We start from the raw sequence: 56,098 nt of genomic DNA, 5'->3' as shown, positions 1-56,098 counted from the left end.
CGGCTGTTCGACACCCTGGTGCCGCCCAGGAAGCGCTGACCGCGCCCGGAACGCGGTGAGCCCGGCCCGACGTGGGCCGGGGTTCACCAGGTTCTACGAAGCCACGGGGCGGCGGCATGGTGACCGTTCAGGGCGTGAGGACCATGCGGACGTGGTGCTTGTCGACGACCACGCCGGCAGGCAGATCCTCGTCGGTCGTTCCGGCCGGGAAGGCGGTGATGACGGGCTGGGCGGCGCGGTCGCGGTCGAACCGGCGGATCTGTTCGACCAGCCGCTCGGCGAGCTGGGCGGCGGCGGGGCCGTGGCCGGTGGCGGCAAGTTCGAAGCGGCGCTCGCCGTCCGGGCCCGCCACGGGGCGGGGCTTGGTCAGGTAGGCCAGGGAGTCGCCCTCGACGATCGCGGGCGTGCGGTAGGAGAACGCGGGGCGGCAGATCCCGGCCTCGATGGCCTCGTCGTCGGCGTCGAGGCGGCAGGTGCCGGGTTCGGTGGCGGTCAACCACAGCCAGATGTGGTCGAATGGCTCGTTGGCGACCACGGAGGCGCCGGACCACATGGTGGTCTCGGGTCCGCTGAACACCTCGCGCAGGGCGTCCGGGTCGATGTTCTGGTCGGCGTCCCAGTGCAGCGCGACGTGCTCGATGATGGTGCCGGTCCGCTCGCCCGTGGGCACGATGCCGATCATGGGGATGAACCCGCAGAGCTGACTGTTCTCCGCCCGCAGATGGGTGTCGTGGCGGACGAAGGCGACGCTGCGGGCCTGACCGCGCCAGTGCAGCGGGACCACGAGCGTGCCGCCGGGGGCGAGCTGGTCGAACCAGGCCGGGGGCAGGTCCCACGGGCCGACCGTGACGATGATCTTGTCGTAGGGGGCGTGGTCCGGCTCGCCGAGGGCGCCGTCGCCGGTGATCACCCGCACCCGGTCGTAGCCGGTCTCACCCAGGGCGGCGCGGGCGTGGTCGGTGACGTCGGGGTGGATGTCGACGGTGGTGACGCTGCCGGTCGGTCCGACGAGTTCGGCCAGCAGGGCGGCGTTGTATCCGGTTCCGGCGCCGATCTCCAACACGCGGTCGCCGGGTCGCGGGTCGAGCTGGCCGAGCATCATCGCCACCACGGTCGGCACGGAGATGCAGCTCGCCGGCCGATCCTCGCCGGGCTTGATGGTGATCGCCTTGTTGGCGTACGCCTCCTCGACCGAGGCGGCGGGCACGAACCGGTGCCGGGGCACGGCCCGCAACGCCTGCTCGATGCGCTCGGAGCGCAGGTGACCGGCGGTGCGGATGTGGCTGATCATCTGCTCGCGCAGGTTCTCGGGGCGGGTGCTGGGGGCAGTGCTGGTGAAGTCGGTCATCCGGTTCCTTTCGTGTGTTGTCACCGCTTCGGGCGAGCTGATCGGTGCACCCGAGGGCGGGGCGGTGAGCAGACAGGCGCCCATGTGACGCCTGCGGGTGAACATGCTGAGGTACTCCAGCTGACTACCAGATCGTTTGAGCGCGGGCGGATCAGTACGGAGATCAGCGCGTGCAGAACGAGGGTGGGGTTTGCTGGTATTCCGACTACCGGTCGGACCTCGTTCCGGTTGCTAGCTTGACCCAGTCGCGGACCGCGGTCAGGGGATGACTCCGCCGCGTGTGGCAAGGGCGCGCAGTTCCGTCGTCGTGGGGCCGGAGACCAGCAGGGTGGAGATGAGCGCCTTCATCGCCGCACGGGTGTGGATCTCCTGCGGAGCGCAGCGCTCGGCCTGCAGCAGAGCGCGGATGCAGTCGCTGCGGCGACCGAGCCGGTCGTAGGTGACGGCGATGTCGCTCAGGGCGCGGGAGCGGCGTTCGACGCTGGGCAGCTCCTTGAGCGAGATGGAACGGGCGGCGGCGAGCGCTGCCAGGGGGTCACCGGCGTAGTTCTCGGCGGAGATGCGGTGGAGCTGCACGGTGAGCGGGCTGAAACCCCCGCCATGGTCGCGGAACAGCGTTCCGCCTCCGAGTTCCTTGGCGATGCCCGCGGCCTGGTCGGTCAGCTCCCGCATCCCGTCCCTGTCCCCCGCCGCGCCACGGTGTAGGCGGCGGACTGGATGAGCAGTCCACGCGCCGCGGCGCCGGCTCGCCCGGTGTCGCGCAGGTCGGAGTGGTCAGCGGCGGACAGCGCGATCGACAGGGCCTCGTCGTGCCATCCCGCTTTTCGTGCGAGGACGGCGAGTTGGCGGGCGGACTTGGCGACCGTGAGGATGTCGCCGCCGGCCTCGGCCGACTGGCGGGCGCGGTCGGCGGCCATCCAGCCGAGCTGCTGCTCGTCCATCTTGATGAGCATGCGGGTGGCCAGCAGGTAGCTCTTGGCCAGGAGCTGGTAGTTCTGGGTTTCGCCGTGGCTGCCAGTCAGCGCGTGTCCGGAGCGGATGAGCCGGGGCAGCCAGATGGCGAGGGAGGCGTAACGGCAGGCGCCGAAGTCGGCGAGCGCACGGGCGAAGTCCGCATCGAACGTCACAGCTGATGACGGGTCGGGGGCGTTGCCGAGGCCGAGCATCGCATCCCAGATGCGGGCGACGAGCAGCTCGCCGAGAAGAGCCTCGTCCGCCGTGGCGGTCCCATTCGCCAGGAGTGATGAGCCAGCGGCCGCGGCGGCCGCGACCGCTAGGCCCCTGAGCAACTTCCTACGCCGCACCGGATCTTCACCGTCCTCCCGTCCAAATCTGCCCACCCTAGTGGCGGGCATCCGGGGGAAGTCCGTGATTGGACCGATCGACTGGCCGTGCCGCACTTCGGGGTGGTGGGCGGGTGGGGTCAGGCCGAACGCCTGGTGAGGCAGCTCCAGCGCGTCGGCGAAGCGCCGCAGCACATCGACGTCCTTCAGAGAGGCGAGGCCGCGCTCATAGCGGGAGATCTGGGCACCGGAGTACCCGGTCAGCTTGCCCAGCGCCTCAAGGGTGAGACCCTTCGCCTGCCGGGTCGACAACGGGGTGAATGCGATGCCTCTTGAGGACGAGTACGAGCCGAGCCCGGCCCAGTGGGTACGCGAACAGGTCGAGCTGTACGAGAGTTCGGGTGGCACAGAGGGCACAACGCTGTGGGACACAGGCCTGCCGGTCGTCATTGTCACGATGCGCGGCGCGAAGAGCGGCAGGATCCGCAAGGTTCCGCTGATGCGCGTGGAGCACGAGGGCCGGTACGCGGCACCTTGCCTCCCTCCCTGACGTCCCTCCTGGAGGAAGCCCTGAAACGAAAGTTCGAGGCAAATCAGACGTATGGAGAGTGGTTTGACTTCGGGGATTGCGACCCCGTCACCGTAGTAGCTGCCGCCGTCAGCCAACTGAACCCAACGCTTGCAGATGCACGACGACGGCGGCAGGCGGAAGCCGCCCAAGCAGAACAGGCACCGCGGAAACACCCCTGGTACAGCATGCCGTGAACAACGTCCGCCGCGCCAGGCCCGTCCCAGGGGTTGCGGGGACCGGCCCCCGGACGGCCACGTCCCAGCCCCGCCACCCCTCTCCCCATCTCGCTCCTCATCTCCCAGGACCGTCCACTGTGGAAGGTTCCCCGTGACCACCACCGAAGAACTCCCCATGCCCACGGGCCTCACCGGTGGCACCCACGCCGGACGACTCCACGCCTACCACACCCGACCCGACCCCTCACCATCACCACCCTCTGCCGCCTCACCCTCGCCCCCACCGACGGCAAACCCCTGCCCCATTGGCTACCTGCCAGCCCTGCGGCGTCCTCGTCACCCACATCACCCGCTGGCGCGTCACCAAAGCCAGCCACACCACCCCGCAATCCACCCTGCACGCCTACGGCGACCGCCCACCCTGCCGACTCGGCTACGACCCCCAACCCTGGCCCGACCAGCACCGAAAGCCCTCGTCATGCTCACCACCAGCGAGTTCGGCCTCGCCCTGGCCGAAAGCATCGCCCTGACCGCGGCCCTGCGTCTCCAGCACTGCAACCAGTACACCCGCGTCGTGTGCCTGGCCTGCGCCCGCGAGAACACCATCCCCGCACCCCCACTCGGGCGGCGGGACCTGGGACGAGTGGGTCGTGGTCGAGGAGGTCCACCGCGCCGTCACTCTGCCGCATCGGCTGCTGGACCAGACGGGATCTCAGACCCACCTGTTCCCCAATGGCGATCTCTCGGGTGGGTATCGGATCCGCACCTTTCGGGACTGGGGCAGCGGCCCCGACGGACAGCGACTCAACGTACTTGAGCTGCGGAACCAGGCTGGCTTCAGGCAGGTTGAAGATTCATGAGCTGGCCGGCGTTCAGAGACAGACCAACCCGCCGATGAGGACTCAAGACGGCGACAGCAAGGCCTTCTGGCTGAGTCAATCAGCGGCCAGAGGCCACCGATCTCGCTGGTCGCCGCCCGACACACCACCAGCGGCGCCTCTACCGGACTCCATCCCCAGCCCGGCCGGGAGATCCCCCGTCGCGGGACGCACTGTCCGGCCTCGCTCCGCTCCGGCACGGGACCGGGCTCGCGGGGCCGGACAGGAGGTTCCAGGCCGAAGGCGCGGAGCAGGGAGACGATGGTTCGAACCTGGGGGCCTCCTCGCACACTCATCACTTCCTCATCCGCTTCCAGCGCAGTTTCGGCAGGCCGAGTCCGATCGGAACACACGCGGCGACGAACGCGCTGTCCTGCGCCAACTCCAGGCGGAGCAGGCGGAACCAGCCGGTCGCGGCGTTCTCCAGTCGAGCGGCGTGGTCCCCCCACCTCCCCCCGTAGGCCTCTCGCACCGCCCGTTGGTCGGCGGCGGACACGGTGAAGCCTCGGCGTGTCTTGGTGTCCCTGATGAGCGCGTGGCGCTTCCGCTCGACCCGCACGCCCCGCCATGCCAGGTGGGGAGGCAGGATCTCGTAGTGCACCGCCAGCGCTCGTCGCTCTCCTACGGTGCGTGGGATCAGCAGAGATCGCAGCGATCCGAACAGGACACCTGACTCTAGGACGAGCACGGCGTAGGTGACGGAGGTGAACCCGTCGTGGGTGTAGGAGCGAACGGCTGGCGGTGGAGCCGTGGTCGGTCCGGCTGCCGCCGAGCACGGGCGCTCCCCCGTCGCGTGGGGGTTGAATCGGCTGCGGACGGCCACGGCCAGACCGGGCGAGTCCAACCATTCGACGCTGGTGCATCCCACACCGCATAGCTGGTCCTCCACCCTGTCCAGAGCGCGGTAGAGGGCGTGCGCGCGGCCGTCCGTCCCGCTGCCGGCGGAGGTGGCGCTGAATGGTGTGATCTGTGGGCAGATCCCACCGAGGGCGCTGCCGGGGTGGTGTGGGAGAAGCCGCGCCGAGGTGAGCAGGGCGCTCACCCTGCGGCCGGCCGCGCCCACCACGCCTCGCGGCCAGCGTCGCGCTCCCGACACCACCAGGGGCTGCACCGGGACGACGAGTCCGGCGTGCACCCAGGGCTCCCGGCGGGCCAGAAGCTGCTCGGCGGCCACCAGGCTCGGCCGGGACGGGCGCACGACCAGGACAGCGCACGGGGCGGGGGTTCCGCGCCGCATCCACACCCCGGGTCAACTGGCCGGGTGAGCCGCAGCCGCCACCCGTCATAACCGGTGTCCACCACTGTCACACACGGTCGGCAGCAACTACGCCGACCAGATCAGCCTGTTCGACACCGCCTGAATCCAGCCACCTCAGGGGATGCTGCTACGACCCGAGGCCCTATCCGGCCTGTCGCCAGTCTGGTCGGTGCGGCGATGCGGACTGCGGGGATGGCCCGGAGGGAAGATCTGCCGCCGTTGTCCACAGCGCAGGTAGTGGAGTTGCGGGATGCGACCCTTGCCCTGGCGGGCGCCGCAGATGACCTCCGATTGATCTTGTGAGTGTGTCCGTGGTGTGCCTGGATGCCCCGGCACTTCCTAGCAACAGTCCGGCACGGAGGCCACTGCCTGACCGGAGGAAACAGCACTGGGCCGGACCAACCATCACTATCCGACACGGGACGTATCTGACTCGGGTGCCGATCGTGGCATCGGGCACGGCCACCACACATGGCAGTGGTGGGGCCGGACGACTCACCCCTGCGGGTGCGGGGAGGACGCCTTCGCGACCTGGGCTAAGAAACCCTAACGAAATGATCTTCGAGGTGGTTGGATCACCCTGAGACTGGCGAGCTGGGGGTGCGGGTGGCTCGGCCGAAGCCGTGGGAAGTCGACGACGAACTGTGGGCGGTGATCGAGCCGCTGCTGCCGAAGGTCGAGCGTCGGATCCGGCATCCGGGTCGCAAGCGGCATCCGGACCGGCTGGTGTTCCAGGGCATCCTGTTCGTCCTGCACACCGGGATCTCCTGGGAACACCTGCCGCAGGAACTGGGCTACGGCTCGGGCATGACCTGCTGGCGCCGCCTGGCCGAGTGGACCGAGGCCGGCGTATGGCCCCGGTTGCACGAGGTCCTACTCGCCGAACTCCGCAGCGCGAACGCCCTGGACTTCTCCCGGGCGGCGGTCGACGGCTCCCACATCCTCGCGTTAAAAGGGGAGCCAATACCGGACGAAGCCCCGTCGACCGGGGCAGGACGGGCAGCAAGCATCACCTGATCACCGACGCCACGGGCATTCCGCTCGCCACGACCCTGACCGGCGGCAACCGCAACGACGTCACCCAGCTGATCCCGCTCCTCCAGGCCGTACCGCCCGTGCGGGGCAAACGCGGCCGGCCCCGGCGCCGCCCTGATGTGGTGCTGGCCGACCGCGGCTACGACCATGACAAGTACCGCCGCTTGGTCTGGGACCTCGGCGTGAAGCCGCAGATCGCCCGCCGCGGGACCGAGCACGGTTCCGGCCTGGGCACCCAACGCTGGGTCGTTGAGCGAGCGTTCGCCCACCTGCACTGGTTCCGCCGCCTGCGCATCCGCTGGGAGATCCGCGATGACATCCACGAAGCCTTCCTCAGCCTCGCTTGCAGCATCATCTGCTGGCGACGGCTGAAGAAGCTCCGGCCACGTTAACGTTCGGTGTCTTGGGCGGCCCTGAAGCCGCGATCTTGGACCACCGGGAAGACTTGCTGTGTGGTGGTGATCCAAGCGTCGATGTCGGCATGGGACGACCTGATGGCGCTGATCAGCGCCTCGATAACGGCCATCTTCGGCTTACCGACGTTCAGGCTGAGCTCGTCCATCGACACCTCTTGGTACGACATGACCAGCTGCCACCAGAACCGCATGAGGAAGCGGCATTCCTGCGGGTCACGGTCGTCTGCGAGGCGATCGTGAACGACCCTCTGGACGCGCCGCCGCTGCTCATCGTCACGAAAGCCGTTGTTGAGGTCGGTCAGGGTCACGTCCGGACAGTAGCAACCGCGTTCGATGACGGCCCCTGAGTTAGCTCTCAAGTCCTCGCAGAGCATTCCGTTAGGAGTTCTAAGGGGACGTTGTGATCGTTTCTTGAGCTGGGGGCTCCGGTTCGTCATGTCGTCGTCTGCTGGGGTTGGGCGTTGACCCGCAGTAGATCACAGCCCCCGGTGGGTGGGCGTGAAGATCACTTGTTCGGGGTCGGTGGGGCGGCGAGGTCGCTACCCTTCGCGATGTGGGTGTCGTCGAGTGCGCGTTATGGGGTCTGTTCGGCGGGTTCGCGGTGGAGGGTCTGGACTTCGCCGGCGCGATCCGTCGCACGGGCGGTTGGCCCTGGAAGCAGCCTGAGGAGCCCGGGCCGGTCCCCTTCCTCGTCTCGGTGGTCATCCGGCTGGCGGTCGGCGGCGGGCTGGCGGTGGCGGCGGGGAGCGCGGGCCAGATCAGCGGCCCGTTCGGCGCGCTGGCGATCGGGATCGCCGCGCCGCTGGTGGTCGCGCAGCTCGCCGGGCAGGTTCCCCTCACGCCAGGATCGGCCGACGAACCACAGGATGAGCAGTCGCAGCCGGGGTCGCCCGCCGCGCTTCCCCACGCCGGCGACGACTCTTCCACCGTCTCCACCACGACAGGGGGCAGCGATGCGGAGTGATTCGTTCTGGGGACAGCTCGTGAAGGCGCTAGCGAGAAACACGCCCGCGTTCCGGGACGAGCCACCGCCACGCGCACACGCCAGCAACAAGGACCAGTTGCTGACGGCGCTCTCCCGGCGATCCCCTGCCCTCGCCGGCTCTCCCTCTGGCCCCGCCAAGCCGGGAGAGGGCGAAGATGCTCGTACCGAGCGACCCTGGGAGGGCCTTGAGGGCACGGCACGCCACACCGCCTGCCTCCAGGCCGTTCACCATGGGAGGCGCGAGGCCTTGCAGGTGCTGGTGACGGAGTTGACCCCGCTGGTCTGGCACGCGGTGCGAGGTGAGGGCATCGGCCGTGACCAGGCGGAGGACGTCGTCGCGAAGGTGTGGCTGAGTGTCTGGCGGCGTGCGAACCGCATCCGGACACCGCAGCAGCTCGTCGAGTCGCTGATCACCCTCGCAGTGACCGAGTCGGAGCGCGTGCTGCGCACCCCTTCCTCACGGCCTCCGTCGTTCAGCGTCAGCGACCGTGTCACGGGTGTCGCCCGTGGCGGGAACGCGGCCGGGGACAAGGGCAGGCTCCGCCAGCTCGCGCGGCGGTGGGACACGCTGCGGCGGGAGATCGGCAGGCGGAACCAGGTCGACCCCGTTCCCGAACGTCTCGTCGCGCAGCTCCACGCCTCCGTCGTCCACTGAACCCAGAGGGGCAGTGTCCTCAAAGGACAGTCCCCCAGCGACGTCCTCAGTACATGGTTCCCCCGGAACACAGAGTCCTCAGAGGACAGAGGGATGGCGGTGGCGGTTGCGCCACTGTGCGGTGGCCACACCGGCCAACACCGTCTCCACGACCTTCTCGGCCAGGTCGGCGGTGACGGGGAGGTGTCCGAAGAGGACGCGGTAGTAGGTGGTCGAGGCCAGCATGTCGAGCAGCAGGTCGATGTCGGCGTCGGGCACGAGGTCGCCGCGTTCGATTCCGCGCCGCAACGCCTCGGCCGTCGTGGCGCGACGCGGGTGGAAGTACCTGTCGAGGAAGACCTCGGCGAGGTCGGGGTCGTCGGCGAGGTCGGCGACCAGGGCGGGGAGCACCCGCCGTCCGATCTTGGTGGTGAACGCCTCGGTGAGGGTCTGGATGCCCGCGACCAGGTCGCAGTGGGTGCACCCGGTGTCGGGGGTGGGGGTCGTGCCGACGGTGGCGGCGAGCGCGTCGACGACGAGGTGCTGACGGCTGCGCCAGCGCCGCCGCAACGCGGGCTTGCTCGTGCCCGCCCGCGCGGCGACGGCTTCGAGGGTGAGAGCCGCGTAGCCGACCTCGTTGAGGATGTTCACGGTGGCCGCGCGGACGGCGCTGTCGATGCGCTCGTCGCGGGGCCGGCCAGAACGGGTGTTCGCCACGTCGCCCAGCATACCACTTTCGTTCCGTTCCGGTTCGGAACATAATGCCCCGGTGACAACGACACCCCAGACACTCCCGACCTCCCCGGACGGGGTCCTCTCCCCCGCCTACCGCGCCAGGACCCTCGGCATCGTGCTCACGGTGAGCCTGGTCGCCTTCGAGTCGCTCGGCGTGGCGACGATCCTCCCCGACATCGCCCGCGACCTCGACGGACTCGGCTCCTACGGATGGGGCCTGGCCGCGATGATGCTCGCCAACATCGTCGGCACCGTGGTCGCCGGGCACTCCGCCGACCGCCGTGGCCCACGCGGACCCCTGGCCGTCGGACTGGTGGTGTTCGCCCTCGGCTGCGTCCTGGCCGGCAGCGCGCCGACGTGGCCGCTGTTCCTGGTCGGCCGGTTCGCGCAGGGCCTCGGCGTCGGCGCGGTGATGGCCATGGCGTACACGCTGATCGGCCTGGTCTACCCCGAACGCCTGCGCGCCCGGATGTTCGCGCTGCTGTCCTCGGCGTGGACGGTACCGTCCCTGATCGGCCCGGTCGTGGCGGCGGCCGTGACCGCCGCCGTCGGCTGGCGCTGGACGTTCCTGCTCATGCTCCCGCTCACCGCCGTGGCCGCCCTGCTCACCCTGCCCGGCCTGACCGCGCCGGCCGGCGGCGGGTCGGAGCCGCCCGCGCTGCCGTGGTGGCGCCGTCCCCTGGCGAGCAGCCTCGCGCTCACCGTGGGCACCGGGGTGCTGCTCGCCGCGCTCCAGCTCGACGGCCCGGCGCTGGTGGTCCCGCTCGCGGTGGTCGGGTTCGCGCTCGGCGTCGTCGCGCTGCGCGCCGTCACGCCGGCCGGCACCCTCACCGTCCGCCGAGGGGTCGCCGCCGGTGTGGTCGTCCGGTTCCTGCTGTGCGCGGTGTACTTCGGCACCGAGGCGTTCCTGCCGCTGGGCCTGACCGAGCTCCAGCACGTCAACGCGTTGGAGGCGGGGCTCGGCCTGTCGGCGGGCGCGCTCACCTGGGTCGCCGGCTCGGCCATCCAGGCCAGGTGGGACCGCGACCGGGTGTCGGCGGTGGCGCTCGGGTTCGGCGTCCTGCTGGTCGGCGTGGCCGTGTTGGCCTACGGGGTGCTCGCCGGCCCCGGCCTGCTCGCCGTCCTCGGCTGGGCCGTGGGCGGTGTCGGCATGGGCATCGCCTTCAACGCCGCGACCACCGAGACGCTCGGCCAGGCGCCCGCCCAGCAGCAGGGCGCGGTCAGCGCCGCCCTGCAACTGGCCCAGACCCTGGCCACCGCGATGATCAGCGGGCTCGGCGGGGCGCTGGTCGGCCACCAGGGTTCCCAGCCGTCGGCGTTCCTGACGATCTTCGTGGTCACCGGGGCGCTGAGCGTCGCCGGTCTCCTCACCGCGCGCCGGGTCGGGGCGCCGTCCTGACCCGACCCGGGAGGCCGGGTCGCGGAATCGCGCGGCGACATCAACCACGCGGTCGTTCCCGAGGGCTGAGCGGCCTTCCAGCGCGCGCTCCCGCGCCCGCCGGCCGGAGCTAGCATCACTGGTGTCGGGTGTCGATCCGTTCCGAACCACCACCAGGATGGAGCCGTGGGACTGTTCACTGTGTCCGAAGCGCGTCAGGAGCTGGCGCGGTTGCGGCCCGTGCTGGAGGAGATCGTCGCGCTCCGCGCGGACGCCGCCGAGCTGGCCGCGGCGGTCGGTGGGTTCGGACAGCCCACCCCGCTCGGTGGCCTTCCCGAGCTGAAGGCGGCCCAGGCCAGGCTCGACGAGCTGATGAGCGCGGTGCAGGCGACCGGGGCCGAACTCAAGGGCTTCGCGCCGCTCCTGGTCGACTTCCCGTCCGAACTGGACGGTGTCCCGGTGCTGCTGTGCTGGCTGGAGGGCGACGACGACCTCGCGTGGTACCACCGGGCGGACCTGGGTTTCGCCGGCCGGCGCAGGCTGCCGCCCTCGGCGGAGTGAGGGGTGGCGTGGCGGTCCGCCACGCCACCCCCGGATCACCCACCGACTTCCGACGGATTTCCGACGGACTTCCGACCGCCTTGCCGCTACTGCACGTTCACGTCGATGCAGGCGTAGAAGGCGTTGGCGGTGTCACCGATGTTCCAGATGGCGAGCACCTTCTGCCGCCCGGGCGGCAGGTTCACCGAGTGCGACACCGTGGCACCAGGAACCTGGTTGTGGCCGTCGAAGTACGCCACGCGCGTGTTGCCCACGTAGTACTCGTAGCTCGACGTGCGGTGCCGGGCGGTGAAGGTCCAACTGAAGGTCGTGGTGCGCCCCACGTTGGTGACCTTCCAGCCCTTGTTGTCGTCGTTCAGCTCGGCGAACTGGGCCAGCCCGCCGTTGCAGCTCCGCAGGCCCTTCGGGCCCTCGACGCTCTGCGGCTCGTACTTGATCGCGCCGCAGCGCACCACGTTCTTCGCGCACTGCGCCTGCCGGCTCGGCGGGTTCGAGACGTAGCCGTGGGCGAACGCCTGGCCGCTGGGCAGCGCCACCGCGATGACCGGGGCGGCCAGGGCACCGGCGACCAGTGCCGCGATCCTTCGGGACTTCATGTCGGCTCCCCTCGACGAACGCAAAACGGGGGGTGAACGCCGAGCCCTCCGCCGTGGTGCGCAGGGGGTGGCGTCGGGGACGGCACGTCCACCCTTCGCGGCGGCGGGTCTAGACCATAGCTCGGAACCGCCCCGTCGCAAAAGGCGTCGTGTCGGCGTTCGTCGTCCTTTCCCCACCGGATCCCGGCAAATCGCTCTCCTGGCCGCGCTCTCCTTGCCGTGACAAGGGATTGAGCGCATGGCGCGGCCCCAGGTGAGCCGTCCCGCCGTCATTCCGATCTTTGTCAGGGATGTTTCACGAGCCGCTTCCCCGGCAAGGACTGGGGATCAGAGACGGGACGCGTAGTGCTCGGTCAGCTCCGCGACACGGTCCCGCGGCCAGGGGCACCGCACATCCCCGTGGACGGCGGCGAAGAAGAGTTCGAGGTGCACGTGCCACACGGCCAGGAAGGCCGCGCGGGTCTCGGCGAGTTCGGCTGGGACGGTCTGGGTCAGCTCGACCCGCACGCCGAGGGTCGGGTCCGACTCGATCACCCAGCGGACGCGACCGGCGGGCGCGCCGTCGTGCAGCCACTCGTACTCCAGCAGGTGCGGCGCCCGCACCTCGGTGAGACGACCGGCCGGCACGTGGCCGTTGGTGGCGCGGGGCGGAGGCTCGGCGCCCAGCGGCGAGTCCGCCACGAGCGCCGCCCACACCTCGTCCACCGGCTTCCACACCAGATCACGCGCGAACCGCAGCTCGAAGCCGTGTTCGGTCGGGTGAACGCTGCCCTCCCCGAGCCCGAACTCGTCGATGTAGCGCTCCATCCTGGGCAACCAGTCGCCGGGCGGCGGCGGGGTGTCGCCGGCGAGCGAGGCGGCCAGCGCGTCCAGGCAGGTGTCCCAGCCGGCGGCCGTGCGCCCCGCGCCGAGCCGGCCGACCCAGCCGCCGCCGAGTGTCTGGGTGAGGACCAGGAGGCAGCCGTCGCCGTCGGGGGTCAGCTCGAACCGCAGGACGTCCTGGTTCCACCGGAACATGAAGACCCTCGGCGGGTCGACCTCAAGGACCTCGCCGGTCCACCCGCCGTCGCCGTCCTCCCCGGCCGCCTGCCCGGGGAAGGTGAACCGCATCGGGGCTCCTGGTCGGAGTTCGGCCTCGACCAGGGCCGGGAACCAGTGGGCCAGCTCCGCCGGTTCGGTGACCGCCCGCCAGACCCTGGCCGGCGAGTGCCGGAGCCGGCGTTCGAGGCGGAGCACGGGTTGGCCGTCGATCGTCCGCAGGGTCGCGCGCTCGCTCACCGCTCCTCCATGGCGTCCAGGTGTCGTTCCAGGGCGTCCAGGCTGGCCGACCACATCCGCCGGTAGGGCTCCAGCCAGGTGTCGATCTCCGTCAGCGGCTCCGGCCGCAGGCGGTACCAGCGTCGCTGCGCGTCCTGCCGGACCTCGACCAGTCCGGCGGCGCGCAGCACCCTCAGGTGCTTGGAGACCGCCGGCTGGGTCATGTGGAGCCGCCGGACCAGGTCGCCGACGGGGCGTTCGCCGTCCCGCAGCAGGTCGAGGATCTCCCGGCGGCGTGGCTCGGCCAGCACCTCGAAGACTGATGCCACGCAGGGAATATAACCGACGAGGCATGTACTGCCGATCCCCGTGCCAACCCCGTCCCGGTGACGGGAGCGCGAACACCGGTCGCCGTCCCCGGCGTCGCGTTACGTTCGTCGCCGGGGGCCTCCGGGTACACGGCGGGCATGCGATCGCCCCGACACGGTGTTCCTGGTGCCCGACACGACGAGCGAGGGAGGCCGAGTGTCCGCGCCTGACCTGCTGGCCCGTGGTGTGGTCGAGAACCTGTGGCCGGCGCGGACGCAGATGGCGCTGTCGCTGGGCTGGCACATCGTCTTCGCCTGCTTCGGCATCGCGTTCCCGCTGATCGTGGTGTTCACCGAGTGGTGGGGCCACCGGCGGCGCGACGCCGCGCTCACCGAACTCGCCCACACCTGGGCCAAGGCCATGGGGGTGCTCTTCGCGGCGGGCGCGGTCTCGGGGACGCTGCTGTCGTTCGAGATGGGCATCCTGTGGCCGGTCCTGATGGACCGCTTCGGCGAGGTGTTCGGCTTCCCGTTCGTGCTGGAGGGCTTCGCCTTCTTCGTCGAGGCGATCTTCGTCGGCGTCTACCTGTTCGGCTGGAACCGCCTGTCGCCGAGGGCGCACATGCTCAGCGCCGTGCCCATGGTGCTCGCCGGCATCGCCGGAGCGTTCTTCGTGGTCTCGGCGAACGCGTGGATGAACAACCCGACGGGCTTCCGGCTCGACGCGAACGGCCACGTGGTCGATCCCCGGCCCGTGGCCGGTATGTTCGGTCCCTCGACATGGCCGCAGTTCACGCACATGTGGCTCGCGGCGTTCATGGTCACCGGGTTCCTGGTCGCCTCGGTGTACGCGGTGGGCATGCTGCGGGGCCGCAGGGACCGCTACCACCGGATGGGGCTGCTGATCCCGTTGACGGTCGCGGCCATCACCGCGCCAGTGCAGATCGGCGTCGGCGACTGGATCGCCAAGACGGTGGCGACGAACCAGCCGGCGAAGCTGGCGGCGATGGAGGCGCAGTACGAGACCACCGCGGGCGCGGGCCTGTCGTTGGGCGGGATCTACCGCGACGACGAGCTGCGCTACGCGCTGGAGATCCCCTACGGGCTGTCGCTGCTGATCCACCACGACCCGGACGCGGTGGTGCCCGGGTTGGAGGAGGTGCCGCCCGACCAGCGCCCTCCGGTCAACGTCGTGCACCTGGCCTACAACGTGATGGTGGGCATCGGGGTGGCGCTGCTGCTGCTCGGCGCCTGGTTCGGCCTCGTGTGGTGGCGTCGGCGAAGACTGCCCACGACCGTGTGGTTCCTGCGCGCGGTGGCCGTCTCCGGGGTGGCGGCGGTCGTGGCGATGGAGGCGGGGTGGACCACCACCGAGGTCGGCCGCCAGCCGTGGATCGTCTACGGCGTCCTGCGCACCTCGGACGCGGTCAGCCCCGCTCCCGGCCTGGGCTACGGGCTGCTCGCCGTGATCGCGGTGTACACCGTGCTGACGGTCTTCACGGCGGTCGTCCTGCGCCGCCTGGCCAGGGGCCACGACACCCGGGCCCCGCAGGAAGTGGAACGGCGGGCGGACCGATGACGCTCGCGGAGGTCGTGCTCGGTGTCGCGTTCGTCGGTCTGGTGGCCTACGCCCTGTTCGGCGGGGCCGACTTCGGTGGCGGGGTCTGGGACCTCCTGGCCGGCGGCACGCGGCGCGGCGCGCGGTTGCGGGCGCGGATCGAGCACTCGATCGGGCCGGTGTGGGAGGCCAACCACGTGTGGTTGATCTTCGTGCTGGTCGTGTTGTGGACCGGGTTCTCCGGCGCATTCGCCGCCGCCGTCACCACGCTCTACATCCCGCTGACGCTGGCCGCCTTCGGGATGATCGCGCGCGGGGCCGCGTTCGCCTACCGCAAGAGCGTCACCACGCTCGGGATGCGGCGGTTCTTCGGCGCGGCGTTCGCGTTGTCGTCGTTGCTGACCCCGTTCTTCTTCGGGGCGGTCGTGGGTGGTGTCGCCTCGGGGCGGGTGCCGCCGGGGATCGCCGCCGGCGACGTCGTGTCGAGCTGGGTGAACCCGACGTCGGCGCTCGGGGGGACGCTGGCCGTGCTGGTCTGCGCGTACCTGGCGGCGGTCTTCCTGTGCGCCGACGCGAGGCGGGAGGGCGAGACCGACCTCGCGGAGGCGTTCCGGGCCCGGGCGCTGGTCACGGCGGCGATCACCGGGGCGGTCGGCCTGGCCGGCATCGCGGTGCTGCGCGCCGACGCGCCGCTGCTCTACGCCGGCCTGACCGGCCGCGGGCTGCCGGTCGTGGCGCTGTCCGTGGCGGCGGGGCTGGTCGCGATCGGGTTGTTGATCACCCGCCGGTACGTCCTGGCGCGGTTGTTCTCCGGGCTGGCCGTCGCCGCGATCCTGGTGGGCTGGGCGGTCGCCCAGTACCCGTACATGTTGTTGCCGGGCCTGACCGTCGAGGACGCGGCGCGCAGCCACGCGACGCTCGTCGCGCTCGCGGTCGCCCTCGCCGTCGGCGGGCTGGTCCTGCTCCCGGCGCTCGTCTTCCTGTACCGGCTCTTCCAGCGCGCCCCGCACGAGCCCGAGGACGCCCGGGACGTCGGGTACTGACCGTCAGGGGCGGCGGACCACGATGTCGCCGAAGGAGGTCCTGGCCCTGACCTCGATCTTCTCGTCGGACGGCGCCGGCTGGTCGGTCGCGGTCAGCAGGTTCCGCACGCGGCCGGCCTGGGTCCGCACGTCGAGCCGGGCCGAGACGCCCTCGGGGACGCCGAACTCGACGTTGCCGCACGCCGTCTCCATGTCGGCCGAGCCCCTGGCGATCTCACCGATCCGGATGTGCCCGTTGGCGGCCTTGACCACGACCGCGGCGCGCGTCCTGTCGACCGAGATCCGGCCGTTGGCCGCGTTGAGCCGCAGGTCCCCCGCGACCTCACCGACCCAGCTCTCACCGTTGGAGTTCTTGATCACGGCCGTGCCGTCGACCGCGCCGACCCTGACGTCGCCGCCGCCGGTCGTGATCTCGGCGTCGCCCGCGACGTGCTCCACGCTGACCTCGCCCCCCGAGGTGTGCACGTGCAGCGGTCCGGTGCGGTCGAGGTGGACGTGCCCGAGCGAGGTCCTGAGGCGGCACTCGCCGAGCCGGCCGGTGCAGTACAGGTCCCCCATGGCCAGGGTGGCGCCCACCTGGGAGCCGGCGGGCAGCCCGATCACGACCTGGACCGAGCCGGCCTTGCCGAACCAGCCGGTCCGCTTGGGCATCTTCACGAGCAGGGTGCCGTTGGCGTACTCCACCGTGGTCCTGGCGACGGCCTTGGCGTCGGCCTCGCTGGAGGCGTCGGTCGGCGTCACCTCGACGGTGGTGTCGGCGCGGTCGCCGGCGGTGATCCGCACGTCGCCGACGGCGAGGGAGAGGGTCACGGTGATCGGTTCGGGAGTGTCGAAGGTGGCCACGGCTGTCCCCCATGTCGGCTCTGCTGGACGTTCCCGACGCGCAGGGGCGGTCGGGGTGTGCGGCGTCGGCGGGGTCGGGCGCGGCTCAGCGCACCCAGCCCGTGAAGCGCTGGGTCGACCCGGCCAGGCCGCGCGGCTCGGAGCGACGGCCATGCCCGTCGGCGTCCAGGGTCGCGGCGACCGCCCGGACCAGCCAGGTGTTGACCGACAGGCCCTCGCGGCCGGCGGCCTCCTCGACCCTGGCCTTGAGGTGCTCGGGCAGGCGGAAGTTGATCCGCGCGGTCGCGCCCTCGTCGGTGGTGGGCACGGGAGGCAGGGAGGGCGGCGGCGCGTCGTCCTCGGCCACGCCCCGGTCGGCGGACTGGTCGACCGGCGGGGGTGTCACGACGAAGGTCGGGTCGACCCCGCGCAGCCGCACGTCCACCGAGCCGGGGGCGAGATCGCGGGTGATCTCGTCGGCGGCGGCGGACAGGACGTTGAGCAGGACGAGCCGGGCGGCGGACTCCAGCGGGGCCGTGAGCCGCTCGGCGAGGGCGCGGGCGTCCTCGCCGCCGGCGTCGGCAGCGACCGCGAGTTCCCGCCGGAGGTTGTCGACGTACGGAGCGAGGTCCATGGCATCACTATGGCACGAAGTGACACCATGACATGCCCGGGGTGGGCGCGGAGTGGCGCGCCACCGCACGATCACCCGGCGTCACGCGCACGTCGTCGAGCCCGTCGTCTCAGTAGGCGGAGCAGGGGTCGCTCCTGGGGAGCCGCGATCGATCCTCGCGACAGGATCGCGCCCGGGGGTCGCGGGGTGCCTTCAACTCCGCCTCGTTCGCTCGCTCAGGCGCTGGAGCATTCGCGTCTCCACGCTTTCCCGGCCGCGCATCCTCGCATCCGGGCATCCGCCCATCCGCGCTTTCGCTCACTCGGCGAGCGCCGGGTGGCGCTGCCACGTCCGCGTCGCGGCCTCGATCGCGTGCCCCAGGGCCAACACGCCGAGGTCGTCACCAGGAGCGCCGACGACCTGCACGCCGACGGGGAGCCCGTCGCGGGTGAAGGCGAACGGCACCGACAGGCACGGCACACCCGCCGTCGTCAGCCACGAGCAGGACCGCATCCACTCGCGGTAGTAGGTCATCGGGGTGCCGTTGATCTCCGTCGGGTACGGCAGGTCGACGTCGAACGGCACGACCTGGCTGACCAACGTCACCAGGTACTGGTGGGAGCCGAAGAAGTCGAGCACCCGGTTGTACAGGGCGGTCCGCAGCGTCGCGGCGCGCTCCAGGTCGGTCGCGGTGAGGGTGCGGCCCTTCGCCACCTCCCACCGGACGTTGTCGCTCAGCAGGTCGCCGTGCTCGTCGACCAGCGGCCCGTAGGCGAACGCCTGCGCCAAGGCGCGCAGAACGGTGAACGCCTCGTCGGCGCCGGTGAAGTCCGGGCAGGCGTCGACCACCTCGCACCCGAGATCCACCAGCAGGTCCCGCGCCGGGGCCATGGCCTCGACGACGGCCGGCTCCACGGGCAGCCCACCCAGGTCCACCGACCAGGCAACCCGCACACCCCGGACGTCCCGCTCGACCGGCCGGGTGAAGTCGACCGGCGGCGCCGACACCGGGCACCGGCGAGTGGGCCGGGCGAGCACGCTCATCTGGAGGGCGAGGTCGCCGACGGTGCGGGCCATGGCGCCGAGCGCCGGCAACGTGAAGTGGTCGTTGGTGGTCGGCCAGAACGGCACCCTGCCGATCGACGGGCGCAGTCCGACGACGTTGCAGAAGCTGGCGGGGTTGCGGAGCGAGCCAGCCATGTCGGAGCCGTCGGCGATCGGCACCATGCCGGTGGCCAGGGCGACGGCGGCTCCGCCGCTGGAGCCGCCGCAGGTCCTGGTGATGTCGTAGGGGTTGCGCGTCGCCCCGAAGACCTTGTTGAAGGTCTGCGAGCCGTTGCCGAACTCCGGGGTGTTGGTCTTGCCGACGGTCACCGCACCCGCGTCGAGCAGGCGCTGGACGTGCAGGTCGTTGTGCTGGGGGACGTTGTCCTTGAAGACGAGCGAGCCGAAGGTGGTGCGGATGCCGGCGGTGCTGGCCAGGTCCTTGTGCGCGACGGGCAGGCCGTGCAGCGGGCCGAGCAGCCGGCCGTGGGCGATCGCGTCGTCGGCGCGGGAGGCCAGTTCGTAGGCGCGCTCCGGTGTCAGCGTGACGATCGCGTTGACCTCGGGGTTGACCTTCTCGATCTGGGCGAGGTGGGCGTCGAGGACCTCACGGGCGGAGACCTGGCGGGTGGCCATCAGGGTCACGAGTTCCCGCGCGGTGCGGAAGACGAGCCTCGTCTCGGCGGACATCGCGTTCCTCTCGGTCGTTGCCGACGGCGTCCCGCGCGGGGTCGCCGTGATCAGTCTGGCCAGGCCGGCCAGGTTCGGGAAGCGGGACGACGGAAGGTGGGTGGGGGCGGGTTCCGGGGCTTCCGACGTGTGGACCGCCCGCCCGTCCCCCGTGTCCAGGCTCGCTCCAGCACTGGCCGGCTGCCGGGCCGGGGCCGCTGACGGTGACAGGGCGGGCGGCCCAGGGCCGGGGCCGGGGCCGGGGCCGGGGCCGGGGATCCAGAGGATCACGATGCGCGCCGGGCGGCCCGTGGCGGATCACGGCCTCGGGTTCGCGGTCATCTCCACGCCAGCCGGTAGCTGAGCACCAGACCGCGGTGGATCTCCTTCTCCAGTCGCTGGAACGTCGCGCCGTCCGCCGCGAGGTCGACCACGACGGACAGCGCCTCGTCGTGCCGGTCCCAGACCTCCGAGGGCGCCTGGTGGGCGGCGAGCCGCTTCCTGGCCGCGTGCAGGAACGCGAGCAACGCCGAGCCGTCCCCGCGCAGCACCGCCCTGGCCAGGCGGTGGAAGGTGGCGACGTCGGCGGGCTTTCCGAGCTGGGCGACGAACCGTTGCACGGTCACGAGGTAGTGACCGAGCACGAGCCCACGAGCAACCATGGGAGGACCGTAGCCAGCCGAGGCCATCGGGTGCTCATGTTCAACCCAACTGGGGCATCCACTCGACCCCGTTCCGGGGAACAGGCACGGAAAGTGCTCGCGCTGGGGCATTCGTGTCCCGCAAGCTGGTCATTCGCCAGTCCGACGTGCCTCGCGGACCATATGGCCCTCACGCAGCGGAACTCCCCCGACCCGGTGGCCGGGCCACGGGGACCGGAAGTTCACCAGGAAGGTTGATCAATGCCGCACGTACCCGCCGGCGGCGCGGCCTCTCGGGCCCCCATGCCCTACGGAGACCACTGTGGACAGTCGAGGCGCGTGGGCGGGACGGCGCGGACCCCGCCTACCGTCCCCGTCCCGACGACGCCCGCGCCTGGTCCCGCGAGGCGACCGCGTGACCGGCGCCCGGTCCCTCGGCGCGCGCGACGATCCGACCGGAGTGGACGCGGACGGCGACCTCGGTGGCGTCGCTGACGGCGGGCACGCCGGCCGCCGACGCGAGGGAGCCCGACTCGTCGCACACCACCCTGAGCCGGGGCAACGCGGACGCCGGGACGGCCTGGCGCAGGCAGCCGGCGACGTCGGCGACGGTCAGCCGCACCAGTGGCGCCAGCTCGGCGGGCTCGCCGGTGACCAGCGCGACGGTCACGTCCGTCCCCTCGGGGGCGGCGCGGACCGCTTCCTCGGCGGCGGCGAGCCGGTGGAGACCGAGGACGACCACCACCCCGTCGTCGGCGGGCCGCGCGCGTCCGCCACGCACCATGTCAGCCACCTCTGGTGGTGACCACGGCTCGTCGATGGACAGGACCGGGGGCACGAGGTGCGGCGGCGCCCACCAGTCGTTGAGGTCCATCCCCGCCAACCGTTCGCAGGCGCTGACGATGTCGAAGGGCTCGACGAAGCCCGGTGCGGCGACGGCCATCTGGCTGGCCCCGTGCAGCGTCGTCAGCACCGTCTCCGCCGTGCGGACCATGCGGGGCCGCACTCGCGCGCCGAGCGGCGGCGCGCTGGGGGCCTCGCCCGGCCGGAGGCGCTCCAGGGACAGCGCGAGCAGAAGCGCGTCGAGCTTGAGGAGCTGCGCGAAGGGCAACCGGACGCGCTCGTCGGCCACGATCTCGGGCACCAGGTCCCTGCGCAGGCGCGCGGCGTCGGGCTGCTCGTCCTGCTCGTCCTGCTCGTCGGCCAGGGCGAGCCGGGCCACCCACGCGCGGGCGAACGCGCCCAGCGCCTCCCGCACGGTGCCGCCGAGGCGCGGCTGCGGGGGCTCGGGCGCGCGCTCGGCGAGATCGGCGAGGACAGCCAGGTAGAGGGCGCGTTTGCCGGGGAAGTTCGAGTAGACCGCACCCCTGGTCAGCTCGGCGCGCTCGGCGATCGCGTCGACCTTCGCGGCGCGGAAGCCGCGTTCGGCGAACTCGTCCCTGGCGGCGGCCAGCACCCTGGCGCGGTTGCGTTCCTGCGTCTGCGCCCTGCTGAGCCGACCGCTCATGGCCTCCCCCGTTGCCGTCCGATGCCCGGTCAAGATACCGTCGCCATTCAGATGATGAGAACATCTGAGATGAACATCTGAGTGGGAGGACTCCCGTGACCACGACGAACCCCGAGGTCAACGCCGTTCCAGAGATCGACCTGACCGACCGGGGAGTCCTGGACGACCCCTTCACCGCGTACCGCGAAGCCAGGGAGCGGTCCCCGCTCGCCCGCCTGCTGATCCCCGGGATGGCCCCCCTGTGGGCGTTGACCCGCCACGCCGAGGCCAAGGCGATGTTGGGCGACGCGCGGTTCAGGCTTAGCGCGGCGAGCTGGGCGTTCCGGCCCGACGTCCCCGAGCACTGCCGCGCCTACATGCGAACCATGCAGGAGATGGAGGGAGCCGAGCACACGCGGCTGCGGCGACTGGTGTCGCCCGCGTTCTCCGCCCGTCGGGCCAACCAGTTCCGCCCTCGGATCACGACGGTCGTCGAGCGCCTGCTCGACGCCCTGCCCGACCACGTCGAGGCCGGGTCGGTGGACCTGCTCCGGCACTTCGCCCGGCCCCTGCCGATGGACGTGATCTGCGAGCTGGTCGGCATCCCCGGAGCCGACCGGCCGCGGTGGCGCGAGTACGGCGCCCACGTGGCGGCCGGCGTCGGCAGGGAACTCGCCGAGTCCATCCCCGGCGTCATCGACGGCGCGAAGGCGGCGGTCGCCGCGCACCGGGAGCGGCCCGGCGACGACCTGGTCTCGGCCCTGTTGCGCGTGCACGACGAGGACGGCGACCGGCTCAGCGACGCCGAGATGGTCACCCTGATCTGGAACGTCGTCCTCGCCGGGCAGACGCCGACGAACCTGATCGCCAACGGGGTGGCCGCCCTGCTCGCCCACCCCGACCAGCTCGCCGCGCTCCGCGCCGACCCCGGGCTCGCGCCCCGCGCCGTCGAGGAGCTGACGCGTTGGTGCGGGCCGCAACTGCTGACCATCCCCCGGCACGCCGCGGAGGACGTCGAGATCGGCGGTGTGGTGATCCGCGAGGGCGAGATGATCACCGCCGCGATCGTCTCCGCCAACCGCGACCCCCGGGTGTTCGCCGACCCCGACCGGCTCGACATCACCCGGCCGGCGGGAACGGCGGGGCACCTCGGGTTCGCGCACGGGCCGCACTTCTGCCTGGGCGCCTCGCTGGCGAGGGTGCAGGCCGAGGTCGCGCTCACCGCGTTGCTGCGTCGCTTCCCGAACCTGTCACTCGCCGTTCCCGCGGAGGAGGTGCCGCGCGCGGCGGACGGCGGCACCTGGCGGCTCGCGGCCCTTCCCGTGTCGCTGTGATGATCGATCGCGTTCCCCGAGGCTCGTGCCGACAGCGCGGATGTTCTTTCAGGAACTCGGTTTCACGCACAGCGCGATGGAGGTGATCGCCCGTCACGAGATGCCGCGGCGGCAACAGCGGCAGCGGGTTGCGGTGATCTTCCGGCTTGCGGCCACTCTGCTTGAGACCCTCGTGTTCCGGGCAGCGACACGCTGAGACCACACGATGGGCGGAACAAACCACCCGCTCGTGCACGAAGTTGTCCACAGCCCTCGCGGTTGTCCACATGTGGATCTTCGTGTCTCGCCCCGGCTCCCCTCCAACCGATAGGCTGGTCACGGGGTGCCCCCCAGGGCGGGTGGGGGCTGTCCAGTAGTGAGCTACTGCGGGCCCGGGTGGAGAGGCCCTGCGGGGCCTGGTACGGGATGGTGCCGGCCCCAGAGGATGTCGCCGGGGCGGCGATCGACCACGACGTGGCCTTCGTCAAGGCCGGTCCCGCCCTGGTTCCTCGGTGTCCCACCGAGCACGCCCCATGCCAGCGTCGGGCCCGAGGCGCCCCGGAAGTCCTCAGTGGACTAACACCCGACCGCGACCGTCCTCTGAGGACGGAGACCGACAGTCGAGGAATCGTCCTCCGGGGACAACGAGAATGTGTCTTCCCCGATGGGAATACCCTTCTTCGGCCTCAGAGGCCTCCCTCGATGTCGATCAGCATGGCGAACCAAGGATGACGAGGTGCTACATGCGTTCCGGCGCGGCGATACCGAGAAGGCCGAGCCCGTGCTTGAGGGTGCGGGCCGTGAGTTGGCACAACGCGAGCCGGTTGCCGCGGATGGGTTCGTCGGCGTTGAGCACGTGGCAGGCTTCGTAGAACGTGGTGAAGTCGCGGGCGAGGCCGTACAGGTACCCGCACAGGCGGTGCGGTTCGAGTGCGTCGCTGACCTCGACGAGCGTGGTGCTGTAGGCATCCAGTTCCAGGGCGAGGGCTCGTTCGGCTGGCTCCAGCGGGATGGTCGGGTCGATGGTGACCTCGGGGTCGCCCGCCTTGCGGAGGATGGAGCGGATGCGGGTGTGGGCGTACTGGAGGTAGACGCCGGTGTTGCCGGTGAAGGACACCATGCGGTTGACGTCGAAGGCGTAGTCCTTGACACGCGAGGTGGACAGGTCGGCGTACTTGACCGCGCCGATTCCGGCTTGTTCGGCGATCTGGTCGAGTGCCGCGGGGTCGAGGTCGGGATTCTTCTCGGCGACGACGGCGCGGGCGCGGGCTACGGCGTCGTCGAGGAGGTCCATCAGGCGCACGGTGCCGCCAGCACGGGTCTTGAACGGGCGGCCGTCCGGACCGAGCACCGTGCCGTACGCGACGTGTTCGGCGTCGATGGCGTCCGTCAGCCATCCGGCGCGGCGGGCGGCCTCGAAGATCAGGCGGAAGTGCAGGGCCTGCCGGGAGTCGGTGACGTAGAGCAGGCGGTTGGCCTTGAGGTCATGGATGCGGTAACGGATGGTGGCCAGATCGGTGGTGTCGTATCCGTAGCCGCCGTCGCGCTTGCGCACCATGAGCGGCACGGGATCGCCGTCGGGGCCGGTGACTTCTTCCGAGAAGATCACCAGTGCGTCTTCGCTGTCCACGGCGATCCCAGCGTTGACGAGTTCGGTGATGGTGTCGCCGAGCATGGGGTTGTAGAACGACTCGCCGACGGAATCCTCGGGGGTGAGCAGCACACCGAGTCGGTCGTAGATGTCGCGGAACGCCTTTTCGGATTCGGCGACGATCTCCTTCCACCTGGCGAGCGTGGCGGGGTCACCGGACTGGAGGGCGACCACACGTGACCGGGAACGGTCGGCGAAGGCAGGGTCGGCGTCGAACTCCTTGCGTGCGGCCTTGTACAGCTCGTCCAGCGCGGACACGGCGGAGGTGTCGTCAGAGAGTTCGTCGCGCCGCCAGGTGGCCTCGGGATGCTCGTTGAGGTACTGGATCAACATGCCGAACTGGGTGCCCCAGTCCCCGAGGTGGTTCTGGCGGATGACTTCCGCGCCGAGGAAGCCGAGCACGCGGGCGAGGCTGTCGCCGATGATGGTGGTGCGCAGGTGCCCGACGTGCATCTCCTTGGCGATGTTGGGCGCGGAGTAGTCGATGACGGTGCGCCGCCCCTCCTCTGGGGTGCCGACACCAAGGCGGGGTCCGGCCATCCGGGCAGACACCTGCCCCCACACTGCCTTGTCGGGCACGGTGATGTTGAGGAAGCCGGGTCCGGACAGCTCGACCGAGCCGATCGGCCCGTCGTCGAAGGTGGCGGCCAGCTCGGCGGCGAGATCACGCGGTTTGACGCCGGCGCGCTTGGCCAGGGCGAGTGCGGCGTTCGACTGGAAGTCGGAGTGCTCGGATCGGCGCACCACGGGGTCTGAGCCCGCCAGTTCGGGACGTGCGCGGTTGATCGCCCCGGACACGGCGTTGGCGACCTGGCCGAGCAGCGGCAGCACCTCGTGGTGATTCACGAACACCCTTCTTCCCTGAACACCTTATCCCAGCACGACACTTGAGCGTTAAAGGCATTGTCCCAGGCGCGCTTCCCTGGTCGAGTTCGGCCACAGGGAGCGCGCGAAGGTGCACGAGAGCGGCCCGAACCGCGGCTGGGTCGTAACCGAAGTGGGTGCCGTCGAAGTCCCGAACAACGCGGTCGACTGCCATGTTCCGGAGCGCGGCGCAGGGTGCCGTACAGGTGCGGGCCGGGCGCGTACCCGAGGAAGTCCTCACCCCGCGCGCCGTGAGGATGCTCTGTGGCGATGGTGATGGCATCGGCCAGCGTGATCGCGGTGTCGTGCGGTCGTTGCGCGCTGCGGTGGATGCCGAAGGTCGGGCGATCGACGGGTTCAGTGTGGCGCTGGAGGGCAGCGGGGAGGCGTGGGAGCGGGTCCACCGCGCGTGGGAGGCTGGCGTGCGGGACGCGATCGGTTGGCTGAACGGGCTTGCCGCGCAGGTGGACGAGGCTGTCCCGCTGATGCGGGTGCTGGTCGAGCAGCGTCGTCGTCTGACATCGTGATTGGTGGGCTGCAACACTGATTGGCGTGGCAGCCGACGCACCGACCATCTTGGCGACCTCGATGGGGTTTAACCGTGCCCGCAACCCGTGGCGGCCCGGCCCGGTGTTCCGGTACGCGTTCGACCTGGCCGGTAGTCCGGCGCGGCCGCGGTTGTGCTTCGTGTCAACGGGTACGGGTGATCGGCAGGCCAGCATTGACGCCTTTTACGCCGCATTCGCCGACACCGGTGTGCGGACCTCGCATCTGGCGTTGTTCGAGGACCCGAATGTGCCGGACGTGGCCGCCCATCTGCGGGAGCAGGATGTGATCTGGGTGGACCGGGGCAGTGTGATCAACTTGCTGGCGGTGTGGCGGGCGCATGGGCTACCGGAGATTCTCGCGGAGTGCTGGCGGGCGGGGGTGGTGTTGGCTGGGGAGTCGGCCGGGTCGCTGTGCTGGCACACCGGCGTGATCACCGACTCCTACGGCGGTCTCCGCGGTACCGCCGACGGCCTGGGGCTGGTGCCGTACGCCAACGCGGTGCACTACGGCGAGGGCGCGCGGCGGGCGGCGTTTCACCAGTTCCTCGCCGAGTCCCCGGACCACCTTGTGGGGTACGCGACCGATACTGGAGCGGGCCTGCAATACGAGCATGACCGGCTGGCGGCGGTGATCGCGGACCGGCCATGCGCGGGCGCGTACCGGGTCGTGCGCGGCGCGGATGGCGAGATCGTCGAGGAGCCGTTGGACGTGACCCGGCTGAAACGGGACAAGGGCTCCTGACCGGGCGTCAGCCGGTGGCGACGCTGTCGAGCCGGTGGGTGAGGTCGGCGATCTCGGCGGCGACGTCGCGGCGGTGCCGCCAGTGGCGCAGCACCCCCAGGGTGCGGCGAATCTCGGCTGTCGCCGAGTGCGAGCCGACCTGACCGGCCGCGTCAAGGGCGTGGGCCGCGAGCCGGCAGGCGTCGGCGGGTTGGCCGGCGTTGGCGTAGGCGCGGGCCAGTTTCGCCTTGCTGATGGTGGCGGTGCGGGGTGAGGAGGCGGCCAGCGCGTCCAGCCTCGGTGGGAGCGTGGTGATCACGGCTTCGCCGCGGCCGAGGTAGATGTCGCAGGTGGTCCGGTACACCGCGTACAGATCGTCGCCGGCCACGCTGCGCTGCCCGAGGTGGGCCTCGTCGTCGCGGGCTGGGATGTCGAGCAGTCGCATCGCGTCGTCCAGCGCGCGGGCGGTGGCGTCGGCGTCGCCGGCCAGGGCGTGGCCCATCGCCATCTGTTTGCACGCCAGGCCGCGCACCCAGGACAGGTCCGGCATGTCCAGCACGGGGGCGGCGGCGTCAACGGCGCGCAGCCCGTCGCCGGTGAAGTTGACAACCAACATGGAGCGGCGCACGAACGTGTAGCCGACCATCGGTTCCCAGCGGGCTGCGGCAGCCCACTGCGCGGCCCGATCGACCCAGTACAGGGCACCGGTCGCGTCGGAGGCTTCCTCACACAGCCAGGACAGGGACTCGGCGAAGCGGGCCTGCATGGCCGCGTACGCGCCGCGCTGGGCGGCCGGGGCGCGGCGGCGCAACCCGTCCAGCAGCGCGACCTGGCCGGTCATGCCGTCGATCAACCGGGCGGGCGGCTGGGAGCGGGCCGCGGTGGCGAACCCGGCGAAGGCCCGCTCGAACGCCGTCAGCGGGTCACCGCCGAAGTCGATCCGGGACAGCGCCTGCTCGACGCGCTGGGCCAGCGCGCCACCGAGCGCCCCGATGCTCAGCCCGGCCAGCAGCTCACGGCGCGAGACCGGCATCGTGACCCTCCCCTCCGGCGTTCGGACCATCAGCATGTCCTGGGCGGTGTCTGTGGCGGCACCCCCGCGGTGGATTATCGGTTTCCCGCCGGGTGCGCACAGCATGCGCGCCGCCGCCGCGGGCCTCGGTGCCGCTGTTGGTTGAGGCGGCGAGCAGGGCGCTGATCGCCCCGCCGGTGCCGTAGAGGCCGTCCATCCGGTCGGCCAGCCAGGGTTGGAGCCGCCGGCGGCCGGTTTCCACGGAGGAGATCAGTGATTCGGCGCAGCCGGCTTGGTGCGCGACGGCGGCCAGCGTCAGGTTCGCCGCCTCACGCATCTGCCGCAGCATCGCCCCGAGCCGCTGGTCACCGGGCATGGCTCGCGCTCCTTGACAATTCTTCACAACGAACCGCGTTCGCTTGCTCGCATTCAGTCAAGCACAGCAGCCTGCTTGCAGAGCATCCATCAAGGGGCTGGTCGGTAGCGATCGGGAGGCCGTCATGTCGTGGGCGCAGATCGTGGTCGGCGTATCAGGGTGTTCGTCGGCACGGCGGTCGTCGTGGCCGGCACCGGCTACGGCCTGCACGCCTGGCGGTCACACCGCCGGCTGGTGCGCTGCCAGCGGGACGAGCTGCGCCGCGAGGTGGCGGCCATCCGCGTCCGTTAGCACCGAGAGCTCGACGACGAGCCGGAGCCCGGCCTCACCAGCGGCGGTGTCCCTGCCGTGGCCCCTGACCGGCGAGGACACCGCATCCCATCGGCGAACGGGGAATCGACATGGGCGGCCACAGGCCAGGCCAACAGCCAGCCCGCCCCGACGAACGGGTCGTCACCAACGAAGCCGAGTTGCGGGCCGCGCTGGCCGAGACCTTCCTGGACAACGCCGATTCCGGCCGCCACGACGACAACGACGAGCTGATCCGCCAGCTCGGCCAGTGGCAACGCACTCGGCGGCGATCGGGCTGACTGGGTACCGGCGGTGGCCGAAGCACTCGATGGATGACGCGCCCACCCAGCCGATTCGGATGCTTCCGGTCCGCCGGCCGCGACCAGCAGCTCCGCCTCCGATGGGACAACAGCCGTCTGCCCGCTACCAATTTGGACCTGCTGTGTCGCGTCCGCGACGGCCTGCGCAACCTGCGAACCGAACCGAGGTGATACAGCGGTGCGCGCCTTCGACCTCGCTGAGGACCGCGGGATGCTGAACTTTGCCCGCGAGCACAAGTCCGAGGCCGGCTACCTGGACGTGGCGGCCAACGCGCACGGCGCGGAGAAGGGCTTGCTGGTGCACCGCGCGCTCGGCCGGGTCGAGGCGGCCCGGCCGCACGTGGTGGAGATCGGTCCCGGCGGCGGGGCGGCCGTGGACCACCTTGCCGCCCAACTCGCCGCCGAGCCTCACCAGGACCGCGGGGTGCGGCTGACGTTGATCGAGGCACCGGGCGTGGTGTCCCGGTCGCTGGCCGAGGCTGTTGAGCGGTTCAACCGGGTCGGGGAGTGCGTGTTGCGTCACGGGTTCGCCCAGGACCTCGCCGACTTGCTGGTCGAGCCGGTGGAGGTCATCTCGGCCTCGGCGTTGCTGCACGAGGTCTATTCCTACGGCGGCGGCTATCCCGGCCTGCACGCGATGATGCGCACCCTGCCGGCCGTGCTGACGCCGGGTGGGTTTTTCTGCTACCGCGATGTGTTCGGGGTGGAGGCGCCGTCACTGCACGAGCGGGTTATCCAGTCCTACAACTCGCGGTCCTGGTTGGCGTTCCTGCGGATGTTCACCCCGCAGTACTTGTCCGAGGGCCGTCACCCCTACCACCATGCCGAGGATGAGCTGGTGGCCCGGCAGAACTCCCGCATCGTGCCGGTCTCCGAGCTGGACCCGGCGACCTGTGCGGTGATCACCGCGCCGGTCGGGCTGTTCCGCGAGATTCAGCGGCACTACCTCACCTTCCGCGACCAGGTATGGCGGTCGGGGGCGCTGGGGTTCACCCCGGTGCTGGACGGCGAGCTGGCAGCCGACTGGATCGACTTCCGCGCCGGCCACAAGCGGGTGCACTACCGGCTCACCGACAAGGTCAGCCGGCTCCCCGAGCAGCGCCAGATCATGCTGGCGGCGATGAGCGAGCCCTACGGCGACCATCACACCATCGACAGCGACATCTTCGACTTGCTCACCGACGTCGCGCTGATCGCGTTTCTCGGCGCCGCTGAGGCGGGCGACGCCGAGTGCGCGCGGGTGTGGGAGTCATGGCTACTGCGCGAGGGCCGCGAAACCTACGCCTACCTGACCCTGGACCACCTGCTCACCGCGTTCGCGGTGCACTCGGCCGAGGCCGGCACCGACACCCTGCTCCTGCCCGCCCAGGACGGTGATATCGCGCGGGTGGACCGGCACTACTACAACCGGTTCCTGGGCAAGCGGTTGGCCAATCCGCTGCCCGATGCCAAGCATCTGGTCCTGTTCCGCAACATTCCCCGTGAGGACACCGCGTCGCTGCGGCGGGCGTTCGACGTGGTGCGGGATCATTGCGGCAAGCCCAGCCTGGCCCGCATCTACGCCGCGATCAATCGAGGAGACAACGGGACACCATGAGCGTGATCGAGGTCGAACGCAAACGCGAACTCGCGGACCCGGCCGGGGTGACGGCCAGGCTGGTCGCCGCCGGTTACCACGAGAGCGGCACCAGCGTTGAGGTTGACACCTACTACAGTCGCCCCGACCGCGACTTCCTGGCCACGGTCGAGTGCCTGCGGGTGCGGCGGCGCGACGGGTTCGCCGAGATCACCTACAAGCCTGCGTCCACAAAGGACACCCACTCCGCCGCCGACATCATCGCCAAGCGCGAGACCAATGTCGTCCTCGCCGAACAGGCCACCGCCGCGAACACCCTGCTCGACACCCTGGGCATGGTCCGGCTGTGTCAGGTGGACAAGACCCGCACCACCTACCGGCACCCGGACAACGAGACCATCACCGTGGTCATCGACCTCATCGTCGGGGTCGGCGCGTTCGTCGAGGTCGAGGTGATGGCCGACGACCTGGCCGAGGCCACCAGCCGTCTCGCCGAGGTGGAGCGGCAGCTCGACCTGGCGGACCGCCCGGTGGTGCGCCTGCCCTACCGCGATCTCGTGCTCCAGCACGACCAGCGCAGCGCGCTACACCACGGGTGATGCCGGCCGGGCCGCGGACGCGGCCGGAAGTGAGCCGGGAGCGTGCCCGATGGAATCGGGACCCCCGACTTCGCGCTGTCTGGGACCTCTTTCCGTGTACGCCCGAACGTAGCGTCGCCGGTACCGTGTCGCATCCCCCCATCGCGATGGACCTGTTCACCCGCTGCATCCTCGGGCTGCGACTCTCGCCGGTGTCCACCGAGAGCGACACGGGTGTCCTCAGTGGACTGATACTCGACCGTGACCGTCCTTTGAGGACGGAGACGAACAGGCGAGATCGTCCTCTGAGGACAATGAGAGCGTGGCTTCCTCCGTCCGGCAGGACTCCCTACCGTGGCGACCGGTCAGGGCGGGCGGCACAGACATCCCGCAGGACGTCCAGGAACGCGTGGGATGCCGGGGACAGCGGCTCCTTGCGGTGGCTCACGCCGAAGGGGCACCGCACGCGGGGTTCGAGGGGGCGCACGACGCCGCCCAGTTCCGCGATGCGTTCGGCGTACCACCGGTCTACCAGGGCCGCGCCGGCGCCGGCGAGCACCAGCGGGATGACGGACCCGAGTTGCGGCGTGACCACCCCGGCCCACGCGCGGGGCGTGCCGGCCGTGTCCGCGCCCGTCAGGTGGCGTTCGGCCTCCGCGAGGGCCTGCCGGACGGCGCGGCGCGCCGACCCTCCGTGCATCACAGCTACCAGGGGCAGGGCGTTGACGTCGGCCAGCGGAAACGGGCCGGGGTCGAGGCGCGTGCCAGGGGCCGCCGCCAGCCAGATGTCGTGGCAGCCCAGCTCCTCGCTGACCAACGACGAGGTCTGCGGGAGCGGGAGGTAGGTCACCGCCAGTTCGTGCCGACCGTCGGTGAGGGCGTACACGAGTTCCTCGTCGTCCTGGGCGTTCTCCACCAGCACGTCCATGCCGGGGTGGGCGCGCAGGAACACACCGATCGCGAGGGCGAGCGGGTCGGCGGTCACCGACGCGTGGGCGACCAGTTCGAGGCGTCCGGTGCGCAGCGCCGCCACGTCGGCCACCGCCTCCCGCGCCGACGCGCGGGCGCGGAGCAGACGTCGGGCCGGTTCGACCAACGCCGCGCCCGCCTCCGTGGGCACCGCGCCCCGGGGCATGCGGGTGAACAGGGGTACGCCGGCCCGGCGTTCGATGACCCTGATCGCCTGCGAGAGGGACGGCTGGGCGACGCGCAGCGACTCCGCGGCCGGCGTGATGCCGCCGTTGTCCACCACCGCCAGGAAGTACTCGGCCTGCCTGAGGTCGGTGAAGGGCAGCTCCGAGTGGCGTCTCGGGGCCGTCATGCCCACTCCTCCCCCGTCTCGGTTCCCGCGTCGTCGCGCCCTGCCGGCCGGCGGGCCAGGTTGGCCAGCGCCGCACCCACGGGCGTCAGTTGGCCGGGGAGGTGGGCGAGGCCGTAGGGCTGGCGCAGCGGCGGATCCAGCCTGCGGGTCCGCGCGCCCTGCCCGGCCGCCCACTCCGCCATCTTCCCGGGGAGGAACGACATTCCCGCGCCGGCGAGCACCAGCGGCACCACCATCTCCCGGTGGGCGACCTCGGCGACGACCCGGAGCCGCACGCCGTGGGCGGCGAGATGTTCGACCACGAGCTGGCGCTGCCGGCCGCCGCCGGTGACGCTCACGGTCTCGCGGTCGGCCAGCTCCCGTACCGGCAGCGGGTCGGGCAGGTCAGGCCCGCCGGGAGGGAGAACGGCAAGCAATTCGTGCACGCCCAGCTCCTCGACAGCCAGGCCCGGCTCGTTCAGCGGCAGGTAGGTCAGGGCGACCTCGGCGCGCGCCCCGGTGAGCATGCCCGGCACCTCCGCGTCCTCGTCGGCCATGTGGACGCGCACCCGCACGTCGGGATGCAGCGTGCGGAAGCGGCCGAGCAGGCCGGCGCCCGGGTCGACGGCCAACAGCGGCGTGGTGACGAGGTCGAGGACACCCGCGAGGACGCCGCCGCACTGGTCGACGACGTCGCGGGCGCGCCGCAGTTCCCGCAGCAGTCGCCGCGCGTGCGGGACGAACACGCGTCCGGCCGGGGTCAGCACCGCGCCCCGGTTGAGCCGGTGCAGCAGGGGCGTGCCCATCTCTCGCTCCAGCGCGCCGAGAGCCTGGGACAGCGACGGCTGGGCCACGTTCATGGCCGTCGCCGCGTGCCCGAGGCTGCCGTGCTCGGCGACGGCGAGGAAGTACGCCAACTGCTGGGCGTTCATCTTCCGCACCGTACCCGCCGGGAGGCGCTGGTTCGGATCGGTCGCATGTCGGTCCCACGGTCGTTCCGGTGCTCAGGCCACAGGGTCAACGCCCTCGCCAGCGCGGCGGGCGCTTCTCCGCGAAGGCCCGCGCGCCCTCGGCGGCGTCCTCGGAGCGGAGGACTTCGGCGACCACCTCGTCCTGGAGACGGAACGCCTCGGCCTCCGGCAGGTCGGCCCCTTGGTCGAGCACCCGCTTGACGGCGGCGACGGCCAGCGGCGCGTTGGCCGCGATCGTCTTGGCGAGCGCGAGTGCCGCGGTGAGGGCTTCCCCGGGTTCGGTCACCTGGTTGACCAGGCCCAACGCGGCGGCGCGTTCCGCGCTGAGTGGACGGCCGGTCAGCAGTGCCTCGGCGGCGACCGCGCGCGGGACACGGCGGGGAAGGCGGACCAGTCCGCCCTCGGGGGCGACGATGCCCCTGGTGACTTCAGGCAGGCCGAAGGAGGCGTCGCGGGCGGCGACGACGAGGTCGCAGGCGAGGACCATCTCGGTGCCGCCACCGAGCGCCCAGCCCTCGACGGCGGCGATCAGCGGGGTGGTGCGGGTGGCCCTGGTCAGCCCGCCGAAGCCGCGCCCGGCGAGCACGGGGCTCTCCCCTCGGGCGAACGCCTTCAGGTCCATGCCCGCGCTGAAGACGCCGCCGCTGCCGGTGAGGACGCCGACGCGCAGCGCCGGGTCGGCGTCCAGCGTGTCGAGCGCGGCGGCGAGGGCCTCGGCGGTGCGGCGGTCCACCGCGTTGCGAACCTCGGGACGGTCGAGCGTGATGATCAGGACGTGGTCGCGGCGTTCGGTGCGGACCACCGACGTCTCGGGCGGGTGTTCGGTGCTGGACACGACGGATTCCTCCAGGAGGGCGGACGCGGGTGCGCGTCCGATGTGGCCTTGTAGGGAGCTGTGGTCTTCGAGGGAGAGGGCTCGGCACGAGCCAGCGGACGAGAGCGGCGGCACCCCCAAGCTCCGGGGCTCGGCACCCGCACGGCTTGGTTCGCCGCCGGCCGGCATGGTCGCCGCCGAACCCTGCGGGACGGCAACGGTCGTTGCTCGGCAGTGCGCGGGTCACCGCGAAGACGGGTGTGGCGTGACCTGCCGGAACGGCACAGGCCAGCCCTGGAAGAGGTGTCGACAACCGGTTCTGGCGCTGGTCATGCGCGGGAACCCTGACCACTCTGGTGACAGGTGTGCGGGCGCTGTGCCGAGGGTGATCAACCGACGTGACCGGGAGGTCCCGGTCGGCTCCAGCACCGTGCGCGCCCACCAGCACGCCGCCGGCGCGCCGCACCTCCGCGTCCCCCCACAGGGGGCGAGGACGAAACGTGCGGCGGGCACCGTGAGCCACGTGATCACGCCATCTGGCCATCCTGCTCATCTGGCTTTGGAGACAGGCCCCGGGCGTCAGCTCGCGGGCGTCAGCTCGCGGGCGGCGTTGACGCGTCGAGCACGGCCGCGATCCGCTCCGGGCTGTAGCCGATCTCGGACAGCACGGACTCGGTGTCCTCGCCCAGTTCGGGGCAGTGGCGGCGCACTCCCCCGGTCTCGCCGGAGAAGCGCACCGGGTTGCCGATGACGCGGTATCCGCCCTCACGCGGGTGCTGCTGGACGTCGAGCATGCCGCCCTTGGCCCAGTACGCGTGCTCGCCGGCGTGGTCGAGGTCCATGACGGGCGCGAACGGGATGCTGTGCTCGGAGCAGAACGCCTCCCACTCCGCCGTGGTGTGCTGCTCGGTGTAGAGCGCGAGGACCTCGTAGAGTTCGCCGACCTTGGACTGGAAGTTCTCCCGTGTGAAGCGGTCCATCTCCTCGGGGTGGCCGACGAACGCGAAGAACGCGTCGGCGTCGCGGTAGCTGTACGGGAGGATGCAGGCGTGGCCGTCCCTGGTGGGGAACGCCGCGTGGCCGGGCTCCAGGGAGCGGGGGAAGCCGACCGGTCCCGCCGGCGGTTCGTAGGCCAGTCCGCCGATGTGCTCGACGAGGGTGAAGGCGAACATGGTGTCGGCCATCGGCACCTCGACGTGTTGTCCCTTCCCGGTGCGCTGCCGGCCCAGCAGGGCGGCCAGGACCGAGTACGCGATGGTCAGGCCGCACACCTTGTCGGCCAGCGCCGTGGGGACGTAGTAGGGCTTGCCGGTGGTGCGCCGCATCAGGTCAACCATGCCGGTGCAGGCCTGGATGACCTCGTCGTAGGCGGCGTAGTCGGCGGCGGGCGAGTCGGAGCGGAAGCCCTGGGCGTTGCAGTAGACCAGCCCCGGGTTGGTCTCGGCGAGGTCCTCGTAGGTCAGGCCGAGCTTGCGCAGGGCGCGGGGCCGCATGTTGGTGATCAGCGCGTCGGCGGTGGCGACGAGGTCCAGCGCCGCCTGCCGGCCCTCGGGCGTCTTCAGGTCGAGGCGGACGCTGCGCTTGTTGCGGTTGAGGTTGAGGGCGAGCGCCCCGGTGCTGTCGGCGTCCCTGCGGTGCAGCCGGCGCATGACGTCGCCGGTCGGCGGCTCGATCTTGATGACGTCGGCGCCGAGGTCGCCGAGGATCTGGCAGGCGTAGGGGCCCATGATGACGCCGGCCATGTCGATGACGCGCAGGCCGTCGAGGGGGCGGGCGGGCGCGCCGGCCCCGGTGGGGGCAGACGCACTGGACACAGTGGACATGAGTGTTCGTTCCCTTGGGACGTGGAGACGGTAGGACGTGGGTCGCCCGGCGATGCGCGGTCTCGCGGGGTGGCGCGGGGACCAGCGGAGCGGGAGACCGCCGAAACGGGAGGCCAGCGGCGCGGGAGATCAGACGAAGGCGCTGAAACCGGTGGCGGCACGACCGACGATGAGCGAGTTCATGTCGCGGGTGCCCTCGTAGGAGTAGAGCGCCTCGGCGTCGGCGAAGAAGCGGGCCGCCTTGTGCTCCAGCAGGATGCCGTTGCCGCCGAAGATCTCCCGGCCCCAGGCGACGGTCTCCCGCATGCGGGTGGTGCAGAACATCTTGGCCATGGCGGCCTGGGCCTCGCTGAGCCGGTCCTCGGCCTGGAGCGCCGCCATGCGCACGGCCATGGCCTGGCAGGCGGTGATGTTGCCGAGCATGCGCGACAGCAGGTCCTGCACGAGCTGGAAGCTGGCGATGGGCCGGCCGAACTGCTCGCGCTCGACGGCGTAGGCGCGGGCGGCCTCGTAGGCGCCGATCGAGCAGCCGATGGCGAACCAGGCGACGCCGCCCCTGGTGACCTTCAGGACGCGGGCGGTGTCCCGGAAGGAGTTGGCGCGCTGGAGCCGGTTGTCCTCGGGCACGCGGACGTCGTCCAGGACGATGTGGGCGTTCTGCACGCCGCGCAGCGCGATCTTGCCCTCCAGCTTGCGCGCGGTGAACCCGGGTGTGCCCTTCTCGACGACGAAGCCCTTGACCTGGCCGTCGGCCTCGTCGTGGGCCCAGACGACCACGAGGTCGGCGAAGGTGGCGTTGCCGATCCACTTCTTCTCGCCGTTGAGCACCCACGTGTCGCCCTCGCGGCGGGCGGTGGTGAGCAGGCCGCCGGCGGTCGCCGAGCCGACCAGCGGCTCGGTGAGGGCGAAGGCGCCGATCCTGGTCCAGCGCGCCATCTCCGGCAGCCAGCGCTCCCGCTGCTCGTCGGAGCCGCACTCGCGGATCGACCCCATGCCGAGTCCACTGTGGACGCCGTAGAAGGTGGCGAACGACGGGTCGGTCCGCGCCATCTCCATGCTGATCAGTCCGTTGAGGAGCGGGCCGCGCTCGTCGACGCCGGGGGCGTCGCCGGGCAGCCCGGTGATGTTCAGCTCGCGGATGGCGTCCACCAGGTGGAGCGGGGACTCGGCGCGGGCCCACAGCTCGGTGGCGGTCGGCTCCACCTTCTCGGCCAGGAAGGCGCGGACGCGGTCGAGGGTCCGCCGTTCCTGGTCGGACAGGAGGTCCTTGACCCGGAAGAAGTCGCCTTCCACGGCGGCCGGGTCGATCTTCTTCTGCTGCCTGGACATGGGTCGTCCTTCCTCGGCGGGACCGGGCGCCGGCCGGCGGGCGGCCGGCCGGGTGCGGGAGCGGATACCCAGGAAGATCACGAGTCCCACCTGTCGGGGACGTGACGCTGGCTGGTCGGCGCGGGGGCCGTCGCTCCGTCGAGTTCCAGTGGACGCCCGGCGAGCCGATAGATCAAAGACCAATCTTCAGGGCTACCCCCAGGCGTTTCCTATGGCTCGCCCGGTAGCCGAGATGGTCTTGACGGCTCACGGAAGCCGGACGTATGGTTGCGTTATCAAACCAGTTGGCTACTGCAACACCAGTGGTCAGCGCGATGTCAGCAGGTGGAGGGCTCGCATGTCGAGGCCCGAAGAGGAGATCTCCGGCCTGATCCGCCAGTTGGTCACCCTCACCCGACGCGTCCGGATCAACGCCGGACGCCTGCGCCCCGAGCTGAGCTTCGTCGGCTACGCGCTGCTCAGCCAGATGGCCGAGCACGACGGGGTGCGCGCCGGGGACCTGGTGGAGCTGACCGGGCTCAACAAGTCCACGATCAGTCGCCAGGTCGCCGACCTCCAGCGGGCCGGCCTCATCGTCCGCGAGCTGGACCCCGCCGACAGCCGCGTGCTGCTCCTGCGGCCCAGCGCCCTCGGCCGCGAGTTGCTGGCCGAGGCCGACATCGAGATGCGCCGCGAGGTCCGACGCCGCACCCGGGACTGGACGCCCGAGGAGGTCGCGACCCTCCGCGCGCTGCTGACCCGCTACAACGCGGGACCCGCCGACGAGGCGCCCGCGCACACCACGGCCGCCAGGGAGGCGACCGAACCCCCGGACTGAGTGAGGCCAGGCACCCATGCGCGCAGACGAGGTCCTCCGGACCCTCTCCACGCCCCTCAACGCGCCCGCCTACCCGCAGGGCCCGTACCGGTTCACCGACCGCGAATACCTCAACATCACCTACCGCACCGACCCCGACGCGCTGCGCGCCGTGGTCCCCGAACCCCTCCGGGTGCCGGAACCCCTGGTGCGGTTCGAGGTCATGCGGATGCCGGACGTGACGGGACTGGGCGACTACACCGAGTCCGGCCAGGTCGTCGCCGTGGAGCACGACGGCGAGCCCGGCGAGTTCAACCTCGCCATGTACGTCGACAGCCTCCCCGCCATCGCCTCGGGCCGCGAACTCAGCGCCTACCCCAAGAAGCTGGGCGCGCCCCGGCTGTACGTCGACTCCGACACCCTGGTCGGCACCCTCGACTACGGCAGCCTGCGCGTCGCCACGGCCACCATGGGCTACAAGCACCGACCTATGGACCCCGACGCCGCGCGCGCCGAGCTGTGCGTCCCCACCTACATGCTCAAGGTCGTGCCCGGCTACGACGGCCGGCCGAGGATCTGCGAGCTGGTCCGCTCCCGGATCTCCGACATCACCGTGAAGGGCGCGTGGACCGGGCCGGCGCGGCTCCAGCTCCACGCCCACGCCCTGGCCCCGCTCGCCGACCTGCCGGTGCTGGAGATCGTCTCGGCGAGCCACGTCCTCACCGACCTCACGCTGGGCCGCGCCGAGGTCGTGCACGACTACCTCGCGGCCTGACCGCCCGCCCCCACGCGGGCCGCAACATCTCTCCTGAGAAGTAAGGAAGCACCACCATGGAACGGACAGAGGTCCACGACGCCCTGAGCGACTTCCGTCGGGCGACCGTGGTCGGGGCCGGCGTCATCGGCATCTCCTGGACCGGGCTCTTCCTGGCCAGGGGCCTGACCGTGACCGTCACCGACCCCCGGCCCGACGTCGAGGACGCGGTCCGCGCCGGGCTCGACGAGCTGCGCCCCGCCCTCGACGCCCTGGGCCTGCCCACCGAGGGCCTGACCGACCACCTCCGGTTCGAGGCCGACCTCGCCACCGCCGTGGCCGACGCGGACGTGGTCCAGGAGAACGGGCCGGAACGCGTGGAGGTCAAGCGGGAACTGTGGGCGACCATCGAGCGGGCCGCGCCCGACCACGCCCTGTTCGCCACCTCCACCTCCGGCATCCCGGCCTCGGAGATCGCCACCGCGCTGCGGCGGCCGGAACGGCTCGTCGTCGGCCACCCCTTCAACCCGCCGCACCTGGTTCCGCTGGTGGAGATCGTCCCCGGCGAGCGCACCGCCGAGGAGACGGTGGAGCGAGCCCGCGCCTTCTACACCGCGCTGGGCAAGAAGCCGCAGGTGCTGCGCAAGGAGATCCCGGGGTTCGTGGCCAACCGCCTCCAGTCCGCGCTGTTCCGCGAGTGCGTGCACCTGGTGGCGGAGGGCGTGGTCACCGAGGCCGAACTCGACGAGATCGTCACCTCCTCCATCGGGCTGCGCTGGGCGGTGGCCGGCCCGTTCCGGACGTTCCACCTCGGCGGCGGCCCCGGCGGCCTCCCCCACTTCCTCAGCCACCTCGGCAGTCGCATGGAGCACGGCTGGCGCGGTCTCGGCACCCCGTCGTTCGACGAGCCCACCCTGGCCCGGCTCACCGAGCAGGCGCGGGAGGCGTTCGGCGCGCGCGGCGTGGCCGAGCTGGCCGCCGAGCGCGACCGCGCGCAGATCGCCCTGATGCGGGCGCTGGCCGAGGCCCGCGCGAACGAGGCCCGGGCCGACGCCTGATCCCCACGGCCGGCCTGCCACGTCCCGGCCCGCCGCCACCGCCACCGCCGTCGCCGCCTCACGCCGGGCGGCGACGGCACCCCTCCCAGTAAGGCACCCGCACCATGTCCGACCTGACCCAGAAGATCATTGACGCGGTCGAGCACCCGCTCACCACCGACGAGGGCTTCGACGTCCACGCCGCACTGGACGAGGTGCTCGGCGGGGTCGGCCTGTCCGCCTCCGACGCGGGCGGCGCCGTCACCTTCCGAGGCGCCGACCCCGTCGTCCCGTCCACGCTGCGGCTGGGCGCCGTCCCCGCGATCGGGCTGACGGCCAAGTCCGTCGCGCTGGCCGCCCTGTGGCGGCAGCGCGGCGGAGCCGGCCAGGACATCACGATGGACCTGCGCAAGGCGCCGCACCGGTTGTGCCCGTTCTACGACCGCAGGTGGGAGAAGCTCAACGGCTTCAGCCCCGGAACCCCCCACGACCCCAACAGCCCGTTCTCGCTGGCCTTCTACCGGACCCGCGACGACCGCTGGGTGATGCCGCTCAACATCTACCCCGGCCTGAAGCGTGCCACCATGCGGCTGCTGCGGTGCTGGGACGACGCGGACGCCGTGGCCAGGGCGATCGCCCGGTGGGATGCGGCCGAGCTGGAGCGGGCCGGCGAGGAGGCGGGCGTGGTGATGCCGATGCTGCGCACCACGCGCGAGTTCCTGGCCGAGCCCCAGTACCGCGACGTCCTCGCGCACCTGCCGCTGATCGAGATCGAGAAGATCGGCGACAGCGACCCCGAGCCGCTGCCCGCCGGCGCGACCCAGCCGCTGGACGGCGTCCGCGCCCTCGGCATGGGCCACGTCATCGCGGGCGCGGGCATCGGCAGGGACCTCGCCCAACACGGCGCCGACGTCCTCAACCTGTGGCGGCCCACCGAGTGGGAGAACGACGTCACCTACTACTCGGCCAACGTGGGCGTCCGCTCGGCCACCGTGGACCCCTACTCGACGGAGGGCGCGGCGCTCGTCCGGTCCCTGCTGCGCGACGCGGACGTCTTCTTCGCCAACCGGCGCGGCGGGTTCCTGGAGCGGATCGGGCTGAGCGCCCACGAGGCGGCGGAGATCCGCCCCGGCCTCATCCACGCCAACGTCTCGCTGCACGGCGAGACCGGCCCGTGGGCGCGGCGGGTGGGCTTCGACCAGTCCGCGGGCTGCGTGACCGGCACGATGTTCCTGGAAGGCGACGGCACCACTCCCCAGTTGCCGCCGATCAAGGTGGTCAACGACTACGTGCTGTCCTGGCTGGCCACCACCGGCATCGTCCGGGCGCTGATGCTGCGCGCGACCGAGGGCGGCAGCTACCGCGTCCACGTCTCGCTGACCAGGGTCGCGGCCTGGATTCTCAGTCTCGGCGTCTTCGACAGGGACTACGCCCACGCGGTCGCGGGTCGGGGCGAGGAGCATGCCTACCTGGACCCGGACGTCTTCACCGCCCAGACCGCGTGCGGCGTCTACCAGGGCGTCACCGACCAGGTCGTGATGAGCGGGACCCCGGGTCGGTTCCGAACCGTGCTCGTCCCGCGCGGCTCGGGCAGCCCGGTCTGGCTCCCGCGCTGAACGGGAGGAGCGGACGGAGGAGCGCGACACACGCGGTGGCCTTGTGACCCCTGTGCGGCCGGCGGTCGACCTGGGATCGTGGCGGCCATGCGGATGAGCCATGACCCGGAGGCCGACGCGAGCTACGTGAGGTTGGTCGACCAGATCCATCCCGGTGAGGCCGTCACCCAGATCGTGGTGGAGGACGACCGACTGCCCGGCGGGGTCGTGCTCGACCTCGACGCCGACGGGCGTCTGCTGGGCATCGAGGTGCTCGGCGCGTCACGCCTGCTCCGCCCGGAGGTGCTGCGCCGGGCGAGGCGCGGAGGCTGACGGGGCCTGGTGGGACCGGCCTGGCAGGACCAGTCGGGCGAGGTCGGCCCTGGTGCCTCCCGTAGGATGGTGATCATGTGCTGCGGCGTTTCCTGAGCGGGCGGACAGCCTGACCGACCAGACCCCGACGTCCTCCGCGTCGGGTTCTTCTCCCCTGTCCGCTCTGTTCTGAGGAATGCGCACATGTACCGACTGACCTCCGCCCATGCCCTCGACCGCCGCGTCGAGTCGTTGCGGGTCCTCGCCGAGGCCGATCCCAGGCTGGAGGGCGTGCTGCTCTACGGCTCGTGGACTCTCGGCGAGGCCGACGCCCACTCCGACATCGAGGCGTACCTCTACGTCCGGGACGAGCACGTCGACGACTTCGACGGTCGCGAGTTCGTCGGGCGGCTGGCTCCGCTGAAGCTGGCCTACACCAACATGTACGGCATCCTCGCCGTGGTCTTCGACGACCTGATGCGCGGCGAGTTCCACGTGGAGGCGGCCGGAGCGGGCATCGACGCGGTCGCCTCCTGGGTCGGCATGGTGCACCTGCCCGACCCGGACGCGGCCGTCCTGCTCGACCGGAGCGGTCGGCTGACCAGGGCCGCCCACCAGCTCGCCGAGTTCCGCCCGCCGGAGCCGGTCACCACCGCCCAGAAGCTGGCCGACGAACTCGCCAACTGGACCCTCATGCTCGCGCACGTGCTGGCCAGGGGTGAGATCGCCAGGGGGCACGCCCTGCTCCACACGATCATCGCGCCGCTCCAGCTCCAGCTCTGCCGGCTCCTGCGCGGCTCGACCGCGCACTGGCTCACGCCCAGCCGGGCGTGGGAGCGGGACATCGCGCCGGCGGACCAGGAGCGTTACGTGGAGACGACCGCGTCCGCACGCGAGGACGAGGTGCGTGCGGCGGCCCAGCGGAGTTGGCGGTGGAGCCGGGACCTGATGGCCGAGGCGAGCGGGCGGTGGGGCATCCAGCTCCCGCTCGACCTGCACGAGGAGATCGCGGATCTCCTGCGCGCGGGCTGAGCGCCCGGCGGGCTCGCCCTGGGATTCGTCACCGGGACGAAACCACCCGGTGTGGAAGCCTGTGCCCGTACGCCATCGGTGAGGCGGTGGCGTACGGGCACCCACCCCGCAAGACAATCCACAGTGGACAGAGGTGGGGCGGTCGCCAGGTCAGACGGCACGTCAGACGCTGGCCAGCACGCCCTGTGCCGGCCGTTCGACCGGCGACGGAGCCGGAGGCCGGTACTACGATGGCCGCATGGTCCGTGTCCCCCTGACCGCGCTGGAACGACTCCGCGGCGAACGCCTGGGCGCCCTGTTGCGACAGGCCCGCGGCGAGCGGAGCATGGTGGAGGTCGCCGCCGCGGCGGGGATCTCGCCCGAGACCCTCCGCAAGATCGAGACCGGGCGGGCGCCCACGCCGTCCTTCTTCACCATCGCGACGATCGCCTCGACCCTGGGCATCTCGCTGGACGAGCTGTTCGCGACCTGCCACGACGAGGCGAACCTGTCAGCCTCGGCCTGATCACGGCGCGGTGGGCGCCGCACCCGAGCGTCAGGGGGCGGTGAGGACGATCCGCTCCTCCTCCGCGATCGTCATCGTGCGCTCCACGTGCGCGGCCCAGGAGCCGTCGACCGTACGCAGCGTCCAGCCATCCTCGTCGCGGCAGCACTCGCCCTTCCCACCCCGGACGAACCTGGGTGCCAGCGCCAGCGCCAGCCCGGGGCGCAGCCGCAGTCCCCGGCCGGGTCGGCCCTCGTTCGGTGCGAAGAGGGCCTCGTGCATCGCGCCGCCGACCCCGTGCCCACCGTGACCCTCGGTCAACCCGGAGCCAGGGCGGGTCCGACGCCGCCGATCGCGTGGCTGGTGTCGCCCAGCGTCACATCTGGTCGCGCAGCCGGTACCCGTCCGGCAGACCACGCACCACCGCGTCGTTCACGGACGCGCAGATGACCTCGGGATTGGGCGTGGGCGCCCAGCCGGGGTGGTAGTCCAGGGACGACGGCTCGCAACGTCGTCCCTGGTCACCGCCGCAGCGACGTCGTCCAGCTCCCGCAGCCTCACACCCCCACGGCGGCGTGCAACGTGCACGACGGCGAGGGTGTTCGCCACGACCCGCTCCGCCTCCCGCATCGCGCCCTGTTCCTGGGCGGCCTTCAGCGCGATCTTCCCCGCGCGCTCTGACCCACCGGCCTCCGGTCGCCCTCCGGCGTGGCCGAAGTCACTCGCGGGCGAGGTCGAGGTGGTGGTCGATGTCGCGGTGGACGACCCGCAGGCCCGCCCGCTCGGCCGCCGAAGCCAGGACCGGGTCGTCCTCCTCGCGGATCGCCAGTGTGGACACCGGCGTCTCCCGTGCGCGCAGGGTAGAGATCAAACTGACGATCCCAGCGGCCAGGACGTCGGGGTGCGGACGGTGGTGCGCGACGTAGCCGACGGAGGCGTAGCCGTCCGCGACGATCGCGGGGAACTGGATGAGCGGACGGCCGGACTCGTCGAGCACGTCGAGCACCACGGACTCGGCGTCGAGTTCGGGCGGCAGGTCAAGGTCGAGGTCGAGTTGCCGCCGAACGTCCTCCTCCGTCCACTGTGGACGGCCGTGGACGGAGCCCGCCCGGTACAGCGCGGCGTAGTCCGCGTACGGCGCGGGGTCCGGCATGTGCCGCGCCCGCACCACGGGCAGGTCGTGGGGCGGTGTCCAGTCGTCGAGCGGAGTTGCGCCCCAGTACCTGCTGTGCTCGACACCGGGCACGGCCCCGTGTGTCTCAGCGAGCCGGTCAGCGTGGACCTCGGAGGCGTCCCAGGCCACCCCGTCGCACCCGCTCTCCCGCGCGTGGGCCACGAGCCGGTCGACCAGTGCCCGGACGAGGGCGAACTCCTCAGTGCCCTCCGCGGAGTCCTCTGTGGAGTCCCTCTCGACGTCCTCTCCGGCCAGGCATCCTCTGATTTCGTTGATCTCCCGGGCGGCCAGGCGCCACGTCAGCGTGGGCCGGGGTTGCCGTCCGCGAGGGGCGTGCAGTTCGGCCCACCCCAGCAGCACGCCGTCCCGGCGGGCGACCGCCGTGGCGAGGACCCGCGGCCGGGAGGCGAGGTCACAGGCGGCGCCCACGGCGCCCGCGATGCCCGCGATGCCCGCGGTGCCCTCCACGAGGTCGTCCTCGTGGAGGGCGTCCTCAGTCCCCTCAGGGAACGCCGCCGCCCAGAGTTCCTCCTCCAGCGCGTCCGCGAGGTGCGGTTCCGTCGATACCTCGATCTTCACTCTGTCCTCTGTCGACGGTGGCTCCGGCTCGGCCCGTCGAGGGCCGAGCCTCGGTCGACGTCGAGGGTACGGAACCCGAACCCGTGGTCGCGGTCACGCACGGGACCCGGCGGACGGGCCGCTCAGGAGTCGGCCGACGCGAGTCGACGGGCGTAGGCGGTGAAGTCGACCGGCTCCCGGCCGAGCACCCGCTGGACCCCGTCGGACAGCGCCTCGGAGTGCCCCTCGCGGATGTGCGCGAACATCAGCCCGGTGACCGCCGCCGCCTCGGCGGGCCAGCCGCGGCCGGTGATCTCCTCGTGGTACTGCTCGTCGCTCACGGCCGTGAAGCGGAGGTCCCTCCCGGTCGCCCCGGCGATCTCGGCGACGGCCTCGCCCCAGGTCATCGCGCGTGGGCCGGACAACTCGTAGGTCATGCCCGCGTGCCCGTCGCCGGTGAGGGCGGCCACGGCCACCTCGGCGATGTCCTCGGCGTCGATGAACGGCTCCCTGCCCTCGCCGGTGGGCAGGCGCAGCTCTCCCTGGTTCAGGGCGTCGACCAGCAGCGCCTCCTCGCCGAAGTTCTGCGCGAACCAGGTCGGCCGCAGCACTGTCCATTCCACAGTGGACTCGCGGACCGCGTTCTCGGTGGCGAGCCAGGCCTCGTCGCCCAGCTCGCCCCAGACCCGCGCGGACAGCAGGACCAGGCGGCGCACGCCGCTGGCCTGTGCCCGCGCGACGAACGCCCTCATCTCCTCGGCGGCGGTGGCGGTCTGCGAGTCGACCAGGTAGACGGCGCCGACGCCGGACAGGGCCGGCCCCCAGGTGGCCTCGTCGGCCCAGTCGAAGCGCACGTCGCCGGAGGAGCGGGACGCCACCCGCGTCGCCACCCCGAGGTGACGGAGTCGGGCTGCCACGCGGCGGCCGGTCTTGCCCGTGCCGCCGGTGACCAGGATCGGTGCGGTAGTCATGTCATTCAGTCAAGCGACCGACCGCCCCGAACGGGATCGTTGATCGTCCGAAATGGATACGCGTCCGTCCCGCCCGCCCGACCGACCGCGCTCGGGCGAGGAAGCCACGCCCGGACGAGGCGAGCGAGGGACTGACGTCACCGCACGCGGTGTGGTGGGCGGCGCGGCGGTCGTGGCGGCCCCGAGATCTCGGTCCGGGCGAGCCACTCCCCTGCGCCACCCACTTCACTCATCGGGAGCTGGCGAGCGCGGGGCGGTCGTCAAGACGCGCGCACTCCCGGCACGCGCGCGCCGAGGCGCCCACGATCACGTGCGACACCGCGGTGATCGCCGCCCCCAGGACCGCCAGCGGCCAGTTGGTCGCGAGGGCGGCGGTGACGGCGAGCGTGAGCGCGACGGCCGCCATGGCCACCGAGCACGCGGTCCCCGCCCACGCGATCACCCGTGGCAGCCGGCCGGGGACCGGGAGCCGGCGGGCGAGCGGGCCGGTCACGGCCAGGGTCGACGCGGCGAGCAGCGCGGCGGCGGCCATCACGCCGGCGAGGTGCCCGACCAGTGTCCGCAGTGGCCAGTCGGTGTTCTGGTCGGCGACCCGCATCAGCAGCCAGCAGGTGACCAGGGCGGCGACCGAGACCGCGACGGTCCTGGCGGTGTGGCGGGTCTGGGCGAGCGTCAGCTCCCGCTGGAGCTCCGGGACCAGGTCGTCGGCGGTCCCGAACTCGCGCACCGCCTGGCTGGCCGCGTGGTGGTCGGGCGCCCCGTGGGGGCTGTGGGCGGCCGCGGCGTCGGTGAGGCCGTCGTGGATCTCCTGGATCATCCGGGCCTTGACCTGCGCCGGCCCGCGCAGGGCGGTGGACAGGACGCGGACGTAGTCCTCGATCGGGTCGCCCGCCTGGTCGGCGGAGTCGACCCGGGTTCCGACGGCGGTCATGAGACGGGCCGGGGCTGGGTGGCGGGGGCCAGCACGGAGCCGATGGCGTGGGTGAACGCCTGCCACGCCGAGCGCTCGGTGTCGAGGTTGCGCCGCCCGACCTCGGTCAGCTCGTAGCAGCGTCGACGTCGTTCGCCCACGGACTGCCAGCTACTGCGCAGCAGCCCGAGCCGCTCCAGCCGGTTCAGCGCCGGATAGATCGTTCCCGTGCGCAGCTCCAGCGCGCCGCCACTGCGGTCCTGGACCGCCGTGATGATCGCGTAGCCGTGCAGCGGGCCGGCTTCGAGCACGGACAGCAGCATCCCGTCCAGGTGGCCTCGTACGGCGTCAGCCCTCATAGGTAGGCAGTCTATACACCCGTATGTAGGCGTGCTATGTATTGGCAGCCAACGTATGGGTTGACGTTTTTCCACGAAGGGGTCCACGGTGACCAAGCTGATGCTGTCGGTGCACGTCCTCGCGGCGATCCTCGCGATCGGGCCGGTCGCCGTGGCGGCCTCGATGTTCCCCCGCCTCGCCAGGGAACGGGCCGCCGGCGGGGCGGGCGGACGGGGTGCCGGGCTCCCGCGGTTCCTGCACCGGATCTGCCGCGTGTACACGATCGTCGGGATCGCCGTCCCCGCCTTCGGGGCCGCCACCGCCGCCCAGCTCGGCGTGCTCGGCGACGCCTGGCTGATCGTCTCGATGATCCTGACCGCGGTCGCCGCCGCCATCCTCACGCTGGTGATCCTGCCCGGCCAGCGGCGACTGCTCACCGTGGTGAGCGCCACCGTCACCGGCGCCGAGAGCGCCGCCGCCGAGGTCCGCTCGGCCGCGGCCCGGCTCGCCGCGCTCACCGGGGTCTTCAACCTGATCTGGGCGGTCGTGGTCGTCCTGATGATCGTCCGGCCCGGCTCCACCACCGGTGTGTGACCTCCGGAAACGACGACCGACAGAGGAGAGCGACCTCGTGAACGACACGACCGGTACGACCGGCACGACCGAAACGGTCAACACGACCGGCACGACCGACACGAACTACGCCGACGCCGACGCGGCGCGCGACTACCACAGGCTGCCGATCCCCCGCACCGAGACGGCCCTCAGGACGATGCGCCACGTGCGGGACGTCGAGGCCCCCGCGATCTTCAACCACAGCATGCGCACCTACCTGTACGGCCGTTTCCTCGGCGAGCACCAGGGTCTGCGCCCCGACCACGACTACGACGACGAACTCCTGTTCCTGGGCTCGGTGCTGCACGACGTCGGCCTGACCCCCGCCGGCGACCGGGACCAGACCTTCGACATCGACGGGGCCGACCTCGCGGCCGAGATCCTCACCGCCCAGGGCCTCGCCCCTGACCGGGTCGAGGTGGTGTGGGACGCCGTCGCCCTGCACCTGCACACCGACATCGCGCAGCACAAGCGCCCCGAGATCGCGCTCGTGTCGGCGGGCGCGGGATACGACCTCACCCCGCTGGGCCCCACCCTCCCCGCCGAGTACCTCGACCGCATCCACCGCGCGTTCCCCCGTCGGCACGGCGCGGCCGCGCTCCATGACGCCATCGTCGAGCAGGCGCTCGCCAAGCCCCACAAGGCCCCGCCGTTCAGCATGCCCGGCGAGCTGGTGCGCCAGCACACCGGTCAGGCGTGGCCGACCTGGAAGGACCTGATGAACCAGGAGCCGAGCTGGCACGACTACGACGGCTACGGCTCCCTCCTCCCCACCGGCGACCCGAGCGCCAGGGGCTGACGCGGTGCCCCCTGGCCCCTCCCACCACCAGGCGGGAGGGGCCAGGGCCGGCGACGCGCCCGTCGGCTCCGGACTCAGACGTTGACCGTGTACCAGTGCTGCCAGGCGCCGTTCACGTGGTCGCGCATGTTGATCCCCGCGCCGTCCCAGGGGTCACCGTGGTTCTGGATGCTGAGCACCTGGCCGTTCACGTCGGTGTGCAGCTCCCGGTTGACGAAGTACCAGCGCTGGTTGGCGTTGCCGTGGCAGTCCCCGACCGCCTGCGCGGGGGCGTTGATCTCCCCGTGGCGCACGTCGAGGCAGTGCCGGGCCGCGAGGTTGCGCAGCTTCCGGCCGTCCCAGGTCCAGAGCTGGCGGCCGGTGCCGTCGCAGGTCCGCATCTCGACGTTGTCGCCGTTGGTGGTCAGGCACTTGTGGTGCAGGTCGCTGCGGATCTCGAAGAAGGTGGCCGCCGACGCGGGCGTCGCCCACAGCAGGGACGAGGACGCGACGGCGAGCACGGTCGCCGCGAGGACACTTCGCATGGATGGAACCCCTCTCGCGTGCCGAACGGAGGACCTCGGACGCTCCTCCCGTCGGCTCGGCACACGGCGAGCATGTCCCGGGCGATCAACCGGGGGACATCCCGAGGTTTGGGGGGTTGCCAGCGCGGGCGGCGGCCGTCCGGGCGGGTGGCGTTCCGCTGTTCGGCGACGAGGACAGCGCGCGACGAGCCGCCGCAGGGGCGTGCCTGCGGCCAAACGGGCGTCTTCCGTTGCCCGTCCGGTCACCCTCACGCCAGACTCCAGCCCGTGCGCCGTTCGGGGGAACGACTGCTGCGGGAGTTGCCGGAGGCCGCCCGCCAGCGACTCGACCTGGCCGAGGTGGGCGAGGTGGTCTCCCACGCGATCGCGGCCGAGGTGCCGCACGACGGCGTGCGGCTCCTGGCCACCTGCCCGTCGGCGGGCCTCCCGATGGGGTCGTTCAGCTTCTGGCACGGGTACGAGCCCGAGTTCGGGCGGGAGTTGCTGCGCGGCTACTACCTGGGCGACGATCCCGTGCCGCCGGAGGCGCTGGCGCGGCGGTCGACCCCGCTCGACGTGCTCGGACCGGACCACCGGCTCCTCACCGAGCACGAGATCGGCAGCGAGCTTCGGCTGTTGCTGCGCGACGACAGTGGGGTGTGGGGAGTCCTCGGCCTGACCCGGGCCGAGGGCCGAGACCCGTTCGACCGCGGCGACGCGTGCCGGGCGGCGGATCTGGCGCGGCCCCTGATGGCGGCCCTGCGCGAGTACGTCAGGGCGGGGCCGTTGGCGCCCGTGGTGCCGCCGCTGCCCGCGGGCGTCATCGTCCTCGGGCCGGACCACCGGGTCAGGGCCGTCACCCCGCAGGCGTTCCAGTGGTTGGAGCGCCTCCGGGGCGGGCGGCCGTCACCGGAGTGGATCGCCGAGTCGTTCCTCGTCGGGCTGTCCTCGGCGGCGCGGCGGGGAGCGCGCGGCCCCCTCGCCGGCGCGACCGCCTGGGGTCCGCCCATCACGCACGGCCGGTGGGTCACCTACCAGGGACAGCCGTTGGACGCGGACGGCGTTGGCGACGTCGCCGTCGTGATCCAGGCGGCGACGGGTCCTCAGCTCCTGCCCGTGTTGTGCGACTGGTACGGCATCAGCCACCGCGAGCGGCAGATCGTCGAGGACCTGTACGACGGGGCCGCGCCGAAGCAGGTCGCGCGGCGGCGCGGCCTGTCCGTGCACACGGTGAACGACCACCTCAAGTCGGTGTTCCGCAAGACCGGCGCCGGCGGCCGTGACGAGCTGATCGCCGCCGTCACGGGTTGATCCGCGCAACCCCGCCCCGGGCCGGGAACACGAGACCACCGTGCCTGCCCCACGAGTCCGTGTCTCCCAGGGCGGCCAGATCGTTTCTGGTTCCGCCGTTCCGGGAGGGCGGCCCGGTGCCCCGCCGACGACGCTGAGTGCGACGAGCGCGGCGGGAGTTGCCCTTGTTCGCGATCACCGGCTCCGGGGCGGGTGGTGAGCCGGCCCGGCCCCGGCCGCCGGAACCGACATGGTGCGCTCGTGGACAGTGCCGCCCGTCAACACCACCGACAGTGGCCGGCCATGCCCATCGCAGGCGAGAGGGATCATCGTGGTGGGTCCGCCGCCGGAGCGACCGAGGGCATGATCAGCCTGGCGCACCGTGCCCGCCGCCCAGTGTGTCCGCCCCTCTGTGTGGTACGCGGAGGTGCGGTGGGTGTCGGAGGCGTGTTGGTGGGCAGGCGCAATGCTGGAACGACCCAGACCTCCGGCCGAGACCGTCAATCGCCCCTCACCTTCGACACCAGCGTCGTCGAGGCTCCCGGCGCGCCACCCCCGCGAGAAGTGGTCGCAGACCGTCTTCCACGGTCCACGTCGCGGCCGTAGGTGATGCCAGGCCACATCCGTCTTCACCTTGACGAGCTTCCCGTTGATCACGCGATGCCTCGTCCGCCCGAGGACGTCCCTTCGTGCCCGCGCACCACGTCGCACGATCACCAGATCAGCCACACCAGCCCTGAGGGCGGACCCAGGACAGCGAGTCCGATGTGGATAGTCCAAAGAGGACGCGCTTGGCGGCGGCGGTGCCGGCGTCGCGAACCGGTCTCCCGCGAGTCGGCAGCGCTGACCGTGTCGGGTGGCGCTCAGGAGGTCGGCGAGGTCTCGGGGTCGCCCAGCGCGCGGTGCAGCAGGTGGAGGACGTCCCGCACGACCCGGTCGACGTCGATCTCGTCGCCCTGGGAGATCAGGTCGTCCAGGAGGCCGTCGGCGGCGTGGTAGACCATCCGGAACGCGACCGCGGGGTCGGGCGCGTGGAAGGCCCCGGCCTGCGCGCCCCGGACGACGAAGTCGCACACGAGGTCGATGACGCGCTGGTTCGCCTGCTTGCAGATCTCCAGCGCCTTGGCGTTGGCCGAGCCGTAGACGATCCGGTGCAGCGAGGCGTTCTCCTTCTCCACGGCGTGGTGGACGAGGGCGGTCAGGACGTTGTCGAGGGTCGGCCACCACGCGCCGCCCTCCCCGAGGATGTCCTGGGCGGTGGTGACGATCGCGTCGACGTACCGCTCCCACAGCGCTCCGAGGAGGTGGTCCTTGGAGTCGAAGTACAGGTAGAACGTGCCCTTGCCGATCTCGGCGGCGGCGGCGATCTCGGTGATCGTCGCCTCGCCGAAACCGGTGGTGGCGAAGACGCGGCGGCCCGCGCGGAGGATGTCCTCCCTGCGGTCCTCCGGGCTCTTGGTCACCCGTTTGCGACGCGTCCTCGTCGTCATCCAGCACCTCCGCCTCGCGTGGTCGGCGATCAGTCTAACACCGACTGACCGCTGGTCAGTCGAATGACCGGCAGTCGGTCAATCGGTTGACCGGCAGTCGGTCAGTCTGGTTCGCTGATCGACGCCCCCACCGGAGCCCCTCCCGGGGGCCATCCCCCGTGCGTCCTGTCCGAAGACTGCGAGGACCCATGACAATCGCGAAAGCAAACACATCGAGCACGGCGCGGGACCTCGGAGCCCGCTCCCCGGCGCCCGCCTGGCGGTTCTGGGCCAGCGCCTACAGCCTGCTGGTCCTGCTCACCGGGACCAACCTCCCCACGCCGCTCTACCGCGGCTACCAGCAGGACTTCGGCTTCTCCCCGCTGGTCGTGACGCTGGTCTTCGCGGTGTACGTGGGCGCGCTGGTCCCGTCGCTGCTCGTCGCCGGCCCCCTGTCCGACGCGGTCGGGCGTCGCCGCGTCCTGTTGCCCGCGATCGCGCTGGCCACCGTGGGCGCGGCGGCGTTCGCCCTCGCTTCCGGCGTCGCGTGGCTGTTCGTGGCCAGGGTGTTCCAGGGGCTGGCCCTGGGCGCGGCCTCCGGCACCCTCACGGCCGCCATCACCGAGTTCGAACCGAGGGGTGACCGCCGCCGCGCCGCGCTGGTGACCACCGTGGTCTCGGTGGGCGGGTTGGGCGCCGGCCCGCTGGTGGCCGGCGTGCTCGCCGAGTACGCGCCGGCGCCCCGGGTGCTCCCGTTCGCGCTGGAGATCGTCCTGCTCGTGGTGGCCGCCGTGTTGGTGGCGGCCATGCCGGAGACGCGCCCGCCCGGCCGGTGGCGCCCGCGTCGGCCGCAGGTCCCGGCCGAGGCCCGGCGGGTCTTCCTGACCAGCGGGGCCGCGAGCTTCCTCGCGTTCGCCGTGGTGGGGCTGGCCCTCAGCCTCGTCCCCACCTACGTGACGCGGCTGTCCGGCAGCGACAACCTCGTCCTGGCCGGCGGCGCGGTGGCGTTGATGCTCGCCTGCTCGTCGGTGGCCCAGGTCATGGCCTCGGGCCGGGCCTCCTCCTCCGCCCAGGTCGGCGGATTGGCCGTGCTCGCGGTCGGGCTCGTCCTGCTGGCGGTCGCCGGGTCGGTGTCCTCGCTGGTGCTGCTCCTCCTCGCGGCGATGGTCTCGGGCGCGGGCCACGGCCTGGCCTTCCTCGGTGGGCTCACCGAGGTCAACCGGGTCGCGCCACCCGACCGCAGGGCGGACGTGCTGTCCAGCTTCTACGTGATCGTCTATCTCGGCGTGGGCGTGCCCGTGATCGGCGTCGGCTTCCTGGCCACCAGGATCGGGCTGCTGCCGTCGGTGCAGTGCTTCGTGGCCGTGGTGGCCCTGCTGTGCCTGGTCGTGGCCGTCCTGCTCACCGTGTCCGCCCGCCGCGCGGCGGCCTCCACCTCCCGCTGACCAACCCGAAGGATTTCCCATGCACACCAACGCACTCGCTCACGCCTACGGCGACCTGCTGAAGGCGGCGAGCGCGCTCACCTCGGCGACCCCGCTCGACGAACGGGAACGCGCCGACACCGACTGGACCCTGGTCCACGTCGCGCTCAGCGACCGCCTCCTGGCCACCGCGGCCCGTGACGTCCTCGCCGGCACCTCGCCCCTGGTCGACAACTCCCCGGCCATGGATCCGGCGGCACTGTCGTCGTTGATCACGTCGACCACCCACGAGGGCCGCGTGGACCTGGTGCGCCGCAACGGCGCCGAGTTCCTCGGCCTTGTCCGGCGCACGCCCGAGGAGGCGGCGGCCGTCCCCGTCCGGCTCCGCGTCTTCGGCCGCGACGGGCGGCACGTCGCCGACGGCGAGACGACGTGGGGCGAGCTGGTTCGTCTTCGGGCGGAGGAACACCTGCCCGGCCACGCCGCCCGCCTGGCCGGCTACGTCGCGGCGGCCAGGAACCGGTCGACGAGGAGCTGACCCGTTCCTGGCCCGTGCCTCAACGTCACGGCTTCAGGCCGGAGGGCGTTCGGCCGCGAACGGACTGTCGGGTGGGAGCGCGTCCCGCGCGAGCGCCGAGGCGACGGCGCTGATCCCGTGGCGTAGACGACGGAAGTAGGTCGCCCGGCTGAGATGCAGGCGCCGGGCGACCTGGAGGTGGGTGCGGTTGCCGTCGAGGTAGTAGGCGCGCAGGATGCGCCCGGCCTCCACGTCGTTGGGCTCGCTGCCGTGCACGAGGGTGTCGATGGCCTCGACCAGCCGCTCCCGAAGTTGCCGCACCGTGGTGATCCCCGCCGTGCCGAGGAGGGCGCTGGCCGCCAGCGCTGACGGTTCCCGCAGCCGGGCCAGCGCCCACGCCACGTCGTCGGTCCGGTCCCTCTCCCCCGGCTGGATGGCGCGGAGCCAGTTCGGCAGCGCGGACACCGTGAAGTCGTTGCTGTAGACCTCGGGCGGGCGTCCACAGTGGAACACGTCCTCGCGCACCTCGCCGTGACGGCGGAATCGCAGGGTGTCCAGGATGAGCTGGTAGTCGGGTGTCGCGGTCGAGACGAGGAGCCGGCCGTGGCCGAGGGCGGTCCGGAGGATGTGGTGCAGCATCTGGGCGTGCGCGGCCGGCCGCGGGCAGAACGCCGCGCCCAGGAACAACCCGCCCGCCCCCTCGGTGAGGAGCGGGTCGGCGTGTTGTTGGAGCAGGGGCTCCATCCCGTCCACGGTCCGGTCCGTGACCGGAGCCAGGCGGACCAGGCCCACGACGCCGTCGTCGCCCTGTTCGGCCACCTGGAAACCCGCGAGGTCGTCGTCGAGCCAGTGGTGCACGAGGCGGTCGCACCGCCGGAGGTCGAACTCCCCCCGGACCGCCCACTGCCGCATCAGCCGTATGACGACCTCGGCGTCGGCGGGAGTCGCCGGACGGATCTTCACGGGTGGTCGTCTGGTCGGGAACAGCCGCTGCCGCAGGACCGGATCGCCGGAGAGGAACAGCGCCTGGGCGGTGAGCGCCCCGCGCGTTCGTTCGTCGGTGGCGCGGGCGAGCTGGCCGAGTCGGTACGCCGAGGCGCGGCGGCGCACGGCCTCGTGCGACTCCGGCGCGCGCCACCGGTAGGCGGTCTCGAACAGGGCCCGGTACGGCTCGGCGACCGCGAGCCCGCACGACTCCCGGCGCACGACGCTGAGGTCGGCCAGGCTGTCCCACTGGTCCGGTCTGGCTCGCAGCAACCGCTCGTCGGCGTTGCCCACGGTGGCCAGCAGGCGCAGCGCGGCGCGCCACCGGCGCCCCGGCATCTCCCGGCCGAGCCGGTCGAGGATCTCCGCGACCACCGCGTCGGCGATCGGCCCCTCCTCGCCGGGTGACATGCCTCGGTGCAGCGCCCGGCAGGCCGCCTCCGCGAGCAGGGGCACGCCCGCGGCCATCCGGACCACGACCTCCCGGGCGGCGGGGTCCGCGATCCCCGCCGCGACTGCCAGACCGTCGATCACGGTGTCCGACAGGGGCGACAGGGACAGCGGCACGGCCTGTGACCAGCCCGGCAACGACCGCAGGGGGCGCCGGGTCACCACGACCGCGCGGAGCCCCGGTGTCGCGTCCAGCGCGGTCCGGACGGCCCGGAGGCGTTCCCGGCCGTCGGCGTTGTCCACGACGACCACGCCGTCGTGCTGCGCCAGCCGCCGCCGCAGGTCCGTGTGTCCCGCCGGGGTGTCGAGGTCGACGACGACCGCCCCGTCGAGGTGGCGGACCACGTGGCTCTTGCCCACGCCGAGCGGGCCGGTGAGGTTCACCAGCGGACACGTGTCGACCATGTCCCGCAGCTCGGCGACGAGGCCGCGGACCGGATCGGTTTGTTCCGTAGCGCGCATGTGGCGTCCCCCTCGGCCGCTCGCCTGTCCTTCCTCCGGTGATGGTCGCGAAGGTATCCGGACGCTCAAGCCGTTCCGCCCCTCGCCAACCGCGATGGCCGGCGGCTTCCGACACGAGTCCCGGCCCAGAGGTGAGACTCTGTTGAGACTTCCGTCCTCCTCGCCGTCGTTACGGTCGGCCACGTCCACCTTGAGGGGCAGAGACAGGGAGGAAGGACTCACGATGACTCGACGTTTCGGCGGTGTGGCGGCCCGCGCCGTCCTGGCCGTGGTGACCGGGCTGCTGGGGTTGGCGGTCCTCGGCACCCCGGCGAGCGCCGCCACCGCCCAGTCCAATCCGAACGTGCGGTACACGACCTCGTTCCGCAACGCGGCGATCCACGAGATCCGCGCGTCGTACACGTGGAAGTGCCTCGACATCCGGGGCGAGTCGACCAACCCCGGCGCGGTGGTCCAGACCTACGACTGCAAGGGCAAGCTGCACCAGCGGTTCGCCTTCCTGCCGGTGAGCAACGACGGGCTGTTCTCCATCGTCGTGTTCGGCCGCTACTGCATCGGCGGCGCGAACGGGGCCACCCATGACGGCGCGCCCGTCGTGACGGCTCCGTGCACCGGCCCGTCCCAGTTCTTCCGCTGGGTGGACCGCGGGAGCAACCACTGGGAGATCGTCGAGGCGTCGAGCGGCCGGTGCCTCCAGGACAACGGCCCGCGCGCGCAGGTGACGTTGCGGGACTGCCCGCCGGTCCAGGAGCCGTACCCGTCGCTGTGGACGGCGATCTACGACCGCCAGTTCGACTACGGCAGCATCTGGGGCTGAGACCCTCGGGACGGCTGGGAAGCA

At 71.8% G+C, this 56,098-nt stretch carries 58 protein-coding genes; 28 read left to right on the top strand and 30 right to left on the bottom strand.

The annotated features are described in order from the left end of the window. Positions 1–127: 127 nt before the first annotated feature. The 3 genes from fxlM to LX15_RS17880 all read right to left on the bottom strand — a co-directional run bounded on the left by fxlM (position 128) and on the right by LX15_RS17880 (position 3,351). The gene (gene fxlM / locus LX15_RS17890; RefSeq protein WP_253670756.1) at positions 128–1,348 is read right to left on the bottom strand and encodes a methyltransferase, FxLD system; all 1,221 of its coding nucleotides are present in this window, start codon (positions 1,346–1,348) and stop codon (positions 128–130) included. Positions 1,349–1,606: 258 nt separating this feature from the next. Then, the gene (locus tag LX15_RS17885) at positions 1,607–2,020 is read right to left on the bottom strand and encodes a hypothetical protein (RefSeq protein ID WP_253670755.1); all 414 of its coding nucleotides are present in this window, start codon (positions 2,018–2,020) and stop codon (positions 1,607–1,609) included. Then, positions 2,008–3,351: a helix-turn-helix domain-containing protein gene (locus LX15_RS17880; RefSeq protein WP_443729320.1), complete on the bottom strand. Its 1,344-nt coding sequence runs from the start codon at positions 3,349–3,351 to the stop codon at positions 2,008–2,010. The genes LX15_RS17885 and LX15_RS17880 overlap by 13 nt, the downstream gene beginning before the upstream one ends. Before the next feature lie 677 nt (positions 3,352–4,028). Here LX15_RS17880 and LX15_RS17870 point away from each other — a divergent pair. Continuing rightward, positions 4,029–4,238, top strand: a complete 210-nt coding sequence (locus LX15_RS17870; protein WP_253670753.1) for a hypothetical protein — start codon at positions 4,029–4,031, stop codon at positions 4,236–4,238. A gap of 313 nt (positions 4,239–4,551) precedes the next feature. On the opposite strand, the gene LX15_RS17865 is transcribed toward LX15_RS17870, so the two are convergent. Then, complete coding sequence (locus LX15_RS17865; protein WP_253670752.1) at positions 4,552–5,493, bottom strand: SCO6880 family protein; 942 nt, start codon at positions 5,491–5,493, stop codon at positions 4,552–4,554. A gap of 627 nt (positions 5,494–6,120) precedes the next feature. On the opposite strand from LX15_RS17865, the gene LX15_RS17860 reads away from it, so the two are divergent. Then, positions 6,121–6,941 (top strand): IS5 family transposase gene (locus tag LX15_RS17860; protein ID WP_372502747.1). Its coding sequence is split into 2 segments (ribosomal slippage): positions 6,121–6,454 and positions 6,454–6,941, totalling 822 coding nucleotides; the frame shifts between segments, so codons are not numbered across the junction. Here LX15_RS17860 and LX15_RS17855 read toward each other — a convergent pair. Further along, the gene (locus tag LX15_RS17855) at positions 6,938–7,273 is read right to left on the bottom strand and encodes a hypothetical protein (protein WP_253670750.1); all 336 of its coding nucleotides are present in this window, start codon (positions 7,271–7,273) and stop codon (positions 6,938–6,940) included. The genes LX15_RS17860 and LX15_RS17855 overlap by 4 nt on opposite strands. 245 nt (positions 7,274–7,518) lie before the next feature. Between LX15_RS17855 and LX15_RS17850 the strand changes: the two genes are divergently transcribed. Continuing rightward, positions 7,519–7,929: a hypothetical protein gene (locus LX15_RS17850; protein WP_253670749.1), complete on the top strand. Its 411-nt coding sequence runs from the start codon at positions 7,519–7,521 to the stop codon at positions 7,927–7,929. Positions 7,930–8,209: 280 nt separating this feature from the next. Next, the gene (locus LX15_RS17845; RefSeq protein WP_253670748.1) at positions 8,210–8,605 is read left to right on the top strand and encodes a hypothetical protein; all 396 of its coding nucleotides are present in this window, start codon (positions 8,210–8,212) and stop codon (positions 8,603–8,605) included. 78 nt (positions 8,606–8,683) lie between these two features. On the opposite strand, the gene LX15_RS17840 is transcribed toward LX15_RS17845, so the two are convergent. Beyond that, on the bottom strand, positions 8,684–9,301 hold the full coding sequence (locus LX15_RS17840) for a TetR/AcrR family transcriptional regulator (protein ID WP_253670747.1): 618 nt from the start codon (positions 9,299–9,301) through the stop codon (positions 8,684–8,686). Positions 9,302–9,353: 52 nt separating this feature from the next. Here LX15_RS17840 and LX15_RS17835 point away from each other — a divergent pair, with 52 nt between their 5' ends. Together LX15_RS17835 and LX15_RS17830 are read left to right on the top strand one after the other, a co-directional pair. Then, positions 9,354–10,718, top strand: coding sequence for an MFS transporter (locus LX15_RS17835; protein ID WP_253670746.1), 1,365 nt, complete (start codon positions 9,354–9,356; stop codon positions 10,716–10,718). Between the two features lie 165 nt (positions 10,719–10,883). Beyond that, positions 10,884–11,258, top strand: coding sequence for a DUF2203 domain-containing protein (locus tag LX15_RS17830; RefSeq protein WP_253670745.1), 375 nt, complete (start codon positions 10,884–10,886; stop codon positions 11,256–11,258). A gap of 86 nt (positions 11,259–11,344) precedes the next feature. On the opposite strand, the gene LX15_RS17825 is transcribed toward LX15_RS17830, so the two are convergent. The 3 genes from LX15_RS17825 to LX15_RS17815 all read right to left on the bottom strand — a co-directional run bounded on the left by LX15_RS17825 (position 11,345) and on the right by LX15_RS17815 (position 13,440). After that, a complete protein-coding gene (locus LX15_RS17825; RefSeq protein WP_253670744.1) occupies positions 11,345–11,854 on the bottom strand; it encodes a lytic polysaccharide monooxygenase auxiliary activity family 9 protein in 510 nt (169 codons plus the stop codon). Positions 11,855–12,181: 327 nt separating this feature from the next. Continuing rightward, the gene (locus LX15_RS17820; RefSeq protein WP_253670743.1) at positions 12,182–13,132 is read right to left on the bottom strand and encodes an SRPBCC family protein; all 951 of its coding nucleotides are present in this window, start codon (positions 13,130–13,132) and stop codon (positions 12,182–12,184) included. Continuing rightward, positions 13,129–13,440 carry an ArsR/SmtB family transcription factor gene (locus tag LX15_RS17815; protein ID WP_253670742.1) on the bottom strand — a complete coding sequence of 104 codons (312 nt, stop codon included), beginning with the start codon at positions 13,438–13,440 and terminating at the stop codon, positions 13,129–13,131. Before LX15_RS17815 ends, LX15_RS17820 begins: the two co-directional genes overlap by 4 nt. 196 nt (positions 13,441–13,636) lie before the next feature. Here LX15_RS17815 and LX15_RS17810 point away from each other — a divergent pair, with 196 nt between their 5' ends. Together LX15_RS17810 and LX15_RS17805 are read left to right on the top strand one after the other, a co-directional pair. Beyond that, positions 13,637–14,998, top strand: coding sequence for a cytochrome ubiquinol oxidase subunit I (locus tag LX15_RS17810; RefSeq protein WP_253670741.1), 1,362 nt, complete (start codon positions 13,637–13,639; stop codon positions 14,996–14,998). After that, entirely contained in the window at positions 14,995–16,020 is a 1,026-nt protein-coding gene (locus tag LX15_RS17805) for a cytochrome d ubiquinol oxidase subunit II (RefSeq protein ID WP_253670740.1), read from the top strand. Before LX15_RS17810 ends, LX15_RS17805 begins: the two co-directional genes overlap by 4 nt. Before the next feature lie 3 nt (positions 16,021–16,023). Here LX15_RS17805 and LX15_RS17800 read toward each other — a convergent pair whose 3' ends face one another. The 5 genes from LX15_RS17800 to LX15_RS17780 all read right to left on the bottom strand — a co-directional run bounded on the left by LX15_RS17800 (position 16,024) and on the right by LX15_RS17780 (position 21,316). Then, positions 16,024–16,863 (bottom strand): DUF4097 family beta strand repeat-containing protein, encoded by an 840-nt coding sequence (locus LX15_RS17800; RefSeq protein ID WP_253670739.1) that lies wholly within the window; start codon positions 16,861–16,863, stop codon positions 16,024–16,026. A gap of 85 nt (positions 16,864–16,948) precedes the next feature. Next, on the bottom strand, positions 16,949–17,476 hold the full coding sequence (locus tag LX15_RS17795; protein WP_253670738.1) for a toxin-antitoxin system HicB family antitoxin: 528 nt from the start codon (positions 17,474–17,476) through the stop codon (positions 16,949–16,951). A gap of 297 nt (positions 17,477–17,773) precedes the next feature. Next, positions 17,774–19,189, bottom strand: coding sequence for an amidase (locus LX15_RS17790; RefSeq protein ID WP_253670737.1), 1,416 nt, complete (start codon positions 19,187–19,189; stop codon positions 17,774–17,776). Positions 19,190–19,506: 317 nt separating this feature from the next. Continuing rightward, complete coding sequence (locus tag LX15_RS17785; protein WP_253670736.1) at positions 19,507–19,830, bottom strand: hypothetical protein; 324 nt, start codon at positions 19,828–19,830, stop codon at positions 19,507–19,509. A 343-nt stretch (positions 19,831–20,173) separates the two neighbouring features. Next, positions 20,174–21,316 carry a TetR/AcrR family transcriptional regulator gene (locus LX15_RS17780; RefSeq protein ID WP_253670735.1) on the bottom strand — a complete coding sequence of 381 codons (1,143 nt, stop codon included), beginning with the start codon at positions 21,314–21,316 and terminating at the stop codon, positions 20,174–20,176. Positions 21,317–21,411: 95 nt separating this feature from the next. Between LX15_RS17780 and LX15_RS17775 the strand changes: the two genes are divergently transcribed. Then, positions 21,412–22,629, top strand: a complete 1,218-nt coding sequence (locus LX15_RS17775) for a cytochrome P450 family protein (RefSeq protein ID WP_253670734.1) — start codon at positions 21,412–21,414, stop codon at positions 22,627–22,629. 718 nt (positions 22,630–23,347) lie between these two features. Here LX15_RS17775 and argS read toward each other — a convergent pair. Next, a complete protein-coding gene (gene argS, locus LX15_RS17770) occupies positions 23,348–25,111 on the bottom strand; it encodes an arginine--tRNA ligase (protein WP_253670733.1) in 1,764 nt (587 codons plus the stop codon). A 218-nt stretch (positions 25,112–25,329) separates the two neighbouring features. Between argS and LX15_RS17765 the strand changes: the two genes are divergently transcribed. After that, on the top strand, positions 25,330–25,650 hold the full coding sequence (locus LX15_RS17765) for a hypothetical protein (protein ID WP_253670732.1): 321 nt from the start codon (positions 25,330–25,332) through the stop codon (positions 25,648–25,650). Between the two features lie 25 nt (positions 25,651–25,675). Continuing rightward, positions 25,676–26,413: a Type 1 glutamine amidotransferase-like domain-containing protein gene (locus LX15_RS17760; protein WP_253670731.1), complete on the top strand. Its 738-nt coding sequence runs from the start codon at positions 25,676–25,678 to the stop codon at positions 26,411–26,413. Positions 26,414–26,420: 7 nt separating this feature from the next. On the opposite strand, the gene LX15_RS17755 is transcribed toward LX15_RS17760, so the two are convergent. Then, complete coding sequence (locus LX15_RS17755; RefSeq protein ID WP_253670730.1) at positions 26,421–27,425, bottom strand: hypothetical protein; 1,005 nt, start codon at positions 27,423–27,425, stop codon at positions 26,421–26,423. After that, positions 27,406–27,780, bottom strand: coding sequence for a helix-turn-helix domain-containing protein (locus LX15_RS17750; RefSeq protein ID WP_253670729.1), 375 nt, complete (start codon positions 27,778–27,780; stop codon positions 27,406–27,408). The genes LX15_RS17755 and LX15_RS17750 overlap by 20 nt, the downstream gene beginning before the upstream one ends. Before the next feature lie 129 nt (positions 27,781–27,909). Here LX15_RS17750 and LX15_RS17745 point away from each other — a divergent pair, with 129 nt between their 5' ends. The 4 genes from LX15_RS17745 (at position 27,910) to cyaB (ending at position 30,566) form a co-directional block, all read left to right on the top strand. Beyond that, entirely contained in the window at positions 27,910–28,071 is a 162-nt protein-coding gene (locus tag LX15_RS17745) for a hypothetical protein (protein WP_253670728.1), read from the top strand. A 110-nt stretch (positions 28,072–28,181) separates the two neighbouring features. After that, positions 28,182–28,370, top strand: coding sequence for a hypothetical protein (locus LX15_RS17740; RefSeq protein ID WP_253670727.1), 189 nt, complete (start codon positions 28,182–28,184; stop codon positions 28,368–28,370). A 232-nt stretch (positions 28,371–28,602) separates the two neighbouring features. Next, complete coding sequence (locus tag LX15_RS17735; RefSeq protein ID WP_253670726.1) at positions 28,603–29,988, top strand: class I SAM-dependent methyltransferase; 1,386 nt, start codon at positions 28,603–28,605, stop codon at positions 29,986–29,988. Further along, positions 29,985–30,566, top strand: coding sequence for a class IV adenylate cyclase (cyaB, locus tag LX15_RS17730; protein ID WP_253670725.1), 582 nt, complete (start codon positions 29,985–29,987; stop codon positions 30,564–30,566). The genes LX15_RS17735 and cyaB overlap by 4 nt, the downstream gene beginning before the upstream one ends. Positions 30,567–30,894: 328 nt before the next feature. Here cyaB and LX15_RS17725 read toward each other — a convergent pair whose 3' ends face one another. The 5 genes from LX15_RS17725 to LX15_RS17705 all read right to left on the bottom strand — a co-directional run bounded on the left by LX15_RS17725 (position 30,895) and on the right by LX15_RS17705 (position 36,782). Next, entirely contained in the window at positions 30,895–31,866 is a 972-nt protein-coding gene (locus tag LX15_RS17725; RefSeq protein WP_253670724.1) for a LysR family transcriptional regulator, read from the bottom strand. After that, positions 31,863–32,777, bottom strand: coding sequence for a LysR family transcriptional regulator (locus tag LX15_RS17720; protein ID WP_253670723.1), 915 nt, complete (start codon positions 32,775–32,777; stop codon positions 31,863–31,865). Before LX15_RS17720 ends, LX15_RS17725 begins: the two co-directional genes overlap by 4 nt. Positions 32,778–32,862: 85 nt before the next feature. After that, a complete protein-coding gene (locus LX15_RS17715; protein ID WP_253670722.1) occupies positions 32,863–33,651 on the bottom strand; it encodes a crotonase/enoyl-CoA hydratase family protein in 789 nt (262 codons plus the stop codon). 572 nt (positions 33,652–34,223) lie between these two features. Continuing rightward, positions 34,224–35,444, bottom strand: coding sequence for a CaiB/BaiF CoA transferase family protein (locus LX15_RS17710; RefSeq protein WP_372502746.1), 1,221 nt, complete (start codon positions 35,442–35,444; stop codon positions 34,224–34,226). A 138-nt stretch (positions 35,445–35,582) separates the two neighbouring features. Continuing rightward, complete coding sequence (locus tag LX15_RS17705) at positions 35,583–36,782, bottom strand: acyl-CoA dehydrogenase family protein (RefSeq protein ID WP_253670720.1); 1,200 nt, start codon at positions 36,780–36,782, stop codon at positions 35,583–35,585. Between the two features lie 337 nt (positions 36,783–37,119). Between LX15_RS17705 and LX15_RS17700 the strand changes: the two genes are divergently transcribed. From LX15_RS17700 to LX15_RS17670, 7 genes are all read left to right on the top strand, one after another. Continuing rightward, complete coding sequence (locus tag LX15_RS17700; RefSeq protein WP_253670719.1) at positions 37,120–37,599, top strand: MarR family winged helix-turn-helix transcriptional regulator; 480 nt, start codon at positions 37,120–37,122, stop codon at positions 37,597–37,599. Between the two features lie 16 nt (positions 37,600–37,615). Next, positions 37,616–38,353 (top strand): acetoacetate decarboxylase, encoded by a 738-nt coding sequence (locus LX15_RS17695; RefSeq protein WP_253670718.1) that lies wholly within the window; start codon positions 37,616–37,618, stop codon positions 38,351–38,353. 56 nt (positions 38,354–38,409) lie between these two features. Continuing rightward, positions 38,410–39,390: a 3-hydroxyacyl-CoA dehydrogenase family protein gene (locus tag LX15_RS17690; protein ID WP_253670717.1), complete on the top strand. Its 981-nt coding sequence runs from the start codon at positions 38,410–38,412 to the stop codon at positions 39,388–39,390. A gap of 104 nt (positions 39,391–39,494) precedes the next feature. Continuing rightward, positions 39,495–40,985 (top strand): CoA transferase, encoded by a 1,491-nt coding sequence (locus LX15_RS17685; RefSeq protein WP_253670716.1) that lies wholly within the window; start codon positions 39,495–39,497, stop codon positions 40,983–40,985. An 87-nt stretch (positions 40,986–41,072) separates the two neighbouring features. Continuing rightward, positions 41,073–41,297, top strand: coding sequence for a DUF2283 domain-containing protein (locus LX15_RS17680; RefSeq protein ID WP_253670715.1), 225 nt, complete (start codon positions 41,073–41,075; stop codon positions 41,295–41,297). 183 nt (positions 41,298–41,480) lie between these two features. Then, a complete protein-coding gene (locus tag LX15_RS17675) occupies positions 41,481–42,308 on the top strand; it encodes a nucleotidyltransferase domain-containing protein (RefSeq protein WP_253670714.1) in 828 nt (275 codons plus the stop codon). 238 nt (positions 42,309–42,546) lie between these two features. Continuing rightward, complete coding sequence (locus LX15_RS17670) at positions 42,547–42,813, top strand: helix-turn-helix domain-containing protein (RefSeq protein WP_253670713.1); 267 nt, start codon at positions 42,547–42,549, stop codon at positions 42,811–42,813. A gap of 30 nt (positions 42,814–42,843) precedes the next feature. On the opposite strand, the gene LX15_RS33155 is transcribed toward LX15_RS17670, so the two are convergent. The 5 genes from LX15_RS33155 to LX15_RS17645 form a co-directional block, all read right to left on the bottom strand. Further along, positions 42,844–43,074 (bottom strand): hypothetical protein, encoded by a 231-nt coding sequence (locus LX15_RS33155; protein ID WP_308213483.1) that lies wholly within the window; start codon positions 43,072–43,074, stop codon positions 42,844–42,846. Between the two features lie 436 nt (positions 43,075–43,510). Beyond that, positions 43,511–44,545, bottom strand: a complete 1,035-nt coding sequence (locus LX15_RS17660; protein ID WP_253670712.1) for a hypothetical protein — start codon at positions 44,543–44,545, stop codon at positions 43,511–43,513. Between the two features lie 122 nt (positions 44,546–44,667). Then, positions 44,668–45,495 carry an NAD(P)H-binding protein gene (locus LX15_RS17655; RefSeq protein WP_253670711.1) on the bottom strand — a complete coding sequence of 276 codons (828 nt, stop codon included), beginning with the start codon at positions 45,493–45,495 and terminating at the stop codon, positions 44,668–44,670. Positions 45,496–45,724: 229 nt separating this feature from the next. Continuing rightward, a complete protein-coding gene (locus tag LX15_RS17650) occupies positions 45,725–46,426 on the bottom strand; it encodes a permease prefix domain 1-containing protein (protein WP_253670710.1) in 702 nt (233 codons plus the stop codon). Then, the gene (locus LX15_RS17645) at positions 46,423–46,764 is read right to left on the bottom strand and encodes a PadR family transcriptional regulator (RefSeq protein ID WP_253670709.1); all 342 of its coding nucleotides are present in this window, start codon (positions 46,762–46,764) and stop codon (positions 46,423–46,425) included. The genes LX15_RS17650 and LX15_RS17645 overlap by 4 nt, the downstream gene beginning before the upstream one ends. Positions 46,765–46,852: 88 nt before the next feature. On the opposite strand from LX15_RS17645, the gene LX15_RS17640 reads away from it, so the two are divergent. After that, a complete protein-coding gene (locus tag LX15_RS17640; RefSeq protein ID WP_253670708.1) occupies positions 46,853–47,338 on the top strand; it encodes a DUF2269 family protein in 486 nt (161 codons plus the stop codon). A gap of 37 nt (positions 47,339–47,375) precedes the next feature. After that, entirely contained in the window at positions 47,376–48,158 is a 783-nt protein-coding gene (locus LX15_RS17635; protein ID WP_253670707.1) for an HD domain-containing protein, read from the top strand. 74 nt (positions 48,159–48,232) lie between these two features. On the opposite strand, the gene LX15_RS17630 is transcribed toward LX15_RS17635, so the two are convergent. Beyond that, positions 48,233–48,682 carry an RICIN domain-containing protein gene (locus LX15_RS17630; protein WP_253670706.1) on the bottom strand — a complete coding sequence of 150 codons (450 nt, stop codon included), beginning with the start codon at positions 48,680–48,682 and terminating at the stop codon, positions 48,233–48,235. A gap of 267 nt (positions 48,683–48,949) precedes the next feature. On the opposite strand from LX15_RS17630, the gene LX15_RS17625 reads away from it, so the two are divergent. Beyond that, entirely contained in the window at positions 48,950–49,972 is a 1,023-nt protein-coding gene (locus tag LX15_RS17625; protein WP_253670705.1) for a helix-turn-helix transcriptional regulator, read from the top strand. Between the two features lie 842 nt (positions 49,973–50,814). Here LX15_RS17625 and LX15_RS17620 read toward each other — a convergent pair. Then, on the bottom strand, positions 50,815–51,441 hold the full coding sequence (locus tag LX15_RS17620; protein WP_253670704.1) for a TetR/AcrR family transcriptional regulator: 627 nt from the start codon (positions 51,439–51,441) through the stop codon (positions 50,815–50,817). Between the two features lie 188 nt (positions 51,442–51,629). Between LX15_RS17620 and LX15_RS17615 the strand changes: the two genes are divergently transcribed. Continuing rightward, positions 51,630–52,865 (top strand): MFS transporter, encoded by a 1,236-nt coding sequence (locus LX15_RS17615; RefSeq protein ID WP_253670703.1) that lies wholly within the window; start codon positions 51,630–51,632, stop codon positions 52,863–52,865. Positions 52,866–52,884: 19 nt separating this feature from the next. After that, complete coding sequence (locus tag LX15_RS17610) at positions 52,885–53,382, top strand: hypothetical protein (protein ID WP_253670702.1); 498 nt, start codon at positions 52,885–52,887, stop codon at positions 53,380–53,382. A 33-nt stretch (positions 53,383–53,415) separates the two neighbouring features. Here LX15_RS17610 and LX15_RS17605 read toward each other — a convergent pair whose 3' ends face one another. Further along, on the bottom strand, positions 53,416–55,257 hold the full coding sequence (locus LX15_RS17605) for an ATP-binding protein (protein WP_253670701.1): 1,842 nt from the start codon (positions 55,255–55,257) through the stop codon (positions 53,416–53,418). 223 nt (positions 55,258–55,480) lie between these two features. Here LX15_RS17605 and LX15_RS17600 point away from each other — a divergent pair, with 223 nt between their 5' ends. After that, positions 55,481–56,074, top strand: coding sequence for an RICIN domain-containing protein (locus LX15_RS17600; protein WP_253670700.1), 594 nt, complete (start codon positions 55,481–55,483; stop codon positions 56,072–56,074). Positions 56,075–56,098: the final 24 nt, after the last annotated feature.

This window comes from Streptoalloteichus tenebrarius (assembly GCF_024171885.1).
In the GTDB taxonomy this organism is placed as follows: domain Bacteria; phylum Actinomycetota; class Actinomycetes; order Mycobacteriales; family Pseudonocardiaceae; genus Streptoalloteichus; species Streptoalloteichus tenebrarius.
The sequence above is the reverse complement of the archived record's forward strand: the minus strand, read 5'-3'. Positions and strand labels throughout refer to the sequence as shown.

Coding starts and splice junctions, on each gene's coding strand:
- fxlM (WP_253670756.1), bottom strand. CDS start 1,348: ATGACCGACTTCACCAGCACTGCCCCCAGCACCCGCCCCGAGAACCTG.
- LX15_RS17885 (WP_253670755.1), bottom strand. CDS start 2,020: ATGCGGGAGCTGACCGACCAGGCCGCGGGCATCGCCAAGGAACTCGGA.
- LX15_RS17865 (WP_253670752.1), bottom strand. CDS start 5,493: ATGCGGCGCGGAACCCCCGCCCCGTGCGCTGTCCTGGTCGTGCGCCCG.
- LX15_RS17825 (WP_253670744.1), bottom strand. CDS start 11,854: ATGAAGTCCCGAAGGATCGCGGCACTGGTCGCCGGTGCCCTGGCCGCC.
- LX15_RS17805 (WP_253670740.1), top strand. CDS start 14,995: ATGACGCTCGCGGAGGTCGTGCTCGGTGTCGCGTTCGTCGGTCTGGTG.
- LX15_RS17795 (WP_253670738.1), bottom strand. CDS start 17,476: ATGGACCTCGCTCCGTACGTCGACAACCTCCGGCGGGAACTCGCGGTC.
- LX15_RS17790 (WP_253670737.1), bottom strand. CDS start 19,189: ATGTCCGCCGAGACGAGGCTCGTCTTCCGCACCGCGCGGGAACTCGTG.
- LX15_RS17785 (WP_253670736.1), bottom strand. CDS start 19,830: ATGGTTGCTCGTGGGCTCGTGCTCGGTCACTACCTCGTGACCGTGCAA.
- LX15_RS17780 (WP_253670735.1), bottom strand. CDS start 21,316: ATGAGCGGTCGGCTCAGCAGGGCGCAGACGCAGGAACGCAACCGCGCC.
- LX15_RS17755 (WP_253670730.1), bottom strand. CDS start 27,425: ATGCCGGTCTCGCGCCGTGAGCTGCTGGCCGGGCTGAGCATCGGGGCG.
- LX15_RS17750 (WP_253670729.1), bottom strand. CDS start 27,780: ATGCCCGGTGACCAGCGGCTCGGGGCGATGCTGCGGCAGATGCGTGAG.
- LX15_RS17740 (WP_253670727.1), top strand. CDS start 28,182: ATGGGCGGCCACAGGCCAGGCCAACAGCCAGCCCGCCCCGACGAACGG.
- LX15_RS17735 (WP_253670726.1), top strand. CDS start 28,603: ATGCTGAACTTTGCCCGCGAGCACAAGTCCGAGGCCGGCTACCTGGAC.
- cyaB (WP_253670725.1), top strand. CDS start 29,985: ATGAGCGTGATCGAGGTCGAACGCAAACGCGAACTCGCGGACCCGGCC.
- LX15_RS17725 (WP_253670724.1), bottom strand. CDS start 31,866: ATGACGGCCCCGAGACGCCACTCGGAGCTGCCCTTCACCGACCTCAGG.
- LX15_RS17720 (WP_253670723.1), bottom strand. CDS start 32,777: ATGAACGCCCAGCAGTTGGCGTACTTCCTCGCCGTCGCCGAGCACGGC.
- LX15_RS17705 (WP_253670720.1), bottom strand. CDS start 36,782: ATGTCCAGGCAGCAGAAGAAGATCGACCCGGCCGCCGTGGAAGGCGAC.
- LX15_RS17700 (WP_253670719.1), top strand. CDS start 37,120: ATGTCGAGGCCCGAAGAGGAGATCTCCGGCCTGATCCGCCAGTTGGTC.
- LX15_RS17695 (WP_253670718.1), top strand. CDS start 37,616: ATGCGCGCAGACGAGGTCCTCCGGACCCTCTCCACGCCCCTCAACGCG.
- LX15_RS17690 (WP_253670717.1), top strand. CDS start 38,410: ATGGAACGGACAGAGGTCCACGACGCCCTGAGCGACTTCCGTCGGGCG.
- LX15_RS17685 (WP_253670716.1), top strand. CDS start 39,495: ATGTCCGACCTGACCCAGAAGATCATTGACGCGGTCGAGCACCCGCTC.
- LX15_RS17680 (WP_253670715.1), top strand. CDS start 41,073: ATGCGGATGAGCCATGACCCGGAGGCCGACGCGAGCTACGTGAGGTTG.
- LX15_RS17675 (WP_253670714.1), top strand. CDS start 41,481: ATGTACCGACTGACCTCCGCCCATGCCCTCGACCGCCGCGTCGAGTCG.
- LX15_RS17670 (WP_253670713.1), top strand. CDS start 42,547: ATGGTCCGTGTCCCCCTGACCGCGCTGGAACGACTCCGCGGCGAACGC.
- LX15_RS33155 (WP_308213483.1), bottom strand. CDS start 43,074: ATGCACGAGGCCCTCTTCGCACCGAACGAGGGCCGACCCGGCCGGGGA.
- LX15_RS17655 (WP_253670711.1), bottom strand. CDS start 45,495: ATGACTACCGCACCGATCCTGGTCACCGGCGGCACGGGCAAGACCGGC.
- LX15_RS17650 (WP_253670710.1), bottom strand. CDS start 46,426: ATGACCGCCGTCGGAACCCGGGTCGACTCCGCCGACCAGGCGGGCGAC.
- LX15_RS17645 (WP_253670709.1), bottom strand. CDS start 46,764: ATGAGGGCTGACGCCGTACGAGGCCACCTGGACGGGATGCTGCTGTCC.
- LX15_RS17630 (WP_253670706.1), bottom strand. CDS start 48,682: ATGCGAAGTGTCCTCGCGGCGACCGTGCTCGCCGTCGCGTCCTCGTCC.
- LX15_RS17620 (WP_253670704.1), bottom strand. CDS start 51,441: ATGACGACGAGGACGCGTCGCAAACGGGTGACCAAGAGCCCGGAGGAC.
- LX15_RS17615 (WP_253670703.1), top strand. CDS start 51,630: ATGACAATCGCGAAAGCAAACACATCGAGCACGGCGCGGGACCTCGGA.
- LX15_RS17610 (WP_253670702.1), top strand. CDS start 52,885: ATGCACACCAACGCACTCGCTCACGCCTACGGCGACCTGCTGAAGGCG.
- LX15_RS17605 (WP_253670701.1), bottom strand. CDS start 55,257: ATGCGCGCTACGGAACAAACCGATCCGGTCCGCGGCCTCGTCGCCGAG.
- LX15_RS17600 (WP_253670700.1), top strand. CDS start 55,481: ATGACTCGACGTTTCGGCGGTGTGGCGGCCCGCGCCGTCCTGGCCGTG.